Below are 56,245 nucleotides of genomic sequence, written 5' to 3'. Positions count from 1 at the left end.
TTCACGCTACCTTATCTTTAAAAGCGATGGGAATTACTATCTTTTAGATAGGAAACCTGTCAATTTTTTGTGTTACTTTTTCTTTCCTCTTAGTTGGTTGTTTAAGCAAAAGTTATATATAATCACAGAGGGTGATTTTCAGCATATTTTGTTCAAAAATCAGCAGGCAAGTAACTTTGTTGTTCCCTTTTCTCTAATAGGTGGCTTGGGCTTTCTCTTAACAACAGTCATTAGAAGAAGTGGTCTTTTAACTCGTTTGGAAACTGACTTATCTATTCAAACAAATTTGCTCTTCTTTGCTTTAGTCTTTTTACTATCTCTGGTTTTTGTACAAACAGTTTACTACGTAAGCAAGAAACGTTTATTTTCAAAACTTGCTTTAACAGAAATAACAGAGTATAAGAAAATCGTTCCTAAGACGATTAAAAATACTATAGCCAAACGGATTTTTGCAGTTATAATGCTGTGGCTTCTCACGATTTTATGTGCCTTTACTTATATATATAGCGGGAATTGGTTCTTTTTATGGTCTGTATTTTTTATGTTGTGCTTTATGTTTATGCTTGGTAACGCGTCTTATACTATAGATGTCATTTATAAAATGAGTGATAATTAGTTGTGCCAAGTATTTAATTTATCCAGTCTAATCTCTAAAGTTATATTTCTAAGTCTTGTGTCGGTCGCTGTCTCTCTGGAGCCGTTTCAGGATTTATGAATGGCTTAGGAACAGCGTTTAAATGGTGATGATTATTGAATTATCATATCTTTTAATCTAAGTTTTGAATTAAAGTCAAGGAGAAAACATGTACGATTATAAAAAGATAATTCCTTTTGGCTATTATAAGAAAAGACCGATTTATTATAGTGTAGACGAAGAGAGGTTAAAGGAGTCCAGTGCTGAAGAAATTCCCAGAAATCTCAATAGTTGGGTTGTTGGAGCAACCTTGTTAGCTCTTCCCGTTATAAGAATGAGCCAGCATTTTATGATTTTGCAAAATATCTATTTTCGACTCTTTCTGTTTATTTTAATGACCCTTGGAGTGCTTGTAACTACAAAAATATTCAATCGTAATCAGTATCAACAATTAGCATTAAGTGATTTTTATATCTCTAACATGGAGTATCGAGAGTTTTTAAATCAACAAATTAAAAATAATAGGCTCTTATTCTACTTCCGTATAGGAACTAATATTTTTCTATTTGTCTCCATACTTTTATGTATTTTTCAAGCAAGTGTACTCGGCTTTTTCTTGTATGGTCTGTCACTTTTTATAGTATATTTATTAAAATCCAATCAGATTAAACATCGAAAAAAGATTGTTACTAAACTATTAAAGGAGTTAGAAAATGACTAAATACTTACCAATTGGGAGTGTCGTCCAGCTGCATAAGGGGAGCACTAAAGTGATGATTATCAATCGTTTCCCGCTTTATAATAATCAAGGAACAATCGGTTATTTTGATTATTCAGCCTGCCTTTATCCTGCTGGCAATACGGATAATCAGGTCTACTTTTTCAATCATGAAAATATTGATAAGGTCTGGTTTGAAGGCTATATAGATGAGCAGGAGGAGGCTATGCAGGAACGGTTTGAAAAATCGCAGGACAAGATTCCTTATCCACGTTTGAGTTTAGAAGGGTAAGATAGAAGCCTAACTTCGGTTCATCTTACTATAAATGCAAGCTGAAGCGACTAGTAAAATCTCCCAGAGGACATTAACAGGCCTTGCGGGGGTGGGACTAAGAACTATTTCTTTTTAGCAATAGCTTCTGTCCCACTCCTTTTTTCCTGCTTGTAGTCGGGTTTGCTCTAGTCTTTGGTAGTCGGGTTGATTTTCAAGAAAGATTAGAAGTTTGGGCTTGGTTGAAATTTATGGTATAATGATAGACATGGTACAGGCAATTTTTTCTCTTAGTAGTCATTTTATATTTGCTTTTGTTAGCTTCCAACTGCTCTATAAGGTAGTGGACTGGGGGCGTTTTTTTAAGGTTAGAGCAGATAATGAAAGGGCTATTCGCCTGCTAATTATTTTTCTTAGTTTAGCGCTAGGATATTTGGTAAGTCTCTTTTTTATAAGTATTTTTGAGGTTAGTCGGTCTCTTTTTCGGGGGCAATTTTAATCTCTCTTACTTGGTCAATAGAAGGTCCCCCTGTTGTTTGGGGATAGATAGCACTAATTTGTGAGAATAGATGGAGTAAATATGGACAAAATTATTATCCAAGGTGGCGACAATCGTTTGGTAGGCTCGGTTAAAATTGAAGGGGCAAAGAATGCTGTCTTGCCACTATTAGCAGCAACTGTTTTGGCTAGTAAGGGCAAGACTGTCCTCAATAATGTCCCAGTTCTATCAGATGTCTTTACCATGAATAATGTGGTTAGGGGACTCAATACAAAGGTCGAATTTGATCAAGAGACAAATACGGTGGTGGTGGACGCTAGTCAGCCCATCTCAGAAGAGGCTCCCTATAAGTATGTGAGTAAGATGCGGGCTTCCATTGTTGTTTTAGGACCGATTTTGGCCCGCAATGGACATGCCAAGGTTTCTATGCCTGGAGGTTGTACGATTGGTAGTCGGCCGATTGATCTTCATCTCAAGGGTTTGGAAGCTATGGGAGCGGATATTCGTCAGACTGCGGGTTATATCGAGGCCAAGGCCGAGCGTCTGCATGGGGCCCATATCTATATGGATTTTCCTAGTGTCGGGGCGACCCAAAATATCATGATGGCAGCGACCCTGGCTCAGGGAACAACGGTCATTGAAAACGCTGCTAGGGAGCCTGAAATCGTTGACTTGGCCATGCTGCTCAATAAGATGGGAGCCAAGGTCCGGGGAGCTGGGACTGAAACCTTGACTATTCATGGTGTGGATGAATTGCAGGGAGTGAGTCATAATGTTGTCCAGGACCGGATTGAGGCAGGTACCTTCATGGTGGCGGCAGCCATGACTGGTGGTGATGTTCTCGTCCAGGACGCTATCTGGGAGCACAATCGTCCCCTATTAGCTAAATTGCAGGAAATGGGAGTTGAGGTGACCGAGGAAGATGAGGGGATTCGGATTCGCTCGGACTTGAGCCGGCTCAAGGCTGTTTCGGTCAAGACCCTGCCCCACCCTGGTTTTCCAACGGATATGCAGGCCCAGTTTACAGCCCTGATGATTGTAGCTCGGGGTGAGTCTACGATGATTGAAACGGTCTTTGAAAATCGTTTCCAACATTTGGAAGAAATGCGGCGGATGGGCCTGCAGTCTGAAATTATGCGGGATACAGCTAGAATTGTGGGTGGCCAACAGCTCCAAGGAGCAGAGGTCATGTCTACCGATTTGAGGGCTAGTGCGGCCCTGATTATGACAGGTCTGATTGCCAGCGGAGAAACCAAGGTTGGTAAGCTGACCCATCTAGACCGAGGCTACTATCGTTTCCATGAAAAATTGGCCAGCCTTGGTGCGAAGATTAGAAGGGTAAAGGAAGAGGACGATGAATAGGGGCTGGAAATATGTCGGTAAGCAAGTAGGAATTGTGGCCTTGGTCCTCTTTCTGGGGCTGCTAGCCCTGGCTCTGGGCCTAGTCATTGGCTATGGTACAGTGGGAGGCAATGAAAATCCTTGGTCAATCCTCTCGCCAGATACCTGGCAACGCCTTTTGGCTAAATTTACAGGTAGCTAGGCTACTCATTTACTAGCTTAGTCACAATGAAGTTCTAGAACCCAGAAGCTGGTTTACAAGCCTGTCTGGGTCTTTCTCGTTTTGCAGGAGGTAGCCATGGCAAAGAAAAAAAGAAGGGAAAAACAGATACAGAGCCTAGCAGGGCTAATCATTGCGGTCTGTTTAACCCTAGCTGGATATTATTTTTCCAATCAGCAAGCAAGCAAACCTGACTCAGCTCAATCCTCTCAGTCGGCTAAGCAGGGTCAGAGGTCCCAGGAGGGGGATCGGCCTAGCCAAGCCGAGGCTGAGGCTCTTCTAAGTGAGAGTGTGCGCCAACAATTGGGAGTGGAGCTAGAGTGGAATGGGGCTGGTGCCTTTATCCTCAATCATAATCGGACAGACCTCAATGCCCAGGTGGCTTCAAGTCCCTATGCCCACAATGAAAGCAAGTCAGTGGCTGGTCAAACCCTACCTACTGTGGCTAATGCTCTACTAGCCAAATCAACCCGCCAGTATAAAAAGCGGGAGGAGACGGGCAATAGCTCAACTAGCTGGACACCTGCTGGTTGGCACCAAGTAAAAAATCTCAAGGGAGAATATAGCCATGCAGTGGATCGGGGCCACCTGTTAGCTTATTCCTTGGTTGGGGGCCTCAAGGGTTTTGATGCTTCGACCAGTAATCCCGCCAATATCGCTGTGCAGACAGCCTGGGCTAATCAAGCCAACCGCAAGGACTCGACTGGACAGAACTACTATGAAAGTCAGGTCCGCAGGGCTTTGGACCAAAAAAAGCGGGTCCGTTATCGGGTCCGCCTCATCTATGAGCGACCTAGTGATTTGGTTCCTGTGGGTAGTCAGCTAGAGGCCAAGTCCAGTGACGGTAGCCTGGAGTTCAATGTCTTTATTCCCAATCTGCAAAAGGGCTTGGTTTTAGACTATGAGACGGGCCAGGTCCGGCAAAAATAAGAGGAAAGTGGCTTGTCAAAAGTTGGAAAATTTGCTAGAATGGGTATAATTGAATAGTTGTCCGCAAGACTAGTAAGCTAGGGGAAATCTAACAGGGAGAGAAGTCGTGACTGAGAGCTTCTTAGACTAAAGCTAGCTGAATTCACTTGCTAGAGGACAAAAAAATTAAGGTCTGGCTTGCCAGATAAAAACGGATGGTACCGCGTGTCAACGCTCCGCTTGTGGGTGTTGATAGGCGGTTTTTTTATGGAGGAAAAATGTCTAGTATTGAAGAAAAATTGGCTCAACTGAGTCAAGCAACCTTGGATAGCCTCAAGGCTATTAGTGAGAATAAGCAAGAGGACTTGCAGGACTTGCAGGAGCTCCGTGTATCGGTCCTGGGTAAGAAAGGTTCTCTGACCGAAATTTTAAAGGGCATGAAGGATGTTTCAGCTGAGATGCGTCCGATTATTGGTAAGCACGTCAATGAGGCCAGGGATGTCTTGACCAAGGCCTTTGAGGAAACAGCCCAATTCTTGGAGGAAAAAAGGGTGGAGGCCCAGCTAGCCAAGGAAAGCCTAGATGTAACCCTGCCGGGTCGTAAGCTAGCTCGGGGGAGCCGGCATATTCTCAGCCAGACTAGCCAAGAGATTGAAGATATGTTTATCGGTATGGGCTATCAGGTGGTAGACGGTTTTGAGGTGGAATCAGACTTCTATAACTTTGAGCGGATGAATCTGCCCAAGGATCACCCAGCGCGTGATATGCAGGATACCTTTTATATCACAGAAGAAATCCTGATGCGGACCCATACCAGTCCTGTTCAAGCTAGGGCTATGGATGCCCATGATTTTTCTAAGGGGCCTTTGAAGATGATTTCTCCGGGCCGGGTCTTCCGTCGGGATACCGATGATGCGACCCACTCCCACCAATTCCACCAGATTGAAGGTCTGGTTGTCGGTAGCGACATTTCCATGGCTGATTTGACAGGAACTCTTGAGCTGGTCATTAAAAAAATGTTTGGAGAAGAGCGCAGCATTCGTTTGCGTCCTAGCTATTTCCCCTTTACCGAGCCTTCGGTTGAGGTCGATGTTTCCTGCTTTAAGTGCGGGGGCCAAGGCTGTAATGTCTGCAAGCAGACAGGCTGGATTGAGATTTTGGGGGCAGGAATGGTCCACCCCCATGTCCTTGAGATGAGTGGAATTGATAGTCAGAAGTATTCAGGCTTTGCCTTTGGACTTGGTCAGGAGCGGATTGCCATGCTTCGTTATGGAATCAATGATATTCGTGGTTTCTACCAAGGGGACCTTCGTTTCTCAGAGCAGTTCAAATAGAGGATTTGTCACATGTTAGTTAGAGTCAAAGAAGATCAAGCAGCCCTTTTACGCCAGCTAGAGGTCACTACCTATGAGGAGACCTTTGGCCCTTATATCAAGAAGGCAGATATGGAGCATTACTTTGCCCATGAATTGTCCCTTGAAAAGATTGAGCAGGACCTAAAAGACCCCCAATCGGAGACCTATTTTGTCATGAAAGACCAAGAAATAGCTGGTTTTCTCAAGTTTAACTGGGGGGCAGCTCAAACCGAGCCAGTGGACTTGGAGCGACCCTTTGAGGTCCACCGAATCTATGTTTTAGAAAAGTACCATGGTCTGGGTCTAGGCAAGGAGATGTTTGAATTTGCTCTTGAACAGGCTCAAAAGCGGGGCTTTGTCTGGACTTGGCTCGGTGTCTGGGAGAAGAATTTCAAGGCTCAAAATTTCTACTTTAAGTATGGTTTTGAGCGCTTTTCCGAGCATGAATATGTGACAGGTGACACAGTTGATATTGATTGGCTTTTGGCTAAAAAACTATAAAAAAAGCTGGATAAAAAGGAAAAAAGATGTTAGTAAGTTATAAATGGTTAAAAGAACTAGTTGATGTGGATGTGGCAAGCAGCGACTTGGCTGAAAAGATGTCCACGACAGGTATTGAGGTAGAGGGCGTAAGCTCACCAGCAGCAGGTCTGTCCAAGATTGTTGTGGGCGAGGTGCTTACTTGTGAGGATATTCCTGAAACCCACCTCCATCTCTGCCAGGTAGATACGGGAGCTGAGGGAGTGCGGCAAATTGTCTGCGGAGCTCCTAATGTTAAAGCGGGCATCAAGGTTATCGTGGCCCTGCCAGGTGCCCGAATTGCAGATAATTATAAGATTAAAAAGGGCAAGATTCGGGGCTACGAGTCTTTGGGGATGATTTGCTCCCTGGCTGAGCTGGGTATTTCTGATTCGGTCATTCCCAAGGAATTTGCGGACGGGATTCAAATCCTGCCAGAGGAAGCTGTTAATGGCCAGGAAGTCTTTTCTTACCTAGACCTGGATGATGAGGTTATCGAACTATCCATCACCCCTAACCGAGCAGATGCCCTTTCTATGCTGGGTGTGGCCCATGAGGTGGCTGCTATCTACGACAAGGCTGTTCAGTTTAAGGAATTTCCGCTGATTGAAGGAGCAAAATCAGCCCAGGAAGAGTTGGCAGTCAAGATTGAGACTAGTAAGTCTCCTTACTATGCTGCCAGAATCTTGGAGGATGTGACAATTGCTCCTAGTCCCCAGTGGCTCCAAAATCTGCTCATGAATGAAGGGATTCGCCCTATCAATAATGTGGTTGATGTGACCAACTACATTCTCCTTTACTTTGGTCAGCCCATGCATGCCTTTGACTTAGATAGCTTTGAGGCTAGAGAAATCCTAGTGAGGGAGGCAAGAGCAGGGGAGAAGCTAGTGACCTTGGACGGTGAGGATAGAGAGCTTGAAGAGACAGACTTGGTTATCACTGTCGCAGATAAGCCAGTCGCCCTGGCCGGAGTCATGGGTGGTCAGGCCACAGAAATTTCAAACAAGAGCCAGCGTATCGTCCTTGAAGCAGCAGTCTTTGAGGGTAAGTCTATCCGCAAGACCAGCAGCCGCTTGGGCCTGCGTTCGGAATCCTCTTCCCGCTTTGAAAAGGGCATCAATCTGGCAACTGTCAATGCCGCTCTGGATGCGGCGGCTAGCATGATTGTAGAGCTTGCAGGGGCCAGCCTCTATCAAGGTCGAATCGCAGCTGGCCAGCTAGACACTAGCGATAGAGAGGTTTCAACTAGCCTGGTTGATGTCAATCGGGTCCTAGGTACCGACTTGGACTACAGTGATATTGAGGATATTTTCCGCCGTTTGGGCTTTGGCCTAGCGGGAAGTGCAGCAGAGTTTACAGTTAGCGTTCCCCGTCGTCGTTGGGATATTACCATTCCAGCAGACCTCTATGAGGAAATCGCCCGTATTTATGGTTATGACCGCCTCCCTGTCACTCTACCAAGAGACGGTGGAACAGCAGGTGAATTGACTCCAACCCAAAAATTAAGACGGCAGGTGAGAGATGTGGCCGAAGGTTTGGGACTGACCGAGGTCATCTCCTATGCCCTGACTACACCAGAAAAGGCAGTCGAATTTAGCCTAGCACCGTCCAAGCTGACCGAGCTGATGTGGCCTATGAGTGTTGAGCGTAGCGTCCTGAGGCAGAATATGCTGGCTGGAATGTTGGATATTGTCAGCTACAATGTTGCTCGAAAAAATAAGGATTTGGCCCTCTATGAAATCGGGAAAATCTTTGAACAAAAGGGCGATCCTAAAAAAGACCTCCCTCATGAAATCAATAGCTTTGCCTTTGCCTTGACTGGCCTAGTCAGCCAAAAGGACTTCCAAACGCCAGCAGTGCCTGTTGATTTCTTCTATGCCAAGGGAATTGTAGAGGCGATTTTTGAGGACCTCCACTTAGAAGTGACCTATGAGGCTGACTCAAGCTTAGCCAGTCTTCATCCAGGTCGAACCGCTTTGATTCGCCTAGGAGAGCAGGTTCTGGGCTATGTCGGCCAGATTCATCCTAAAACAGCTAAAGATTATGATATTCCAGAAACCTATGTAGCAGAGCTCAACCTCTCTGCTATCGAGGCAGCCCTGACTCCTAAGCCAGCCTTCAAGGAAATCAGCAAGTTCCCAGCAGTAACCAGAGATATGGCCCTCTTGCTAGAGGCCAAGGTCAGCCACAAGGAAGTGGTGGAGGCAATCCACGCTGCGGGTGTCAAGCGACTAACAGACATCAAGCTCTTTGATATTTTCTCAGGTGAAAAATTGGGAGTTGGCCTCAAGTCTATGGCTTATAGCCTAACCTTCCAAAACCCAGCAGATACCCTGTCTGACGAGGAAGTCGCTAAATATATGGATAAAATCCAAAAATCTCTGGCCGAGAAATTAGGCGCAGAGGTTAGATAAGATACAAAGGGCGTTAAGAAAACGAGAGAAAAATAGGCGGCCGAACAGGAGTTGTTAGCAACTCCGTTGTGAGACCCCCGCAAGGCTGACTAGCTAGGTGACAAGTCACTGGTGACGATGGCAACTAGCAGACAGCTACTGCGTCTGGATATCACCTCTATTCATTTGCGTATATTTCTTCGCTGAAGCCCGTGTTCAGTTAGGTAAGATATAAAGGGCGTAGGCAGCGCCATCGTATGGGGAGGGCAACCTCCTCGTTGCTAATTCTTCTTAGTTTTTCTAGACTTGCTTTCCAATTTGGAAAGGATTTGACATGAAGTTAACTATTTATTTTGAAGATGCCTTTTGGTATGGCTTGGTTGAATACACTGATAGTCATGAGCATTACCGAGTTATTAAATATACATTCGGTAGCGAACCAAAAGATTTTGAGGTTCTTAAATTTATTCATCAGAGATTGCCAGCTCTCATTTCAAAAAATGATAGGGTAGCGGTAGATAGACTGCAAGAGGAGACTCCGCCTAGCGATAGGAAGATGAATCCTAAAAGAATGCAAAGAGCAATCAATAAGCAAAAAAAGAAGCCTGCGGTATCTACAAAAGCTCAAATGGAGTTGACCAAGGTTCATGAACTAATGAAAAAAGAGAAGAAGAGAAGTAGGAGAGAGAAAAAACAAGAACAAAAGGATATTCAATATCAGCTACGAAGAAAGAAGCGATTTTATGTTTAATGTTAGAGGGATTATTCAATCATGTACAATTGCCCTCTATCATCCCTCTAATGTTTTTGGAAATATCAATAAGGGTCTGTTGAATTACAATAAGTTGCAGGAATGGATTATAGAAGTTGATGAAGACTGTAAAAAATGTCCATATGTACTTATTTGTAAATCAGGCTATTGCCCATTAGCTAAGAAAGGAGAGAAAGGAACAAAGCCTCTTCTTTGTAAGAGCATTGAAAAAATGATAAGAAAAAATCTAGCACTCTTTGCTCTCTCTGAATCCTATATTGATATTTTAGATGTGGGCTAGGAAGGAGAATCACAGATATGAAAGTAAAACAAAATAAAAACCATAAAAATTCACATAGAACTAGTCAGCCAAGAAATCACCATTGTCCATCCTAATGGCGATTATGTGAACAGAGAGTGCTAGCTCTGTTCATTTTTTCTAAGGAGAAAGTTTATGTTCAAATACTATAAGTATTTAGGTAAAAAGACAAAATGGTTGGTAGGTATAGGAAATGTAATAAATGGAGGGGTTGTTTTGGCCCAACCATTAATTCTAGAAAAAGCATTGCAACTTGATAAGGGAGAGTTGAATCTAGATAAAATTGTTTCATTTATCCTATATGGCTTTCTCATCTATCTGTCATTCTACTCCTTTATGCTTTTTGCTAATTATTCTGTAAATATATTTAGGAAAGAAATTCAAATTAACATTCGAAGGGCTTTGTATAAGAAATTGATTAGAAATACTAATTATTCCATTGATAAAAAAATTAGTATTTTGACTCAGGATATGGAATTTGTCGGAAATAATTATATTGATTTAACACAACATATCATAGCTTGGAGCGTGGTTGCTATTGTAACTGAGATATATATTATTAGTCAGAATCTTTTATTAGGCTCTATCTTTGTTTTTTTCACACTTTTACGTCCCCTACCTCAGTTCATTTTAAGTCAGAGGCTTAATAAACAGGGCAGTGACTTGTCGGATAAGAGGACTCGTGTATATGCACAAATTTCAGATAGTATACGGGGAAGTGATGTTTTAGCTTTTAATCAAGCTTTAAAAACCAATGAAAAGCGTGTACATAATAAAGTGACTTCATATCAGGCCTCTATCCAGAAATTTGAATTTTTAAGTAATCTCATCTTCTTTTTTAATGGTTTTATGGTTTTCTTAAGTCAAGTTGTCCCACTTGCTCTAGGATTTTATCTGATTTTAAATGGTCAAGGGCTTGGCTTATCCAGCTTGGTGGCTATGTATATAGCGTCTGGGCAATTAGTTAGCCCAATTCAGACGATTATGTATGATGTGGTTGAAATTCAAGGAGCAAAGCCAACTATGGATAAGATTTATCACATTTTAGAATTTGATAAAGATTTTTCAGAAGAAAAACAAGAGAGTCAAGGGGGTGGAACTTTACATATAGACCGAGCTAGCAAGTCTTATAGTAATAAAAGATTATTCCAAGACTTGTCCATAGCTATCCCTTTTGGATCAAAAGTATTGATTAAAGGACCATCTGGTTCGGGAAAAACAACCTTGCTAAGGTGTATTCTAGGAGAGGAGCTTCTAGATAAAGGTAGTATTTATCTGGAAGATGAATTAAAAAAATACAAATTATCTTATGAAGATGTTGGGATAATTAGCCAAAATCCGTTTTTATTTAATGAGACAATTCGCTATAATTTGAGTCTAGAGCAAGAATTTGATGATTTAGAACTGCTTTCTGTCTTGGATACAGTTGGTTTAAAAGAAGAGTTTTCGGATATATTAAATGTTCGGGTTGAAAATAATGGCAGTAATATTTCGGGTGGGCAACGCATTAGATTAGAGGTTGCTAGATTCTTATTGCGGAAAAAGACAATTTTATTGGTTGACGAAGTAACTGCTTCTCTGGATACAATCAATGCCAAAAAAATAAGAGCTTTACTGTTAGCCCTACCTATTACAATAATTGAAGTGGCTCACCATACATTCAATGAAGATGATTATAATTTGCATATCAATTTAAAGGCAAGTATATGAAAAAAGAGGTTATAACCTCTTTTTTTATTCTTAATTTGTTCCCATACCGATTGTTTCAGGGAGGGTACTTCCTCCATCGATAACGATTTGGGTGCCGGTTAGATAGCTAGACTCATCACTTCCTAGAAAGGCGAAGAGTTCGCCGACTTCCTTGGGGTCAGCCAGTCTTTTCATTGGAACAGACTGGGCAATACCTGTAATAACAGACTCTGGGTCTTCTGGATTGGACTCTTGGGCCATCTTTTCAACCATGGGGGTGCGGGCATAACCTAATTGTGTACAGTTGACTCGGATATTGCGGTCGGCATATTCTACTGCTAAGGCCTTGGTCAAGCCGACCATGGCTGCTTTGGTCATGGCGTAGGCCGCTTCACCGGCATCGGCGACCAAATCTCCAGTAACGGAGGAAGCGATAACGATTGTTCCGCCACCTTGTTCTAAGAATTGTTTAATACCGGCCTGGCAGGTATTCCAAACGCCCTTGATGTTAACATCAATATGGAAGTCTCGCATGGCGGCATCGAAATTTTCAAAGGGGGCCAGGCGGCAGACGCCGGCATTGGAACAGACAATGTTTAGTTGGCCAAATTGGGCGACTGTTTTTGCGACAGCTTCTTCCATCATGGAAGCATCTGCTACATCAGCTGTGACTGTGATGACCTCGACCCCAAACTCCTGCCGCAATTCTTGGGCGGTTGTTTCTAGTTGGGGAGCTAAATCGACAAGGCAGAGTTTGGCTCCATATTTGGCATAGACTTGGGCAATACCCCTGCCTAATCCCAACGCTGCTCCGGTGATGAGTGCAACCTTACCTTCTAACTTTGTCATAGCAAAATCCTTTCTAATTTGGAAAACGTTTTCTAGATTTATTGTAGCATCTTTTAAGGATGAAAACAATGAAAATTCTGAAAATCTTAGCAAAGAATCTAAGTGGCGAGTTAAGGGAGCATTGAATCAGGCTAGCTTCTCCCTATTTCCTTTCTTTTTCAAAGGGCAGAAAGGGAGGAGAGCGACTAAAAATGGTATAATGGTAGTATATTTAACGAAAAAAGGGCTAGCTATGAAATTACTTTATCCAGATATTTGTCATTCTCTAATCAAGATTTTGGTCAGCGGGGCCAGAGGCTTGGTGGCGGCGGGCCCGCGGGTGTGTGATATTGGCCCCAAGTCACTCTCTTTTGAAAAGGAGCCAGGTCTATGTTTTTAGCAGTCAAGGAAATTTTATATAATAAGGGGCGCTATCGCTTGGTGGTGGCTGTGGTCTTTCTGATTAGCTACATGATTTTTTTCCTGTCTAGTTTATCGGTCGGCTTGGCCAGGCTCAATCGTCTGGCTATTGATAATTGGCAGGCTTCGTCGGTCGTTTTGTCTGAATATGCGAATAAGAATCTAGTGGCTTCTAGTCTGACTGAAAAGGACTATCAGGCTTATCTGGGGCAAGAAAATATAGCAGAACTGGGGCAAATGGCAGTGGTTGCTAATCAAGAGAGCAAGGAGAAAAAGGTCAATGCCCAGGTCTTTGGTCTTTCCTGGGAGAGTTTTATAGCTCCTAAAATTTCATCGGGCAGAAGGGCCGAGAGGCCAGGAGAGCTAGTGGTTGATAAGAGCATTGAGCAAAAGGGCTTGAAGTTGGGGAATCAAATCCAGCTCAATGGGAGCAAGAAAAGTTATCAGATAGTGGGTTTTACGGAGAATAATAGCTTTTTTACCCAGCCGGTCCTCTTTATGAGCCTGGATGATTTTCGGGATTTGAAATACGGTTCGGCCCAGGTGAAAAATACTAGTTTTCTAGTGGTCAAGGATCAGCAGAAGCTAAAAGGAGCGGGACTAGAGCAGGTGTCGATAGAGACCTTGATTCAAAATATTCCTGGTTATCAGGCCCAGGTTTTGACCTTTAGCTTTATGATTGGGGCCATGGTCTTGATTACCTTTCTGGTCCTGGGGATTTTCATGTATATTATCACGATTCAGAAAATCCAGCTCTATGGGATTATGCGGGCTCAGGGCTTGGCCAGTCGGACGATTATTGCTTCGATTTTTTGGCAGATTTTCCTGTTGACAGGCCTGGGCTTGATTTTAGCGGTAGGGCTCCTGCTTTTGACTCAGCAGTTTCTGCCAGCTAGCATGCCTTTTTATAGTGATTGGCAGGCCTATGCGGGTCTTATCTGCTTGATTTTGCTTATGTCGTTAGCAGGTGGTTTCTTGTCGATTCATAAGGTTATTAAGATTGATCCCCTTAGGGCGATTGGAGGAGAGTAGGATGGCAATTTTAGAATTAAGGGCTGTTAGTAAGTCCTATGGTCAGGGTCATACCCTAGTGGAGGCCCTAAAACCGACGGACTTTCGTCTGGAAAAGGGGAAATTTGTAGCGATTATCGGACCGTCTGGCTCGGGTAAGACGACCTTTTTGACCCTCTTGGGCCACTTGCAGAGTCCTAGCTCTGGCCAGCTTTTCTTGCGGGATGTGGACACTGCCCACTTGTCGGAAAAGGAGCGGACGGACTTACGTTTCAATGATTTTGGCTTTATCTTGCAGGCTTCTAACCTGATTCCTTTTTTGAAGATTAAGGACCAGTTCAAACTGATTGACCGCTATTCCAAGAAGGAAACCATGGAGCTTGCTGAACTCTTAGAGCTCTTGGATTTGACCCAGGTGCTGGACCAGTATCCCAAGGAATTATCGGGCGGGGAGCGCCAGCGGGTGGCTATTGCTAGAGCCCTCTACAATCGGCCGGAGCTTGTCCTGGCTGATGAGCCGACTGCTAGTCTGGATACCGAAAGGGCCAAACGGGTGGTCCACTTGCTCAAGCAGGTGACTCGGAAGTACCAGACCAGTGTGGTCATGATTACCCATGATACCAGGCTTTTGGATGAGGTGGACCAGGTTTATCAGATGCAGGACGGTAGCTTAAAGCCCCTTGAGTAGGAATGAAAAAATGATTTTTGTATTTTTGATGAGAAAAAGCACTTCTAAGAATGAAGTGCTTTTTTACTTGAGGGACTTGATGTTCATGTCTGAGTTAAGCGACTAAAAATGATATAATGGTAGTATATTTTTACAGGAAAAAGGGGCGCTGATGAAATTACTTTATACGGATATTCGCAATCCACTGACAAAAATCTTAAGTCAAGAGGCCAGTCGGCTAGCTGATGCCGGCAAGCGGGTTTTCTACATTGCTCCCAACTCACTCTCCTTTGAAAAGGAGCGTTCGGTGCTGGAGGAGTTGAAAGAGCGGGCCTCTTTTGCCATTACGGTCACTCGTTTTAGTCAAATGGCCCGTTACTTTGTCCTCAAGGAGAGGCCTAAGGGCCAGGTCTTAGACGATATTGGTCTGGGCATGCTCTTTTATAAGGCGACTTCTAAGTTGGGCCTAGAGGACCTGCGGGCCTATGGGCGAATCAAGAAGGACCCGGCCTTTATCCAGCAGTTGATGGATCTCTATCATGAATTGCAGGAGGCCAATATGAGCCTAGAGGATTTGGCCTATCTAGATGATCCAGACAAGCGGGGGGATCTTCTAAGGATTTTTGAGCAGGTGGAAGAGGCCTTGGGAGAGCAGGACTTTGACTCTAGCTCAAAATTGGGTCTATTTATGGAGCAAATCACTGCTGGTCATCTCCAGGAGCAGTTGGCCAGGACAGCCGTGGTTGTCGATGGCTTCACCCGTTTTTCAGCCGAGGAGGAGGCCTTGATTGGGCTCTTGCACGAGGCGGGTGTGGAGATAGTTATTGGCGTTTATGCTAGTCAAAAGGCCTATCAGTCTTCTTTTCGCTTGGGCAATCTCTACCAGGCCAGCCTGGATTTTTTGGACAAGCTAGCCCAGAAATTTGAAGTCCAGCCCCTTTATCTGGCAGGTCCAGCCCAGCTGGATAGTTTTGCTAGGATTTCTAAATTGTTAGAAAGTCGTTATGACTTTAGTCAGACCGATTTAGAGCTTGAGCCTACCGACCGAGACCGGCTAGCAATCTGGAGCTGTCAGAGCCAGCAGGAGGAGCTAAACTTTGTAGCCAAGGCTATTCGTCAGCAGGTCCATGATGGCTATCGTTACAAGGATATTCGCCTCCTGCTAGGAGATGTAGAGGCCTATCGTTTACAGCTAGCAACCATTTTTGACCAGTATCAAATTCCCTACTATTTGGGGCGTGCTGAGTCCATGGCCAGCCATCCCTTGGTTCATTTTGTGGAGTCCTTGATGCGGCTCAAGCGTTATCGTTTTCGGCGGGAGGACCTGCTCAATCTCCTAAAGACAGGCCTCTATGGTCGCTTGGACCAGGATGATTTGGACTTATTTGAGCAGTATTGTAACTATGCAGATATAGAGGGAGCTAGCAAGTTTTCCCAGCCCTTCCTGCATAATCATGGCGATAAGTTTGACCTTGAGTATTTGAATCAATTACGAGAAGCTATTATGGGGCCCTTGGAAACCCTTTTTAAGGCGCGGGCCCAGTCGGGGCAGAGTCTCCTGCTTAAGTTCAGTCAATTTTTGTCAGAGGTTGAATTGAGCCAGAATTTAGAAGGGCTCATAGAAGGCTTGACTGCCTCAGAGGGAGAGCGGCAGGCAGAGGTTTGGAAGGCTTTTAGCCATGTGCTAGAGCAGTTCCAGCTGGTCTTTGCCAAGGAAAAATTGAATCTTGAAGACTTCTTACAGATGTTGGAATCGGGCATGCTCTTGTCCAATTATCGGACGGTCCCTGCTAATTTGGATGTGGTTTTGGTGCAATCCTATGATTTGGTAGAGCCTATGGTCAGCCCCTTGGTCTATGCTGTGGGTCTGACCCAGGACTACCTGCCCAAGCTAGCTCAAAATAAGAGCCTATTGACAGACGAGGAGCGTGACCAGCTCAATCAAGCCAGTCCAGAGCAAGCCCAGCTAATTATCGCCAGCCAGGAAAATCTCAAGAAAAACCATTTTGCAGCCTTATCCTTGCTTAATTCAGCCAGCAAGGCCCTGGTCTTATCCTATCCTCAATTAGTCCAGGAAAGTGAGAGTCAAGCCTCCTCTTATCTGCTCGACTTGGAGCAGTTAGGGCTTGCTATTGAGACCAAGAAGTCGGAGGATTTCTGGGCCACTAGTGATGATATTGGGACTTATCGGGCCCTTTTATCCAGGGTGATTGAAATCAATCAGGCCAGTATCAATCGGGAATGGACCAGCAAGGAGGCCTCCTTCTGGTCGGTGGTGGTACGGGTCTTGCGCAAGAAGCTAGAGACCCAAGGGATTGAAATTCCTCATATTAGTAAGGAAATCGGCAGCCAGCCCTTATCTCAGGAAACCCTGCAGTTTCTTTATCCGCCAGGCCAGCCTCTGACCCTTTCGGTCTCTGCCCTGAGCGAATTTTATGCCCATCAGTATTCCTACTTTTTAAAGTATATCTTGGGTCTAAAGGAGGAAATCTCCATTCGCCCAGATGCTAGGAGTCATGGGAACTTCCTGCACCGAATTTTTGAGCGCCTGATGAAAAAGTCAGCTAGTCAGCTGTCCTTTGATCAGCGCTTGGAGGAGGCTATTGCTGAAACCAGTCAAGAAAAGGTCTTCCAGCTGATTTATGGTGAAAAGAGTGAGAGTCAGTTTGCGCGTGAGCTCTTGCTAGACAAGGCCCAGGCCCTGGGCCAGGTCCTAGAGAATCAGTCAGCCATTGAAGTCTTGGCTGAGGAGTTGAGCTTTGGTCAGGATCAGACCTTCTTTGAGTTGGCAGACCAGCGCCCAGTTAGTCTCCGAGGCAAGATTGACCGAATTGACCGCCTCAAGGCTGACAATAGTCTGGGTGTTGTGGACTACAAGTCGGGGGAGCTTGATTTTGATTTTAAGAAATTTTATAATGGCCTTAATTCCCAACTGCCGACCTACATCCAGGCCCTCCAGGACCCCAAGCTCAATCCGACCGGTGCTCCTATTTTTGGCGCTATGTATCTGAAGATGCAGGACCCGGTGGTGGCCTTGAAGGACACCCAGCAGGCAGAGGATATTTTAGGAAAGGCCATGGAGGAGATGACCTACAAGGGGCTCTTTGCTAGTGAGCAGAGTCCCCACCTATCCAGACTGTATGCTAAAAGTCGCGCCAAGCAGGTCGATGCGGCTGAGCTGGAACTTTTGCTGACCTATAATCAAGCCCTTTACCGTCGGGCCAGCCAGCAGATTTTAGCCGGTCATTTTCTAATCAATCCCTATACGGAAAATGGACGTTCTATCGCTCCTTATGTGGACCAGCACAAGGCTATTACGGGCTTTGAGGCCAATCTTCACCTGGGGCAGGCTCGCCACTTGCTAGGCTTGGATTTGACAAGATTTGACAAACGTCCCGTAGGGGAAAAATTAAAGGAGGCCTGGTTGGATAAGATGAGGGAGGATTTGGGACAATGAAGAAAAAAGCATTTTTAAGTCCAGCAGAGCTCAAGGGCCTGCAAGAAGCAGAAGCGGCCTCTTCAAAAGAGCAAAAGCGGACTACCGAGCAGCTGGAGGCCATCTATGCCTGGGGGCAAAATATCCTGGTTTCAGCCTCAGCCGGGTCTGGGAAGACCTTTGTCATGGTCCAGCGTATTATCGATAAAATTCTTAGAGGGGTGAGTATTGGAGAGCTATTTATCTCCACCTTTACGGTCAAGGCGGCTGGGGAGCTTAAGGAGCGGCTAGAAAAGGAATTGACCAAGCTCCTCAAGGAAAGCAGGGAACATGACCTGCGCCAGCACCTGTCCCAGCAGTTAGCCGAGCTAGCCAATGCCGATATTGGGACCATGGACTCCTTTACCCAAAAATTAGTCCAAAAGTATGGCTATCTCTTGGGCATTGCCCCTAATTTTCGGATTTTACAGGCCTCAAGTGAGGAGACCCTGCTTAAAAACGAGGTCTTTTCCCAGCTTTTTGACCGCTATTATCAGGGGCCAGAAGCCCCGCTCTTTAAGAAACTGGTCTATAATTTTACGGCCAAGGGCAGGGATGTGACGGGCTTTCGAGATCAGGTCTATCGGATTTATGGTTTTTTACAGTCAACCAGTGATCCCAAGGCTTGGTTAGAGGGGACCTTTTTGCTGGGCAATCAAGAGCTAGACTTTGACCAGTTTGACCAGGACTTATTGGCCAAAAGCCAGCAGGCTCTCTTTGATTTAGAAAACTTTATTAAGCAGCATTTGGACAATGATGGCCCCCTCTTTGGTAAGGCCAAATATTTGGATAATTTAGCCGACCTACTCGAGGACTTACAGGGCTTGGAGCTAGGGGCATCTAAGGCAGAGACCCTAAGGGTCTTGGACCTTGTTCTTGCCAAGTCCAAGGGGGTAGCCTTGAGCAATCTGAGCCGCAAGGCTGACTTGTCAGAAATCAAGGAGGCCTATAATGAGACCCGCAAGGAGTTAATAGAGGAGATTAGGGCCAGCAAGGCTGGTCTCTACCGACTGGCCTATCAGACCCGCTACCATGAGGAGGCCCAGCCTATATTGGAGCTCTTGCAGACCTTTATGGCTGATTTTGCCCAGGCCTATCTGGAGCGGAAGAAAGAAGAAGGGGCCTTTGAATTTTCAGATATTAGCCATTTTGCTATTGAACTTTTGGAAAATTATCCCGAGGTCAGGAGCTTTTATCAGGACAAGTATCATGAGGTTATGGTGGATGAGTACCAGGATACCAACCATACCCAGGAACGGATGTTGGAGCTCTTATCTCGAGCCAATAACCGCTTTATGGTGGGAGATATCAAGCAGTCTATCTATCGTTTCCGTCAGGCAGATCCCCAGATTTTTAATGATAAGTTCAAGCTCTATCAGGCCAATCCCCAAGCGGGCAGGCTGATTTTACTCAAGGAAAATTTCCGGAGTCACCAGGCGGTGCTAGATGTGACCAATGCTATTTTTAAGCGTCTGATGGATGAATCCCTGGGCGAGATTGACTATAATGAAAGCCACTATCTTCTAGCTGGTAGTCAAGGCCAAAGGATCAGCTGCCCGCAAAATCAGGCAGAGTTCCTCATCTATGATGACTCGCAAAGAGGAGAAGAAGCTGAGGAACAGGCGGCCCTTTCTTCTGGCCAGATAGCTATGGTAATCAAGGAAATCATTCGGCTCCACCAGGAGGAGCAGGTTCCATTTAAGGACATCACCCTACTTGCTGCCTCGCGCACGCGAAACGATGTCATCTTGCAGGAATTTGCCAAGCACGGGATTCCTTTGGTCACCGATGGGGGTGAGGACAACTACCTCCAAGCGGTCGAAGTCATGGTGATGCTTGATACCCTTAGGACTATCAATAATCCGCTCAATGACTATGCCTTGGTTGCCCTATTGAAATCAGCCATGTTTGACTTCAAGGAGGACGATCTGGCCAGGCTAGCCCTTCAAGGAGCTGGAGACCAGCAGAACTTTTACCAGAAAATTCAGCTAGCTATCAAGGGGCAGGGGGCAGCTCCCCAGTTGCTTACTTCTGATTTGCTGGCCAAGGTCCAGCGGTTTGAGGAGCATTTGCAGACCTGGCGGACCTATGCCAAGACCCACTCGCTCTATGACCTTATCTGGAAGATTTATAATGACCGTTTCTACTATGACTATGTGGGAGCCCTGCCTAATGGGGCCAATCGTCAGGCCAATCTCTATGCCCTGGCCCTGAGGGCCAATGATTTTGAAAAGGCTAGCTTTAAGGGTTTGGCCCGCTTTATCAACATGATTGATAAGATTTTGCAGGCCGAGTATGACCTAGCCAGTGTGCATCTGGCCCCACCCAAGGATGCTGTCCAGCTGATGACGGTCCATAAGAGTAAGGGGCTGGAGTTCAAGTATGTCTTTTTACTCAATCTTGATAAGACTTTCAATAAGCAAGATAGTAGTTCCCCCTTGATTTTAAGTCGTAAAATGGGGATTGGGATTAAATATCTAGCCCAGGTCCAGACGGACCAGCCTGAGCCAGGCCAGCTCAAAAAGGTCCAGCTATCTATCGACAGTTTGCCCTATCAAAGGAATCAAGAAGAGCTCCAAAGGGCCCACCTTTCAGAGCAGATGCGCCTCCTCTATGTGGCCATGACCCGAGCTGAGAAAAAGCTTTATCTAATCGGTAAGGGCCAAGAGGAAAAGTTGACCGACAAATATAGTCAAAAGAGCCAGAAGGGCCGGCTAACCTTGGCCGAGCGCCAGCACTTAAATAGTTTTCAGGACTGGATTTTGGCTATTGAGGCTGCCTTTTCTGAGGAAAATCTAGCCTTTACTATCTGCTATCAGACTGATCAGGATCTAACTCCTGAAAAAATCGGCCAGCTCCAAGAGCCCCTTCCAGCCTTAGGAGAAAGCCTCAAGGACAATCGCCAAAGTCAGGATATAGCGAGGGCCCTGGATATTTTAGAGAGTGTTGACCGGATTAACCAGACCTACCAGGCTGCCATCAATCTTCCTACTGTCCGCACCCCTAGTCAGCTCAAGGAGCTCTATGAGCCCTTGATGGAAACCCAGGGCGTGGATGTGATGTTAAGACCAAGGCCCGGTCAGCTGGACTTTAGTCTACCTGATTTTTCCAAAAAGAAGCAGGCAAGCCCCGCCCAGATCGGTAGTGCCCTTCACGAGCTGATGCAGCGCCTGCCCTTGCTCTCGCCTATGACCCTAGAGCAGATAGAGGAAAGTTTGGACAAGGTGGGAGCAGAGCCCGCCGTCAAACAGGCCTTAAATCTAGATAAGGTCTTGGCCTTCTTTGAGACTGATTTGGGACGTCTGATTTTAGAAAAGCGGGACTGTCTTAGTCGAGAAGCTCCCTTTGCCATGCTCAAAGAGGACTCTGAAAGCGGCCAGGAATTTGTGATTCGGGGGATTATTGACGGTTACATCAAATTAGAGGACCGCCTCGTTCTGTTTGATTATAAAACGGATAAATATAAGGACCCCGGCCAGATGAGAGACCGTTACCGCCAGCAGATGGACCTTTATGCGGAAGCCTTGCGGCGTTCTTATGGCCTAGATAGGGTTGATAAATACTTGATTTTACTAGGAGGCAGTCAGGTCCAGGTCCTCCGCCTGGATGATTAGGGAAATGCTGGAGACTGATAAAAAGTAAAGGAACTACCCAGTCTTGACCTTCTATTTCCCTGCCTAGTAAGGCTTGAAGATTTTCGATTTTGCTAACTGAGCCAGGATTTAGCCTTGATTTTCCAAGGTTAAGCCTGGCTTATTTTTTTCTTTTTCTAAGAAGAAAGAGGCTTCTGTCGGCCTAAAAGGAGGTCCAAGGGATAGGGAGGAAAACAAATAAAAATAAGGTTTTTAGAATAAAAATGTAAAAATTTCACTTTTGCTCTTGCTTTTTATACAGAAATTGTGTAAAATATTCAACAATAAAAAAGAAAGCGATGAGAGAAAAAGTCTAAGACCCCATAACAGAGAGTGCCCTAGGCTGAGAAGGCATAGTATTCTTAGACACCACATTCTTGAGTGCGAATGCAAAATCTGAATGAAAGTAGTGTTCGACGGTTAATCCCGTTATCGATTGGAAGTCCTGAACTTCCTGAGGGCCCCCAGGCGACTGCGGGCTGAATTAAGGTGGAACCACGTGTCAAGCGTCCTTGCAAGTTTTTTGCGAGGGCCTTTTTTCTTGATTAGAAAGGAAGAGAAGATGGTCCAAATCAAAGGTTTACGAAATCTAAGTCCCTATGTGGCTGGCCAGCAACCAGCAGAAAAAAACATCATTAAGCTCAATACCAATGAAAATGCCTATGGGCCTAGTCCCAAGTTGGATCAGGTCTTAAAGGACTATGACATAGGGCAGTTGCGGCGCTATTCTAGCTTAGAACATCCAGAGCTTAGTCAGGCCTTGGCTGAACATTTGGGGGTTCAAAAGGAGCAGCTCATCCTGGGAAATGGGAGTGATGACATCCTGTCCATGGCCTTTCTGGCCTTCTTTAACAATAAGGAGCCCCTGCTCTTTCCTGACTTGACCTATGGTTTCTATAAGGTCTGGGCCCAGCTCTACCAGATTCCCTACCAGGAAATCAGCTTGACGGCAGATTTTGACATAGAGCTAGCCGACTATCAGCAGCCAAATGGGGGCCTGGTTTTGGCCAATCCTAATGCTCCTACTGGTCTTTATCGCTCGCTGGCTGATATTGAAAGTTTGCTGGTTGCCAATCCCGAGGTGGTCCTGGTTCTGGATGAGGCCTATATCAATTTCGGGGGAGAGACAGCCATTCCCCTGCTGGATAAGTACCCCAACCTCTTTATCTGTCGGACTTTTTCTAAGGATGCGGCCCTGGCTGGCCTGCGCTTGGGCTATGGAGTGGCTAGTCCAGACTTGATTGGCGTCATCAAGGCAGTCAAAAATTCAATCAATCCCTACTCGGTGGATAGCCTGGCAGACAGTTTAGGTCTGGCTGCCATTAGAGACTGGGCCTACTATGAGGACATCAACCAAAGGATTGCAAGGACAAGGGACGATTTTACAGCTGGTCTGAGGGCCTTGGACTTTGAGGTGCTGCCTAGTCTGACCAACTTTCTTTTGGTCAAGCCTAAGGGCATTTCTGCGGCGGCCCTCTACCAGTATCTGGAGGAGAAAAAGATTTATGTCCGCTATTTTCCTAAGCTTGAGCGGCTCAAGGACTATCTGAGAATTTCCATCGGTCGTCCAGAGGAAATGCAGCAGGTCCTAGCAAGGATAAAGGAGGCCCTTAAATGAGAAAAAGAACCCTGCCTAGCGGCATGCACGATAAATTATTTAAAAGGGCCCGGGTCACCTATGATATCGAAAGAAAGATTAGTGACCTCTTGATGGCCAAGGGTTTTAACCGCATTGATACTCCTACTTTGGAGCATGCGGAGGTCTTTAGTGATCAGATTGAGCCCAACCACTATCATCTCTTTGATAAGCAAGGGGACCTACTGGCCTTGAGACCCGATGTGACCAGTCAGATTGGTCGGGTGATTGCCTCGACCCAGGTCCATCTGCCGACCAAGTTTTCCTACTCGGGCAAGGTCTTTGTCTACAATGAAGAATTGCGAGGTTTGGCCAATGAAACCAGCCAGGCTGGGATTGAGATTATCGGTTATCCAGCCAAAAGTGCTGTTTTAGAGGCTATTATCTCGGCCAAGGAAGCCCTGGATATTGCCCAGGTCAAGAACTACCAATTTGAATTTTCCCATGCAGGCATTTTTAGGAGGATTTGTCATCAGCTAGAACTAAATCGAGAAGAGCGGGCCCGCCTCTTGGACTTGGTTCGCAATAAAAATATCACCGGCCTCTATGAGTTTACCCGTCTTCGGCCCAGCAAGTTTGATGATTTTTTGGAAAATCTTCCCAGTCTCTTTGGTCCCTACCAGGAGGTCTTAAGGGCGGCCAGGTCTTGTCTAGAGGATTCAGAGCTGGAAGCGGCCTTGGATGAATTGGAGCAGCTCTTACGGAGCTTAGAGGACAAGCTTCCGAGAATTAGTCTAGATTTGGGCCAACTGTCGCAGATGCCCTACTATACCGGCCTGACCTTTAAGGTCTTTGGCGACAAGGTACCGGATGCCTTCCTCTCAGGGGGCCGCTATGATCGTCTCTTTGAACGCTTTGGCCTCAAGGCCCTGACAGCGGTCGGTTGGAGCCTGGATATTGATAGTGTCTATCTGGCTATCCACGATGATTTAGCAGACTAAAGAAAGGATGTGATTAAATGAATCCCTTAACCATTGCCCTGACCAAGGGCCGAATTGAGCGAGATACGGTCAAGCTCCTAAGCAGGGCTGGCTTTGATATGGCCTTTATGGCAGACAAGGGCCGGAGCTTGATTTTTGAGAGTCCCGATAAGGCCTTTCGCTTCCTTCTAGTCAAGGCTCCTGATGTGACTACCTATGTCCGGCATGGAGTCGCTGATTTGGGGATTGTCGGTAAGGACATCCTCTATGAGCACCCGCGGGGCTATCTAGAAATGCTGGATTTGAACTTTGGCCTCTGTAAGTTTGCTCTGGCTTCTGTTGCCAGCTACGACCCTAAGGACCACAAGCGCAAGCGTATCGCGACCAAGTACCCTAGAGTGGCTACGGATTATTTTCACCAAAAAGGGGAAGATGTGGAGATTATCTCCATTCAGGGTAGTGTGGAAATCTCGCCCATTCTTGGTCTAGCGGATGCTATTGTGGATATTGTTGAAACGGGCAATACCCTCAAGGCTAATGGTCTGATTGTCTTTGAGGATATTTGCCGGATTTCAGCCCAGTTGATTGCCAATAAGGCGTCTTTGAAAAACAAGCCTGAATTATTGGCCTTTGTAAAGAAAATCGAATCCCTTGTCGGAAGAAAAGAGGTGGCTTTTGATGAAAAGATTAGTCGGAACAAATAAGGAAATTTCCCGTATTTTATATGAGGAGCAGCTGGCCCTCAGCCAGCAACAGACAGATGTGGATGACCTGGTGAGAGAGATTTTAAGTCAGGTCAAGATCCGGGGTGATGAGGCCTTGAGGGCCTACTCCCAAGAGTTCGATCAGCTCGCTATTCAAGACTTGGAAGTGGGGGACTCCTTGATTGAGGCAGCCTTTGCAGAGCTAGATACAAGGGTTCTGGCAGCCCTTGAGCGGGCGCAGAAAAATATTGAGTCCTATCATCGCCAGCAACTAGAACAAGGCTTTGAGGACCAGCCCAGCCCAGGAGTTATCAGGGGCCAGCTTATTCGCCCTATCGAGCGTGTAGGGGTCTATGTGCCCGGTGGGACAGCCGCCTATCCCTCCTCAGTTCTCATGAATGTCATTCCAGCCAAGATTGCAGGTGTCAAGGAAATTATCATGATTACTCCACCCCAGGAGCATTTTAACCCAGCTATCTTGGTAGCGGCCAAACTAGCCGGGGTAAACAAGATTTATCAGGTCGGTGGGGCTCAAGGGATTGCTGCCTTGGCCTATGGGACAGAGACCATTCCCAAGGTTGATAAAATCACGGGACCGGGAAATATCTTTGTGGCAAGGGCCAAGAAGCTAGTCTATGGCCTAGTTGGTATTGACATGATTGCTGGTCCGTCAGAGATTGGGATTTTAGCCGATGAAACAGCCAATCCAGCCTATCTAGCAGCTGATTTGCTGTCCCAGGCTGAGCACGACCAGCTGGCACGGGCCATTCTTGTGACCAATTCAGACCAGCTGGCTAATCAGGTCCAAGAGCAGCTTGAAATCCAGCTCAAGACCCTCCCTAGAGAAGCCATTGCCAGACGATCGATTGAGGATAATGGCCGGATAATCATCACTGACTCTCTTGCTAGCATGTTTGAGCTGATGAATCAGATAGCTCCTGAACATTTGGAAATTGCCATGGATCAGGCCTATAGCTATCTGGACTTGGTTGAAAATGCAGGCTCGGTCTTTCTAGGCCACTATACCAGTGAGCCCATCGGAGACTACTATGCCGGGACCAATCATGTCCTACCAACTACCAGCACCAGCCGCTTTTCTTCGGCCTTGGGGGTCTATGACTTTATCAAGCGAATCCAGTACACCCAGTACAGCCAAGAAGCCCTGGCTGTTGTTGCCGATGATATTCGTTGTCTGGCCTATGCAGAGGGTCTAGCAGGCCACGCCAGAGCCATTGAGGCTAGAAGCCAGAAGTAGAAGAAAGGAGCCAATATGCGCCAAGCTAGCATGAAACGCCAAACCAAGGAGACCCAGATTGAGTTAAAGGTCCATTTGGACCAGCAAGAGCCGGTAAAGATTGATACCGGGGTCGGCTTTTTGGACCACATGTTGACCCTCTTTGCCAGACATAGTCGTATTTCCCTAGAGGTCAAGGCTACGGGGGACCTTTGGGTCGATAGTCACCATACCGTTGAGGATGTAGGAATCGTGCTCGGTCAGGCCCTGCGTCAGGCCTTGGGAGACAAGGTGGGTATCAATCGTTACGGGACGAGCTTTGTTCCCATGGATGAGACCTTGGGGCTAGCCAGTCTGGACCTATCGGGCCGGGCCTACCTAGTCTTTGAGGCCGACTTTGCCAATCCCAAGCTGGGCCAATTTGATACCGAGTTGGTGGAAGAATTCTTTCAAGCCCTGGCCTTTAATCTAGGCATGAACCTGCACTTGAAAATCCTCCATGGGAAAAACAGTCACCACAAGGCAGAGAGTCTTTTCAAGGCTAGCGGTCGGGCCTTGCGGGAGGCCATTACCATCAATCCCCAAATCCAGGGGGTTAATTCGACCAAGGGGAGTTTGTAAGATGATTATTGTGATTGACTATGATGCAGGCAACACAGCCAATGTTCTGCGGGCTTTAAACAAGATTGGAGTAGAGGCCAAGCTGTCCGACCAGGCCCAGGATATTTTGGCGGCCGATGGCTTGATTTTACCAGGAGTTGGAGCCTACCGGTCGGCCATGGCCCAACTAGAGCAGAGGAGCTTACTTGCCCCCCTTAAAGAGGCTGTTCAAGCAGGCAAACCCTTACTGGGTATCTGCCTAGGCATGCAGCTCTTAACTGACTTCGGCCTGGAGAATGGTGAGACTCAAGGGCTGGGCTTGATTCCCGGTGTCTGTCGCAAAATTCCCGACCAAGAGGGGCTCCCTGTTCCCCACATGGGCTGGAACAATCTGACAGTCCGAAAATCCTCAGCCTTGACGGAAGATTTGGCGGGGGAAACGGTCTATTTCGTCCACAGCTATTTTACAGATGTTGATTCCAAATATATCGATGTAACAGCTGACTATGGCCTGGACCTTCCTGCCATGATTCATAAGGACCATGTCTTTGGCTGTCAGTTTCACCCCGAAAAGTCAGGCCAGGTTGGCCTGGGCATTCTGGAAAAATTTAAGGAGTATGTCTATGAAAATTCTACCCGCCATTGATATTCGAGCAGGCCAGGCGGTCCGCCTCTTTCAGGGCGACTTTGCCCAGAGTCAGGTAGTCCACCCTCAGGTAGTTGAGCAGGCCAAAACCTTTAAGGAGGCCGGGATAGGGATGATTCATGTGGTTGATTTGGACGGGGCCCTAGAGGGCCAAGCCATCAATCGGGACCTGATTGCCCAGATAAAGAGCGAAACCCAGCTAGCCATCCAGCTAGGAGGGGGGATTCGTCAGCTCCAGCAGATTGAGGATTATCTGGCTGCTGGGATTGACCGAGTCATTATCGGCTCTATGGCTGTCAAGGATCCAACCTTTGTCAGCCAAGCCATTGAGCGCTTTGGAGCAGATAAGATTGTGGTCGGTATTGATGCCAAGGAAGGACAGGTCGCAACCGAGGGTTGGATTAAGACCAATTCTGTAAACTTTCTTGATTTGGCCTTGGACATGGAAAGGAGGGGCGTCGGTCTCTTTGTCTACACCGATGTTGGTCGTGACGGGACACTTACAGGCCCTAATCTAGACCACTATAAGCTCTTGCTATCTGCCTTGAGCAAGGCTCAGCTAATCGCTTCCGGTGGGATTAGCTCCCTAGAAGATTTGAAGGAGCTCAAGGAAGCTGGTCTAGCTGGAGCCATTGTCGGCCAGGCCTATTACTCTGGCAAAATCAGCCTAGAGCAAATGAAAGAAATTGAGGACTAGCTATGTTAAAAAAGAGAATCATTCCTTGCCTGGATGTCAAGGACGGCCGGGTGGTCAAGGGAGTTAATTTTGTCAATCTAAGCGATGTGGGGGATCCCGTTCAGGCCGCCAAGGCCTACTATGAGGCTGGTTGTGATGAGCTAGTCTTTCTAGATATTACAGCCACCCATGAGGGCCGCCAAACGACATTGGAAATGGTCCGCCAGGTGGCAGAACAGGTCTTTATTCCCTTTACTGTCGGCGGAGGCATCAGCTCGGTTGATCAGATGAATCAGATGCTCAAGGCCGGGGCAGATAAGGTGGCCATCAACTCGGCTGCCCTCTTAGATCCCAGTCTCATCTCTGCCTGTGCTGAAAAATTTGGTAGCCAGTGTGTGGTCCTTGCTGTTGATGCCAAAAAAGAGGCTGACCATTCTTGGCATGTTTATCTGGCTGGAGGCCGCAAGGATACAGGACGAGACCTCTTAGACTGGGTCCAGGAGGCGGTCCAGCTAGGGGCTGGGGAGATTTTACTAACCAGCATGGATAAGGACGGGACTAAGAGCGGTTTTGATTTGGCCATGTTGCAGGAGGTGGCCCAGCTAGTCTCTGTCCCCTTGATTGCCTCGGGTGGAGCGGGTAGTAGCCAGGATGTGGTAGAAGTCTTTGAACAAACACCTGCAACAGGAGCCCTGGCCGCTTCCATTTTCCACTATGGCCAAGTATCTATTGCCGAGACCAAGGAGGCCATGAAAAAGGCGGGATTGGAGGTGCGAATCAATGGAGACACTTAAACTAGATTTTGCTAAGGGAGGCGGGCTCTTGCCAGCCATTATCTTAGATTATCAAACCAAGAAGGTCCTGATGTTTGCCTACCTCAATCAAGAGTCCTATCGTTTGACCTTAGAGACGAGGGAAATGTGGTATTGGAGTCGGACCCGCCAAGCCCTTTGGCACAAGGGAGCAGAAAGCGGTCACCTTCAAAAAGTCAAAAAGATAAGAACCGACTGCGATTGCGATACCCTCTTAATCGAAGTAGAGCAATTAGGAGTAGCCTGCCATACTGGAGCCAAATCCTGCTTTTTTAGACAGATTTGGTCTGCCGATTCAGATGATGACAAGGAGGAGACATGTTAGAAAGCCTATATCAAGAAGCCCTAAAGCGTAAGTTGGATCCTAAGGTAGGCTCTTATACCAACTATCTCTATGACAAGGGCCTGGATAAGATTTTGAAAAAAGTTGGCGAAGAATCAAGCGAGGTCCTGCTTGCTGCTAAGAATGCTGATAAGGAAGAAATTGCACAGGAGACAGCTGACCTACTCTACCACCTAGCAGTAGCCTTAGTAGAAACCGGGGTCACACCAGCAGATGTAGAAGTTGTGCTTGAGGCCCGCCGAGGCAAGCAGAGTCGCTTGCAGGAACGGCCAGAGATTGAAAATTACTAGAGGGGAGAAGCATGCGCGATAACCATTTACACAGTTATTTTTCTTATGATTCTGATGGTCAAATCACCGACTATCTAGACCACTATGATGGCCAGATTATCACCACAGAGCATTTTGACTTATCCAATCCCTATGGTGGCGAGCTAAGAGATGAAGTGCCAGACTATCAGGCCTATTCCTTAGAAATCGAGCGTCTCAAGCAAGTCTATGGTAACCGCCTCAAAAGAGGGATTGAAATCGGCTACTACGCTCCCAGAGAGGCTGATATATTAGCCTACCTAGCAGATAAGGACTATGACTTAAAGCTCCTATCGGTCCACCATAATGGCCAATTTGACTATCTAGAAGATGCCGTTTTAGACCTGGATAAGGACCAGCTCATTCCCCAGTATTTGGCCGACTTAGAAAAAGCCATCGAGCGGGTACCAGCCCATGTTTTGGCGCATTTTGATTATGCCTTTCGTAGGCTCGACTTGACTCCTGCTGATTTGGCTAAATTTAGGCCCCAGTTGGTGGAGCTGTTCCAAAAGATGATTGACTATGGCCTAGCCTTTGAGTTAAATTGTAAGTCCATCTACCTCTATCAAAATGAAGCCCTCTACCGCTATGCCCTCCAGCTGGTTTGTGATTTGGGTTGCCAGAAATTCTCTGTTGGCTCAGACGGACATAAACTAGAGCATTTTCGCCTGAATTTTGATAAAATAGAGGAACTACTGGCGGAGTTTGGGATTGACCAATCCCTCTTGATTTAGTTTTAGATGCGGAGGAGTAAATGATTAGACCCTTAAAAAGTTCAGAAATCCCCCTATTGGCTGAGTTTCTCTATCAGGCAATCTTTTTGCCCCCAGGAGTTCCAGCCCCAGATAGGGCAATAATTGATTTGCCTGAATTACAGCTCTATATTGAGGATTTTGGGCAAAAGGAGGGAGACTTGGCCCTGGTTGTCGAGCAAGCTGGACAAGTGGTCGGTTCAGTCTGGGTGCGCTTGATGAAAGATTACGGCTACCTAGATGACCAGACCCCCTCCTTATCCATTTCACTTTTGCCGGCCTATCGGGGCCAGGGACTGGGAAGCCAGCTGATGAGAGCTATGTTTGAAGAGTTAAAAGCGCGTGCCTATAAACAGCTCTCCCTATCGGTATCCAAGGATAATCCAGCTGCGGCTTGGTACCGCTGGCTAGGCTTCCAACTTGTAGAGGAAAGGGAGACCGACTATCTCATGGTCTATCATTTAGAAGATAAGTAAGATGAAGTTAGAAAGAATGATTTACATTTTATTGGCCCTACTAGCCAAGAGGCAAATCAAGGCCAAGGACCTGGCTGAAACCTTTCAGGTCAGCACCCGAACCATCTACCGAGATTTAGATAGCCTCAGCCTAGCTGGAGTTCCCATCTATTCTGAACGTGGAGATAAGGGGGGCTTTTATATCCCAGACGACTATAAGTTGGACAAGACTTTTTTCACCCAGGAAGAGAAGGATTTGGTCTTAAATATCAGTCGCACCATCAGCCAAATCCTGGGTCACAAGCAGGCTGCTCCCTTGGAGCATAAGCTAGCTAGCCTCCATCTGGGGGCCAGTCAAAGCCCCTATTATTTCGACTTTGATTCCTGGGAAATTGATCGGACCTACCTGCAACAGTTGGATCAGGCCTTGGAGGAAAAGCGTCTCCTGTACTTTCGCTACCTTTCCAAAAAGCAGGAGACCAGCCAAAGGAGCCTGGTGCCCTACCATCTAGTCTTCAAGCTGAATGCCTGGTATATTTTTGGTTACTGTCTGACTAGAAAAGACTTTCGCTTTTTCAAACTTAGTCGAATGAGAGAGCTGAGACTGAGTGAGACAAGCTTTGACCCAGCAGCCTATCCCAGTCTAGACTTAGCTGACTTGGAAGCAAAACTCAATCCCGATCTCAGCTCCTTCAAGCCGTTCAAGGAAGAGGTGGAATTAGAATTTTCTAAAGGGGCCCTGCCTAGACTCTACGATTATTTTAAACAGGAAGAAATTGATGAGCAAGAGCAGATAATTCTGGTTAAGTGCCAACGAGCCCTAGATAGAACTTTCCTGCAAACCCTGCTCTCTTTTGGTCAGACCCTCAAGGTCAGGAAGCCAGCAAAACTCCGCCAGCAAATTCTTGAAGATTTACAAAAAAATTTGGAGCAATATGACAGCCTTTAGTCATATTGCTTTTTGTATAATAAAAAAGTCAGCAAAAGCTGGCCAGTAAGAAGTAGGATTAGTCTTGCTTTTTAAAACTAGGCTAGTCAAACTAGCACTTTACTTTATCTAGGAGGACCTATGGATACCAAACAAATCACAGAAAACTATTTTGCAGCTGTCAATCAAGGTGGCTGGGAAGACTATATCGCAGAAGACTTTACTTACGGTATGTGCGACAGCCAAAAGGTCAGGAAAGGCAAGGAAGCCTACCTCAAGGGAGCAGGCCAGTTCTATGCCCTTAGTCAAAAATTAGAGGTCAAGAGCCTGCTTGTTGAAGGCTTAAAGGCCGCAGCCATCAACCGTTACTATCTCACTTCACCTGTTGGCCAAACCTTGGAGCTAGAAGTGGCTGAATTTCTAGTCTTTAACCCAGAAGGAAAAATGATTGCCTCAACCATCTACTTCGATATCCAAGCTTTCCAAAAATTCATGCAGGCCCAGTAAGAATAAACAAGCAGAGTCTAGCCCAGCTAGGCTCTTTTAATCTGCCTAATCTTATCAAACCAAGAAGTTAAAAAAACAAAGAGATTTGGCCAAAAATAGATTAGAACATTTTGGAACATAAGATAAGCTAAAAAAGTGGTCTAATAGGCTTAGAAAATCTCTGAACAAGGAGAAAGTATGAAAAAAATAATTATCGGTATTCTTAGTTTTATTGTCCTTGCAGGCATTGTTATTATCGGAGGGAGTATGTACATGAGTCATCAACGTAAAGAACAGCTATATAAACATGGTTTTCAGCTTTATGAAGAACAAATCGCGACTTACATTAAGGAAAATTATACTGGAGTTAGTAAAATAGAGTTTTCTCCAATTTTTACAGAGGGAGACAATAAATATACGATAGCTACTGCTAATGTTGTTCCAGTTATTTACGATAATCATGGAAATAAGGCTAAATTAGGTGGAAAGATAGGGGAACGTGTTTATGCCAGATATGGTTTGTTACATGGCATATCGGATCTCGATTTTGATGGTGCAGATGAAGAAGTCATTTATTTATCAGATTCTGCCTCAGGTCAAGAAATTGAAGTATCCAAAGACAAACATTTACCTAAAAAAGCTAAAGTACAGTATGATACGGATATTGATGAAAATATTGATTTATTTGTAAAAAATAAAATATTGAAAGATGTGATAAAAAGCGAACAAGGTAGCCCTGAAATTAAAATAGTTTACAATACAGAAATCAAGGAAGGAGATTATAGTCAATGGCAACCTTAATCTCTTTTCTAGTTGACTTGATTTTCTAACAATTTAGAACATGAAGTCAGCTAAAAATGGTATAATAGAGTTGAGAATTTTCTACCGAAAGGAGAAAAGATGAAGAAAATACTGATTGCTATTATTAGTTTTATTGTCCTTGCAGGCATTGTTATTATCGGAGGAAGTATGTATATGAGTCATCAACGTAAAGAACAGCTATATAAACACGGTTTTCAGCTATTAGAAGAACAAATCGCAACTTACATAAAAGAAAATTATTCAGGTGTCAGTAAAATAGAATTTTCTCCGATTTTTGTGGGGGGAGATAATAAATATACGATAGCTACTGCAGATGTAGTAGCTGCAATATATGATAATCATGGAAATAAAGCCAAACTAGGAGGACAAATAGGAAATACAATGTACGCTTCTTATGGCTTTGGAGGGGATATTGATTTACATTTGGGTAGTTATGGAGAAGAAATCATTGACCTTCAGGTGGGAGAAACCAAAGAAATAGATGTATCTAAATATCAGCATCTACCGGAGAAAGCTAAATTGCCTTATAGCTTTAAGATTGACGAGAATATAGAAGCTTTGGTTGCAGACGGGCAATTAAAAGATGTCAAAAAGGATGAGGCAGGAAGTTCTAAAGCTAAGGTTGTCTATAATACAGAAATTAAGGAAGGAGATTATACTAACTGGCAACCCTAATCTCTTTTCTAGTTGACTTGATTTTCTAACATTTTAGAACATGAGGCCAGCTAAAAATGATATAATAGAGATAAGGTTTCTTGTGAAAGGAGAAAAGATGAAGAAAAAAGTTTCAATCATTGTTCTCATTGTACTAGTTATTGCAGGAGGTATCGGTTTTATGGTCTATCAATCTCAAGGCGTGGGTACAATTTTGGACGCCAAAGGCGTCAAGCTCTATCAACACGGCTTCCAACTCTATGAGGAACAAATCGCAACTTACATAAAAGAAAATTATTCTGGCGTTAGTAAGATAGAATTTTCACCGATTTTTGTCAGAGGGGACGGTAGATACACCATGCACACAGCCAATATCGTGCCAGTCCTTTATGATAATAATGGCAATAAAGCTATTCTAGGTGGAACTATAGGTAATCGTATTTATGCTAGATATGGTTTGTTACACGGAATATCTGCCTTAGACTTTGACGGTGCCGATGAGGAAGTGATTTATTTGTCTGATTCTGCCACAGACCAAGAAATTGATGTGTCGAAATCTAAAAACTTACCTAAAGAAGCAAAAATTACCTATGACCCTGAAATGGACGATAATATAGAAGCCTTAGTAAAAGACGGTCAATTAAAAGATGTTAAAAAGAATAAAGCCGGTAGTCCCCAAGTTAAAGTTAGCTATAATATAGAAATTAGGGAAGGAGATTATACCAAATGGCGACCCTAATCTCTTTTCTAGTTGACTTGATTTTCTAACAATTTAGAACATGAAGTCAGCTAAAAATGGTATAATAAAGATAAGGTTTCTTGTGAAAGGAGAGCAGATGAAGAAAAAACTTTCCCTCATTTTGCTTCTTGTAGCTATTCTAGGAGGTATCGGTTTTATGGTCTATCAATCTCAAGGCGTGGGCACAATCTTGGACGCCAAAGGTGTCAAGCTCTATCAGCACGGCTTCCAACTCTATGAGGAGCAAATCGCAACTTACATAAAAGAAAATTATTCTGGGGTCAGTAAAATAGAATTTTCCCCGATTTTTATTAGCGGGGGCGATGGTCACACTATGTTTACAGCTAAAGTAGTACCAGTCCTTTATGATAATTATGGCGATAAGGCTTATTTGGGGAGAAGTATTGGGGAGAATGATTATGGAGGTTATGGTCTTTTAGGAGGACTAACAGTAGACTTTGACGGTGCAGATGAAGAAGTTATTGAGCTCACAGATTTGGAAAGTGGTAGGACAATAGATGTATCAAAAGAAAAACATCTGCCAAAGGAGGCGCGACTTACTTATAGCTCAAAAATAGATGAAAATATAGAAGCTTTGGTTGCAGATAGGCAATTAAAGGATATTAAAAAAGACCAAGCCGGTAGTCCCCAAGCGAAAGTTAGCTATAATACAGAAATCAAGAAAGGAGAGCATTGGAAATGGCATTAAATGATCAAGAGGTTCAAGAAATTCAATTAGAATTTTTAGAAAACATAAAGCAAAACAAACCCTCTCTCACTACTGAAACAGGCAAAAAGTATAAAGTTATAAATTCTGTCAACAAAGTCACCCAAGCCATTGCGGTTGCTCCTTTAAATGCCGAGGGCCAGCCCGACTATTCCCAGACGACCATTGTTGTGGCCGGCACTCAACCAGTTAGTGATTTTAGTGGTAACTATGCCAATCATCTTGTCTCTACAGCTAATGCCCTAGGAGCACGAAATGGCATGTCTGCCCAATATAAGGATATCAGGCAGTTCTATGATGATACCGAAAAGAAAATTCAGCCCCACCAAGGCCAAATTTCCAATATGTCTGGCTTTAGTCAGTCGGCTCCTCCGGTAGCTAAGATTGCGGCTGAGGAAGGGGTTCCCAAGGTCACTAATTTTATGGACTGGGGCGGGGTCGCGGCCACTGATTTATTTGATAGTCCCCTTGGTCAAGTCCTGACCAAGGCAGGAGCACCAGTATGGGGCTCTACCGGAGCAGGAGAAACAGAGATTACTAAAAAAGATAGGGCCTATCTAAAGAAACATTCTACTAGTTACAGTGACTCAGAGAATAATACGACCATTATCGACGGTTTTGCAGGGATTATCCCCTATGGACAAGTTCGTGAGGTAGAAGGTTCGGGTCACAAAGCGTCTTTTGTCCATCTTAAAGGCAATGGACTTGATATTGACCACTATGTCAAAAATAACCAATTCTGCTCGGGTATGACCGAAGAGCAAGTGCGCAAGATTGCTAAGTATAAGGCTGAAAAGGCCAAGGAAACAGTCTGGAATAAGCCCGATACCTGGTTTGATAGTACCGACCCCCAGACCTATATTGATGAGTATAAGAAAACCTATGGGGCTTTTGCCAGTGTTAAAGACCAACTAGGTACTAAACTTGCCAATAGCCAGGTCAACATTACTAACTTGCAGACCAGATTAGGCTATACTAACGACTCAAAAACCCGCATCTTCCTAAGAAAGGAGCTGGTGCAAGAGGTGGCAAATACGGCCAGCCTCCAAGGGCAGATTTATGATTTGGCCCTGCAAAAAGAATTTTCCGATGCCTATATCCAGATGACCGCCCTGATTAGTCAACTGCGGACAGAGGCCTTTGGTCTGGCTAACTTTTTATCGGTGGCCGAGGTGGAAGAACTGCTAGCCCCGCTTAGCATTGACAAGGTCTGGTCGACAGGCAATGAGGCTACTAGTCTTGCGGCCATGGCTACAACTAAAAGTCAGTTGGAAACTTTTTCGACCAATATCAATCAGGCCGCCAATCGCTTGGAAGAAGTGGATAAAGCAAATGCTCTAATATTTGAATAAGTAAAGGAGAGAAGCTGTGCAAATTATTAACGATCCGGATTTAAGTAAAGATGAAATGTATGAGCTTCATCGCCAGCTGATGAAAAATCAAGAAAGAATTGCCATTCAGGCTTTGGTAGCTGCTAAGAAATCTCTTTTTCTAGCTGAAAAAAATAAGCTAGATAGTCGTTTAGAGGGTCTGGCCAATGAGCTTCAAAGCTTTACAGCAACTAGCCTACCAGCTAGTTTGGAAGCAGGTTTTGAAGGTCAAGCAGCCCAAGCAGCCAAGTCCTATCTCGGCGGACTGGCCCGCCCTAGCTTTAGCAATCCCATCCAGGAGGTTTAATCATGAAAAACTTAGCCGACCTTGACTGGGACTATCGTCAGAAAGCCCGAAAATTAGATGATTATGAATTGGAATTAGAGTCTAGTCGTTGGCAGGTCAAGAGGCAGACCGATGACCTTATAGAACAAGTCCGCTACCTCTGCCAAGAACTCCCTAAGGAGGATATGGCCTACTATCAAGGCCAGTTAGAGAGCAATCTGCAGGCCTATGAGGACTTTATCAAGCAAGAAGAAAGTCGCTTAGTTGAGACCCGCGACCATTATGCTAGGGAGCATCGCCAGGCAGTGGAGCGCTTAGAAAAAGAGCAAGATAGTCGATAAGGAGCAAGTCCAAATCAAGCATGAAAAAGAAAAAACTAGGAGTGACCTAGTTTTTGTTTGTCTTTATTTAGGCCGGACGCTTAGTGTGATACACGACGGCGAGCAGCTTTTTTACGATTTTCTTCGATAAAAGCAGCTTTTTTTTCTTCTGGTTCGATGACTTTTTTCTTGAAAGCATAGACAGCACCAGCCACAGCAGCGACTGTACCAGCTACACCGGTCAAGACACCCTTACCAAATCCTTTAGCCATGTCAATTCTCCTTTTCTGAACTTGATTTTTTTATGTTATAATATATAGTAACGAAAAAACAGAATTTTTTCAAGGAAAAAGATGAAAACTAAGATAATCGTAATCGTTGGCCCGACGGCCGTAGGGAAAACAGCCCTTAGTCTGGATTTGGCCCAATTATTTGAGGCTGAAATCATCAGCGGGGATAGTCAGCAGGTCTATCGAGGTCTGGATATTGGGACAGCCAAGGTCAGCCCTGAGGAGCAGGCCCTCATTCCCCACCATCTAATCGATGTGCGAGAGATTAGCGAGAGCTATTCGGCCCATGATTTTGTGACAGAGGCTAGGCGAGCTATTGAGACTATCAGCCAAAGAGGCAAGTTAGTCATCATTGCCGGAGGAACGGGGCTCTATCTCCAAAGTCTCTTGGAGGGCTACCATTTAGGGGGCCAGGCTCCTCACCAGGAAGTCCTGGCTTATCGAAAAGACTTGGAAAAGTTGAGCGACCAGCTTTTATTTGAAATGGTGGAGGAGGCGAGGATAGAGATTAAGCAAATCAACCGCCGCAGGGCTATTCGTGCTCTGGAGCTAGCCCGCTTTGGCCAAGATTTAAGCAATCAAAAACCGGCCTATGAGGCTTTGGTTATTGGCCTGAATGATGAACGGTCCCAGCTCTACGAGCGCATCAATCAAAGGGTGGATCAGATGGTAGAGGCTGGTCTTGTGGCTGAAGCCAAGTGGCTCTATGAAAGGGCGCCTAAGGCCCAGGCGACCAGGGGCATTGGCTATAAGGAGCTCTTTCCCTACTTTGAGGGGGAGGTGACTTTGGAGCAAGCAATCGAGCAGATTAAGCAAAATACCCGCCGCTTTGCCAAACGCCAGCTTACCTGGTTTAAAAACCGCATGCAGGTTGACTTCTACCAACTATCAGACCCTACTTATAGGGAGAAAATTATTCAAGAAGTCAAAGGATTTTTACATGATTGAAACAAAGAAACAGCAAGAACGTGTCCTTTTGGTTGGTGTAGAACTGGCCCACCAGCCCCATTTTGCCTCCTCCATGGAAGAGTTGGCTAGTCTGGCTCAAACGGCTGGGGCCCAGGTGGTTGACAGCTACCAGCAAAAGCGAGAAAGCTATGATAGTCGTACCTTTGTCGGATCTGGGAAATTGCTGGAGCTCAAGGAGCGAATTGAGGCCGATGAGATTTCCAGTCTGATTGTCAACAACCGCCTGACTCCTAGGCAAAACCTCAATTTAGAAAGGGAACTAGGCATCAAGGTCTTAGACCGTATGCAGCTCATTTTAGACATTTTTGCCCTCAGGGCTCGTAGTCATGAGGGCAAGTTACAAGTTCATCTAGCCCAGCTCAAATACATGCTGCCCCGCCTGGTCGGCCAGGGAATCATGCTGAGTCGTCAAGCAGGAGGCATCGGTTCAAGAGGTCCTGGGGAAAGTCAGTTAGAGCTTAACCGGCGCAGTATCCGTCATCAGATTTCGGATATTGAAAGACAGCTCAAGGAGGTTGCCAAAAATCGGGCCCGAATCAGGGAGAAAAGACTGGCTTCGACTACCTTTAAGATTGGTCTAATCGGCTATACCAATGCAGGGAAATCGACCATTATGAATGTCCTGACCCAAAAGGAGCAGTATGAGGCAGACCAGCTCTTTGCCACCTTGGACGCGACCACCAAACAGTTTAATCTAGACGGGCATTTTCAGGCGACCATTACCGATACGGTTGGCTTTATCCAGGACCTGCCGACCGAGTTGGTTTCGAGTTTCAAGTCAACCCTGGAGGAGAGCAAGGAAGTTGATTTGTTGATTCATGTGATTGATGCCAGCAGTCCCTACCATGAGGAGCACGAGGAGACGGTTTTAAGTTTGATGCAGGATTTGGGAATGGTGGATATTCCCTGCCTGACCCTTTATAATAAGGCTGATTTGGTCCAAAATTTCACCCCGACCCAGACCCCTTATCTACTCTTGTCGGCCAAGGCAGACCAGGCCAAGGAAAGGCTCCAGGAGGCCTTGCTTGAGAAAATAAAGGAGTTTTTCCTTCCCTTTAAATTGAGCGTAAGACCAGACCAGGCCTATCTCTTGCATGACCTAGAAAGGCTAGCCTTGATTGAAAAGCGCAATTATGAGGAGGATAGGGAAGTGATTTGGGGCTACCTGGCTGAAGCCAATAAATGGAGGTTGGAAAAATTTTATGATTGATTATTTGGAATTAGCCCTCAAATACGGCGGTTTTACCAGTCTCGATAAGGTCTATCTTACTGGGGTCTTGGAGGGCTTGACCGAGGAGCAAAAGCTGGCCTTTATCACGCCGCCACCTAGTGTCATCAATGCCTATTTTGCCGAACTCTACCAAAAACAGGGCCCTCAAGCAGCGACCGACTATTTTTTTGAGTTGACTTGTAAGCTGGACCTCTTTGAGCCCGAGCCAGACTTTAGCGAGCCCAAGCCCTTTGTAAGGCTCAATTTATCGGGCAAGTCCTTTGGTTACTCCTATCTCGACCAGCAAGAGTTGGCCTGCGTATTTTCCGAAAAACAAGAAGAGTTTGGACCCCGCCTCTTCTTTGAACTTGCCCAAATCTTCCCCCACTACTGGGTCTATGAGGAGCAGGGAAAAATCTATATGCAGCCGCTAAAACAGGAGTCGGTCTTAGAGAGTCGGTCCTTGACCGACCTGACCAGCTTAGAGGTCTTGGCTAATGGCCAGCAAAAAATCTCAGGTTATAACCAAGAAGAAGTGCTAGAAGTCGCCCAAACCCGCCTCCTTGAGCTGGAATCTAGCCAGCTGGCCTATGGCTACCAGGAGCGCAAAGCTATTATTTATATCAGATAGAAAGAAAGATATGCAACTACAATTTTTAGGAACCAGTGCCGGCCAACCCTCTAAGACCCGCAATGTATCCAGTCTAGTCCTCAAACTCTTAGATGAAATCAATGAAGTCTGGATGTTTGACTGTGGAGAAGGGACCCAGCACCGCATTTTAGAGACCAATATTAAGCCCCGTAAGATTAGTAAGATTTTCATTACCCACCTCCATGGAGACCATATTTTAGGCCTACCCGGCTTTCTGGCCAGCCGGTCTTTTCAAGCCAGTGAGGAGCAGACAGATCTTGAAATCTATGGCCCCCAAGGCATCAAGAAATTTGTTCAGACCAGCCTTAAGGTTTCAGGCTCGCGCCTGCCCTACCGGCTGATTTTCCATGAATTTGATGCCAATAGTCTGGGTCAGATTTTAGAGACTGACCATTTCACCGTCCATGCGGAAGCTCTGGACCATACCATCTTTTGTGTCGGCTACCGCATTCGCCAAAAGGATTTGGAAGGGAGCTTAGAAGCAGATAAGCTAAGAGCAGCCGGTGTCCCCTTTGGTCCCCTTTTTGGCCAAATCAAAAAAGGCCAGGATGTGGTCCTAGACAATGGTCAAAAAATCATTGCGGCAGACTATATCCAGCCCCCGCGCCCTGGTAAGGTCATTACCATTTTAGGAGATACCAGAAAGACCAATGCTAGTGTTCGTTTGGCTGTGGCCGCAGATGTCCTGGTCCACGAGTCGACCTACGCTAGAGGAGACGAGAGAATCGCTGGCAAGCATGGACATTCAACCAATATGCAGGCAGCCCAAGTAGCCAAGGAAGCCGGAGCCAAGCGACTTTTGCTCAACCACATCAGTGCCCGTTTTTTAGCCAAGGACATCAGCCAGATGCGCAAGGATGCAGCAAGTATTTTTGATCAGGTTCACCTAGTCAAGGATTTGGAAGAAGTAGAAATATGAGAACCATTCTAATCACAGGAGCCAGTGGTGGTCTGGCTCAAGAACTAGTCAAGTTCTTGCCAGAAGACCGCCTGATTTTAGTTGGCCGTAGCAAGGCTAGACTAGAGAAGCTTTATGGGAGCTTAGCCAACTGCCATTTATTTGAGCTGGACCTCCAAGAGGACCAGGCCTTGGAAGCATTCAGCCAAGAGATTTATGAACAGTATGGCCCGCTTGATATTTTGATTAACAATGCCGGCTATGGTCTCTTTGAGGATTTTGACAAGTTATCGGCTAGCCAGATGCGCCAGATGTTCAATGTCAATACCTTTGCCCTGATAACCTTGTCGCGCCTGTTTGGCCAGCAGATGAAGGAGGTTAGACGCGGTCAGATTGTTAATATTGTCAGTATGGCCGGCTTGATTGCCAGCGCCAAATCAAGTCTTTACTCGGCCACTAAGTTTGCGGCCATCGGCTTTTCCAATGCCCTGCGCTTGGAGCTAGCCCCCTACCAGGTCCAGGTTTTGACTGTTAATCCTGGCCCGATTAGAACCAACTTTTTCGACCAGGCTGATCCAGCAGGGACCTATATCAAGGCGGTCGAACGCTATATCCTAGAAGCCCCTCTAGTGGCAAAAAAAATCGTCAAGGCCTTGGGCAGTAAGAAAAGAGAGCTTAATCTGCCTCTTCTTCTTCACTTAGCCCATAAGCTTTATACTCTCTTTCCTAAAACAGCCGATTATCTGGCTGGGAAACTTTTTAATTATAAGTGAGGATAAGTGATGGATTTACAGGAATATAAAAAATATATACAAGAACCTTGGGGACAACTCTACTATGAGATTGTCTTTCAACAACTTATCAACCTTGAGAATCAGAAAATTTTGGATTTTGGTTCGGGCTTTGGCATAGTCAGCAACTTCCTGGCCCAGAAAAATCAAGTTTTAGCTGTCGAGCCCAATCAGCAGTTGATAAATGAGCGCAAAGACACCTATGATTATGAGCAAGTCTGTGGCAGTATAGAAGTGCTGGACCAGCTGCCTGACGCTTCCTTTGATATCATTATTTGCCATAATGTCTTGGAGTATGTTGAGGATCCTGCTAGCTATTTAAAGGAGTTTGCTCGTTTGCTAAAAGTAGGTGGGAAAGTCTCGCTCATCAAGCACAATCAAGTCGGGCGGATTATGCAGGCTGTGGTCTTTGAAAATAATATTAAAAAGGCCAGAGCCTTAGAGGCTGGTCAAGCCTATCAAACCCATAGTATGGGAGAGGCCCATTTGTATAAGCTTGAAGATGTCACCCAGGACTTACCCTTGGAAATTCAAGACTATCAAGGGATTCGAGTTTTCTACGGCCTCCAGATAAATGAATTTAAGACTGTACCTGACTGGCATGAAAACTTATTGGGCATGGAGTTAGCTGTCTATGACCAATCCCCTTACCGGGATATCGCAGCCTTCCAACATCTATGGCTTAGAAAAATTTAGTCATTAAAAAACTAGACCCCAACTCCATCTCTTTTAAGTAAGATGGAAGTAGGGTCTAGTTTTCTTTTATTTTACTTAAGCCTTCAAGCTTTCTTTTTCCAGTCTTTCCAGATGGTCCACATTGTTCCATTCCAGGAGCTTGAAGTTTTCAAAGTCCTCGGTTTCTAAAATGGTTACAGAAGAGTTTTTCAGCCCTCCACCTTGGCGGAGTAAGGCATAATCATAGCCCAAGAGCGAGCGGAGAGAAGCGGTCAGATTGGCGCCATGCCCCACAAAAAGTAGATTTTGGTAGTCCTTGCCCTTTTGCGACTTGATAAAGTCGATGGTCCGCTTGGTCATGTGATAGACTGACTCTGCCCCAAAGATAGAGTTGTTAAACTTGGCTAGATTGTGGCGAAAGGCCTCCATTTGATTGGGATAGATGGCGGCAATAGTAGCGATTTTCTGCCCCTCTAGGCTCCCTAGCTGCCATTCTCTCAGTTCTTCATGGGTTTCTACATTTTGAGGAAAGTCATTGTCCTGGCTGAGGATTTCAGCAGTTCTCACAGCCCGCTCTAAATCGCTAGAGAAAATCTTATCAAACTTGATTTGGGCCATGTGCTTGCCCAAAAGATGAAGCTCCTCAATAGCTGTTTCAAGCAGGGGGGAATCGCCGCCAGCTCCCTGAAAGCGTCCTTCCTCATTCCATTGCGTACGCCCATGACGGACAAAGTAAAGTTTCATGTAAGTGTTTAACCTCTTTCTTGTTTTCTTTTTCTTAATCTTTCTTTTCTAGTCGGCTAGAATATCGGCAAAGCTAGCCTCAACAAAGTCGGCCAGGTCTCTAGGATTGATAGCAATGCTACGTCCCAACTCACCAGCTGAAACAATGATTTTTTCCTCTGTTAGGGCCGTCTGCTCGATAAAAATCGGAAAGGCATGTTTTTGCCGAATACCGACGGGATTATTGGCCCCATGGACGTAGCCTGTCGTTTTTTCAAGTTCCTTTTGGGGAATCATGGCTACTTTTTTATTAGCAGAAGCCTTGGCCAATTTTTTCTCGGACAAGTGTTGATCCAAAGGGATAATCCCAATCAAGGGACCTGTCTTATCACCCTTGAGGGCCAGGGTCTTATAAATTTTACTGCCAGCAAATTCAGATGAAGCACCTGCCTTGAGGGCCTCTATAATTAGACCCTCATGTTCAATCTTGGCCTTTGTTAAAATCTGCTCAACCAAGGTCTTTTTTATTTTTGTTTTTTTAGCCATTATTTATACTTCTCTTCCAGTCCACTCATCCAGTAGCCCAGCCAAATCCCTAGGCCCAGAGCCAGGACAGAAATAGCCAGACTTCCTAAAGAAATGCCTGCATAGGAGATGCTTTCTGGATTGTTGGAATTAGGGATTAGAATTAGGAGGGTGCTGGATAGGACCAGGCCGATAATAAAATGATAGATACGAGAGTGGTAGTTTTTTAGAGCGTAGTCCATCAGCTTAGAAAAGGCAATCAGGGCTAAGGCTCCGCCCAAGGCGATGGGGAAAAAGGTCCCCAGCAAATCCAGCGATTTAAAGCCAACCAGCATGGGAGAGTAGAGCCCCAAAATTAAGAGGAGATTGGAGGGACTCAGCCCCGGAATCAGAACTCCTAGGGCAATCAAGGCCCCGGCCAAAATAAAGGTCCAGAAGTTGGCCGGCAGGGTTCCGACTAGACTATTTAGGAAATAGAGTAGAAGGCCAGATAGCAAAAAGGTTGTGACCAGAATAAACCAGTCCAGCCCGTCTCTGGCACTTTTTTTCTTGGCATCGCTCCATAAGCTAGGTAGGGTTCCCAGGATTGCTCCAGCAAAGCCCCAAAGGACCGGTACCTTGTAGTGGTCCAGGAGGTACTCAACTGGTAGGGAGAAGAGGGCGATTCCTAGCACCATACCCAGTCCGACCGGTAAAAAGTAGAGTAGGTTTTCCTTGAAATCCTTGTGGATGTGGGCGAGAAACTTGATTAGTCGTTCATAAATGCCTAAAATAGCGGCCAGCACACCACCAGAAATCCCCGGTAGAATAAACCCCAAAGCAATAATAATTCCTTTTAGAATTCTTGTGAACCAAGAAAGCATGTCATCTCCTTTTAGTAGGTTTAAATTTTATTTTTAAAGAGTAAAATCTCAAATAAATCCTAGCATAACTTACATTATATCACATTGCCAGAGCGAAAAGTAGTAGTTAAGTTCAAAAAATTAGGACTCAAGAAGAAAGAAAAAGAAGTCAGGACTAGCTAGTTGGCAGGTCTTGTCCCCTCTAGAAGTAGCTGATCTAAAATCTCTAGCAATAAAAATAGAAACTAGCCTAAAGCCTAGCTTCTATTGAGTCTTTTTATCGTTTTTGCTTTCTTCTTGGCCGAAAAGTTTGGCAAAGGTTTCTGAGCGATCCTTAAGAGGTGATAGTTGGTTTAAGTCAACAATATGGGGAAAGCCAGAAATGGAGCCCTGGGAAGTATATTGGTGCAGGTCATAGTTGATGTCTGTCTGGGGGGCAGCATTATAGTAGCCATTATCGCTACCATAGGTGGGAATCCAAATAGCAGAAAACTTTTCAGTAGAGATACTATGTTCTTCCATGAAATAAGTCCCGATATAAAGCCCGATTTTTTTAGCCCCTAGAGATTCTAACTTGGCTCGAAAGGCCTCTACCCCAGCATTCATATCGGGCATGGTCTTTTCTTCGACATCTAGCCAGTAGTAGGTGGGGTTGTATTTTGAGGCAGCCTTGTAGAAACTTTCAGCTTCCTTTTCCATTTCCTTGATATTAGCCGCTGCTACATAAGCATAGACTGCCACGGGGACATTACGCTTTTGAAACTCCTGGATGTGGGTCTTGTAAGACTTGTCCAGTCCGTTGGCATAGGTCGCAGTGTTTTCCTTCTTGGTATACGAGCCGCTCTGAATTCGGATAATGGCTCCAGAAATGTTTTGTGATAGTTGGTCGTAGTTAATCTCACTTGGTAGTTGCCAACCAGACAGATCGATAATGGGTTTGGTCAAATCTGCTGGATTGGTCTCAGGTGAGCTTGAAGGTAGGGTCTCTACCTCAGTCCTTTTTTCTTGCTGCCTTACTTTAGGAATGAATTGCCGACTAATCAAGAGACTGGAGATAAAGCCGACAAAGAAAATAAGGACAACAAGTGGTTTTAGCCTTTTTCTCATACTGTTCCTATTTTAACTTAAAAAAGGGGAAAAAGCAAAAATAATAGATTTATTTTAACGCAAATGTATGATTGTCACAATTCTGAAATATAGCATCAGACAGGCAAAGAAGGCGGTTTCTAAAATGGGGGTCCTCAGAAAAGCTTGCTAAAATTCCCTGCCAAAGGTGGGAGAAAGTGGCCTGCTAGCCCAGGTAGGACTTTTTTTTCACTGGGAAAAATGATATAATAAGTCTGAATTTTGAGAATTTTGGTGAAGTATGAAAATTGATAAACGACACCTATTAAATTACTCCATCTTGATTCCCTATTTGATTTTATCTGTTCTGGGTCTGATTGTGGTCTATTCGACAACCAGTGCGACCTTAGTCCAGATAGGGGCCAGCTCTTTTGGTTCGGTCCTCAATCAGGGGATTTTCTGGTTGATTAGTTTAATAGCCATTAGCTTTATTTATAAGATTAAATTAAACTTTCTAAAGAAGCGGCAGTTCATTTTCTTTGTGATTGCAATTGAAGTGGTTTTGCTGCTTTTATCTCGCTTTGTCGGAGCCAGGGTCAATGGAGCCCATGGTTGGCTACGTCTAGGGCCCATTAGTATCCAGCCGGCCGAGTATTTAAAGATTATCCTAGTCTGGTTTTTGGCCTATACTTTTTCCCGGCGCCAAGAGGAGATAGAGGTTTATGACTACCAGTCCCTAACCAAAAATCAACTGATTCCTAGAGCTCTTAATGACTGGCGCTGGATTAGCTTGATTTTAATCGGCCTAGTTGCTATTTTGCCCGATTTGGGAAATGCGACCATCTTGATTTTGACCGCCCTGATAATGGTTTCTGTCAGCGGCATTGCTTATCGCTGGTTTTCAACCATTCTGATGACCATTGTTGCCTTTGCTTCAGTTATTTTAGGGAGTATCTGGGTTATGGGAGTCGATCGGGTAGCCAAGATTCCAGTCTTTGGTTATGTGGCCAAGCGCTTCAGTGCCTTCTTCAATCCCTTTGAAGACCTGTCTGGGGCAGGTCACCAGTTGGCCAATTCCTACTATGCCATGAGTAATGGTGGCTGGTTTGGTCTGGGGCTAGGAAACTCCATTGAAAAAAGAGGCTATCTACCAGAAGCCCAAACCGACTTTGTATTTTCCATTGTGATTGAGGAGTTTGGTTTTGTAGGGGCTAGCTTGATATTGGCCCTGCTCTTCTTTTTGATTCTAAGGATTATCCTGGTTGGTATTCGGGCCAAGAATCCCTTTAATTCGATGATGGCTCTGGGTGTTGGTGGAATGATGCTGATGCAGACCTTCATCAATATCGGAGGTATTTCAGGTCTCATCCCCTCAACGGGAGTCACCTTCCCTTTTCTCTCGCAAGGGGGAAACAGTCTCCTGGTTCTCTCGGTAGCCATCGCCTTTGTGCTAAATATTGATGCCAATGAAAAGCGCGATAGTCTCTATCGGGAATTAGAAGACACTTATCATGGCTAGACCTAAAAGGGACTAGCTCGTGCAGATGATTGAAAGGTATAAACATGTCACTTAATAAATTAGAAAGTCACAACAATAAAGAAGTTATCCGCGAAGAAGTTACGATTTTGACCGATTTGCTGGCCGATGTGACCCGCAATATCCTGAGCCAAGAAACATTTGAAAAGATTTTCACCATGAAGGATTTGGCTATCCGTTCAGACTATCAAGGCTTGAAGGAAATTGTCCAAGATCTAACAACTGATGAGATGGTCTATATCTCCCGCTATTTCTCCATCTTGCCTCTGCTGATCAATATTTCAGAAGACGTGGACTTGGCCTATGAAATTAACCGTCAAAATAATATCGACCAAGATTATTTAGGCAAGCTATCGACCACTATTGATTTGATGTCAACGAGAGAAGATGCGGCAGAAATTTTAGAGCACCTTAATATTGTTCCGGTCTTGACTGCCCATCCGACCCAGGTCCAGCGTAAGACCATGCTAGACTTGACCAATCATATTCATAACCTCTTGCGGCAACATCGTGATGTCAAGTCTGGTCTTGTCAACAAGGAGAAGTGGTATAAGAACCTGCGTCGCTATATCGAAATCATGATGCAAACCGATATGATTCGGGAAAAGAAACTCAAGGTAACCAATGAAATTACCAATGTAATGGAGTATTACAATAGTTCCTTCCTCCAGGCCATTACCAACCTGGTTCTTGAATACAAGGACTTGGCTGCCGCCAAGGGAATTGAGCTGGAAAATCCCAAGCCGATTACCATGGGCATGTGGATTGGGGGAGACCGAGACGGTAATCCTTTTGTAACAGCAGAAACCCTTAGACTTTCAGCCATGGTGCAAAGTGAGGTTATCCTCAACCACTATATTGATAAGATTTCAGTGCTCTATCGGACCTTTTCACTCTCGACCAATATGTCTGAGGTCAGCCCAGCAGTAGCTGAAATGGCTGCTCGTTCGGACGACACCTCTGTTTATCGGGAAAACGAGCCCTATCGCCGGGCCTTCCACTATATCCAGTCTAGGCTGATTCAGACCCTGATTTATCTCAAGGGGGGCAATTTCTCAGCGACTGGTCACAAGAGCAATTTGCTGGAAACAGCTCTGGAGCAAAATACCAGTCTCAAGCTTAACAGCAATGATAAGGAGATTATTCCTAACTACCTCCAAGGTCGCCTGCAAGATGCCCTGGCTGATTTTAAAAAGGAAAGGGTGCCTTCTTACAAGACCGCCCAAGATTTCAAGGAGGACCTGCTCCTAATCAGGGAATCCCTGCTAGAAAACAATGGCGAGGCCTTGATTACGGGAGACTTGACCGAGCTGATTCAGGCAGTTGACATCTTTGGCTTCTTCTTGGCTAGCATTGATATGCGGCAAGACTCTAGTGTCCATGAAGCCTGTGTGGCAGAGCTTCTAGCAGCAGCCAATATCGTTGAAGATTATAGTAGCCTGTCCGAAGAGGACAAGTGCCAGGTCTTGCTGACCCAGCTTTTGGAGGATCCCCGTATCCTTTCGGCCACCCATACCAAGAAGTCAGAGCTCCTGGAGAAGGAGTTGGCCATCTTTGAAACAGCGCGTGAGCTTAAGGATGTCCTGGGTGAAGAGGTGATTAAGCAAAACATCATCTCCCATTCAACCAGCGTATCCGACCTCTTGGAGTTAGCAATTATGCTAAAAGAAGTCGGCCTGATTGATGAAGAGCAAGCCCGAGTACAGATTGTCCCTCTCTTTGAAACCATTGAAGACTTGGATAATTCTTGTGATACCATGAAGAAGTACCTGTCTCTGCCGATTGCTCAAAAATGGATTGCCTCTAAAAATAACTACCAGGAAATTATGCTGGGTTATTCTGACAGCAATAAGGACGGTGGTTACCTCTCTTCTTGCTGGACCCTCTATAAGGCCCAACAGCAGCTAACTGCCATTGGCGATGAGTTCGGAGTGAAAATCACCTTCTTCCATGGTCGTGGGGGAACAGTTGGTCGCGGTGGGGGACCAACCTATGAAGCCATTACTTCCCAACCCCTACGCAGTATCAATGACCGTATCCGCTTGACCGAGCAAGGAGAGGTGATTGGTAATAAATATGGGAATAAGGATGCCGCTTACTACAATCTAGAAATGTTGGTTTCGGCCTCTATCAACCGGATGGTTACCCGCAAGAAAAGTGATACTCATACTTCTAACAAGTATGAGCAGATTATGGACCAGGTAGTGGGACGGAGCTATCAAATCTATCGGGATTTGGTCTTTGGCAATGAACGTTTTTATGACTATTTCTTTGAGTCTAGCCCGATTAAGGCCATTTCCAGCTTTAATATCGGATCTAGACCAGCCGCCCGCAAAACCATTACCGAAATCGGTGGTCTAAGAGCTATTCCTTGGGTCTTTTCATGGTCCCAAAGTCGGGTCATGTTCCCAGGTTGGTACGGGGTTGGATCTAGCTTTAAGGAGTATATCGACCAGGATCCAGAAAATAATCTGGCCTTCCTCCATAAGATGTATAAGCAGTGGCCTTTCTTTAAGTCCCTCTTATCCAATGTCGATATGGTTCTATCCAAGTCTAATATGAACATCGCCTTTGAATATGCCCAGCTCTGTGAGGACAAGGAAGTTCAAGATATTTTCCACATTATCCTAGATGAATGGCAATTAACCAAGGACGTTATCCTAGCTATTGAAGGTTATGATGACCTCTTGGAAGAAAACCACTATCTCAAGGATAGTCTGGATTACCGCATGCCTTACTTCAATGTGCTCAACTACATTCAGCTGGAGCTCATCAAACGTCAACGTCGCGGAGAGCTTTCAGCCGACCAAGAAAGACTGATTCATATCACCATTAACGGAATTGCTACCGGACTTCGCAATTCGGGATAAGATACAAAGGGCGTATAAAAAGCGACTAGAATTTTAGGGAAATTGACGAAGGTTCTTCAGAACCTAGGAAATTTCATCTAAATTCCGAGCTTTTAGCCCGTGTTCAATTTGTAAGATACTAAGCCCGTTAAGAAAACGAGAGAAAAATAGGAATTGTGGTGCTGGAGCCTTAAGCTCCTAGGAGCAATTATCTTTTTTCCGACGTTTTTAGGGCGTGTTCAATTATAAGATACCAAGCCCGTTGACAGACTGCTTCATCGCTATTGCGAAACGCAATGCTCTGAAACGAAAGCCACTAACGTGCCCTTTCTACAGTCTGCACTAATTTTTCAAGCAAAAAATATCGTTTTGCTTGAAAAATGTCGAAAAACAAGAGCACTGCGCGAGAGTTCCTCTCGCCAGCATCCATATCCCTAAGCGAGTGAAACTCGCAAGGGCTACGGAAAAAAATAGGCGGTCGAACTTGCTAGCTTTTGAGTCTGTCGGCTAGCCTTCAAACAGTCCACTGGACTGTTTGAAACCCCCGCAAGGACAACTAGCTTGGAGGTGAGCGTTAGCGCCACCTACAAGCAGATGTCTACTGCGTCTAGGTTTGTTACTAGCCCCTTCGTAGACTGCTTCCTATCTAGCCCCATAGATGCTGTCAGAAATGCAAGTCACGAGCCCACTTGCTAGAAACTACACTACTGTTATAGGCCAAAAAATAAAAAAGTCGGATTTTTCCGATTTTTTTCTATATCCTGTAACCAAATTGGCCCCTGATTCGTTTTACTAGTGAAGAGAGGAGATGGTCTTATTAAATTAGATGATTATGAAAAAGCATTGCTGGGCTTTGCGCGTGAGATTGTTTCCTATCTTCAGCGCTCGGGTGCTTCAAAGGCAGAGGCAGAAGATGTCGTTCAAGATGTTTTTGTAAAAATGCTAGAAGCTGATTTAATTATTCCAGCTCAAAAGATGCGAGCTTGGATGTATCGGGTTTCTATCCGTCGCTATATTGACTGCTACCGACGGCAAAAGCGTTATATGGAAATTTTACAGAAGGAATTTTTTATAAATAATCAAGTCAATCCTTTTGAGAATGAGGACTATGATTTCCTGGCAGAAGAAGTGGCGAAATTACCAGAGGCGGAGGCAGCCTTGATTGACTTATATTATTTTCAAAATTTCACCATCAAAGAAATTGCTCAAATCATGTCTTACTCTGTCAGCAAAGTCAAAATTCAGCTCATGCGCAGTCGCAAAAAACTGCGCCGCAATTTGGAAGAAAAGGGGTATCATAATGGAAACATTTGAACTTGCAGCCAAGAAAAGTAAAAAAAGAAATATTAAACGCATTATCGCCTGGTCCTTTGGGGTGGTTGTGCTTAGTTTGGGGCTATTATTGGGGCTTCATATACTGTTAGGGAGAATGCAGACTAACCAATTTTTTAGAGCAAGGTCTTTCTATGAAAGTACATCAGCCATAGCCTATCCTAATATTGAGCTTGCTGAACAGCGGACAACTGCCACTGGCTCCTATACTAGTATCCTCAAGCTTGATCGGATAAAGGACCTAGATGGAGTCAAGATCCCTTATGAATCACAGATAGTTTATTTGAACCCTCAATATTTTTCTGGCGATCTGAATTCGGATAGTCTATTAAGCTTTAGTGAAAATGAGGCTAAAAAAGGAATCGTATATACACGAGAAAAGCTACTTAAATCGCCTGTATTTTTTAATCTTCGTGTCCGCTATGGAAAAGAAGAAACCCAGACTAGCCCCAGCAAGGAATTGCCACTGGTTAAGGAAATGCCAGGCCAGCTAGTGGAGTTAGCATTGACCTTTGATAGGCCTTATTCCTATGAGGAGTTACAAAAAATCTTGCCTCAAAATCTTAAGAAGAATTGGTATTGGCTAGGGACTTATTCAGATTATGATAGTTCTAAGATGTCAGTGGACCAGCTTTATGGCCTGTATTTGGACGAAAAAAACCCTGCTCAATCCTTTGGGCATTTCAAAAATAATCTCCAAAAAATTCAGGATTCAAAATACGGTGAGTTCGGACTCAGAGTAGGTGATGAAGAGCGTTACCAGACTTCAAAAGAATTGGCAGATATTGAAAAAAAGCAGCCTAGCCTGGAAAAAGCTAAGTTCTCTGGTGTTATTCTGACTGGAAAGGCGGAAAACTTCGCCCAGCTGGAAAATAAAGACTGGATTTTTGCCTCTAGTATCGGAGCTTCGACCTTAAATCAACCCTACTATCAGTTAGAAAAAGAATAATCTGAAAAAAAGTGTGTAAAGACTTGCATTTTTGCGGGAATTTGATAAAATAGTAAGGAAAGTTAGACTGTATTGCCTACTGTCTGCTTATAAAATATATTTTATTGGAGGCTTTTACTCAAATGGCAAAAGAAAAATACGATCGTAGTAAACCGCACGTTAACATTGGTACTATTGGACACGTTGACCACGGTAAAACTACCTTGACTGCAGCAATCACAACTGTACTTGCACGTCGTCTTCCAAGTTCAGTTAACCAACCAAAAGATTACGCTTCTATCGATGCTGCTCCAGAAGAACGCGAACGCGGAATCACCATCAACACTGCGCACGTTGAGTACGAAACTGAAAAACGTCACTACGCTCACATCGACGCTCCAGGACACGCGGACTACGTTAAAAACATGATCACTGGTGCCGCTCAAATGGACGGTGCGATCCTTGTAGTTGCTTCAACTGACGGACCAATGCCACAAACTCGTGAGCACATCCTTCTTTCACGCCAAGTTGGTGTTAAGCACTTGATCGTCTTCATGAACAAGGTTGACTTGGTTGATGACGAAGAATTGCTTGAATTGGTTGAAATGGAAATCCGTGACCTTCTTAGCGAATACGACTTCCCAGGTGACGATCTTCCAGTTATCCAAGGTTCAGCTCTTAAAGCTCTTGAAGGTGACACAGCTCACGAAGACATCATCATGGAATTGATGAACACTGTTGATGAGTACATTCCAGAACCAGAACGTGACACTGACAAGCCACTCCTTCTTCCAGTCGAGGACGTATTCTCAATCACTGGACGTGGTACTGTTGCTTCAGGACGTATCGACCGTGGTATCGTTAAAGTTAACGACGAAATCGAAATCGTTGGTATCAAGGAAGAAATCCAAAAAGCTGTTGTTACTGGTGTTGAAATGTTCCGTAAGCAATTGGACGAAGGTCTTGCTGGAGATAACGTAGGTGTGCTTCTTCGTGGTATCCAACGTGACGAAATCGAACGTGGACAAGTTATTGCTAAGCCAGGTTCAATCAACCCACACACTAAATTTAAAGGTGAAGTCTACATCCTTACTAAAGAAGAAGGTGGACGTCACACTCCATTCTTCAACAACTACCGTCCACAGTTCTACTTCCGTACAACTGACGTAACAGGATCTATCGAACTTCCTGCAGGTACTGAAATGGTTATGCCTGGTGATAACGTGACAATCGACGTTGAGTTGATTCACCCAATCGCCGTAGAACAAGGTACTACATTCTCTATCCGTGAGGGTGGACGTACTGTTGGTTCAGGTATGGTTACAGAAATCGAAGCTTAATTCAATTAAGTTCCAAAACAAACAATTATAGTCAGACAACGAGAAAATCCTGCTTGCAGGATTTTCTTTTTTTACGAATTGATGACGAGCCTTTATTTATCAAGGAATTTATGATAAAATAGAAGGCGTAAATAAAAATAGAAGAGGTATGTGAAATGTCACGTAAACCATTTATCGCCGGAAACTGGAAAATGAACAAAAACCCTCAAGAAGCAAAAGCTTTTGTTGAGGCAGTAGCAAGCAAATTGCCATCTTCAGAATTAGTAGAAGCGGGTATTGCAGCACCGGCCTTGGATTTAGCTGTCGTTGTAGAAGCAGCCAAGGGGTCTAACTTGAAAGTTGCTGCTCAAAACTGTTACTTTGAGGACGCTGGAGCCTTTACTGGTGAAAATTCACCTAAGGTATTAGCTGAAATGGGTCTTCCTTATGTAGTCATCGGTCACTCTGAACGTCGCGACTACTTCCATGAAACAGATGAGGATATCAATAAGAAAGCACACGCTATCTTCCGCAACGGTCTAACTCCAATCATCTGTTGTGGTGAGTCTCTTGAAACCTACGAAGCTGGTAAAGCGGTAGAGTTTGTAGGAGCTCAAGTATCTGCAGCTCTTAAAGACTTGTCAGCTGAGCAAGTAGCATCCCTTGTTATCGCTTATGAGCCAATCTGGGCTATCGGTACTGGTAAGTCAGCTTCTGAAGATGATGCTCAAAAGATGTGTAAGGCTGTTCGTGATGTTGTGGCAGCTGACTTTGGTCAAGAAGTTGCTGACAAGGTTCGTGTTCAGTATGGTGGTTCTGTTAAGCCCGAAAATGTAGCAGCCTACATGGCTTGTCCAGATGTTGATGGTGCCTTGGTTGGTGGTGCTTCACTTGAAGCAGAGAGCTTCCTGGCCCTGCTTGACTTTGTAAAATAAAGGAATAAAAATAGCTTGTTGCTGCAAGGTGGCAAGCTTTTCAAATTAAAGGGGAGAATGGATAAAATAATGAGGAAAAAAGATTTAATTTATTTAGCTAGTACAGCAGTTCTCTTGGCTGCCAGTTCCCAGCAGGTTTTCGCTGAGGACTTAGCACCGCAGGCTGTTCTTAGCCAAACAAGTGAGTCTAAGGGAGAAGGTCTAGAAGTTCCTTCAGAAAACCTTACAACCAGTCAGGAACAGGCAAGTAGTCAAACAGCCAGTCTGACTCCGGATTTGACTAAGCCCGCAACTGAATCAGCTAAGTCAGCTGAGGCAATTCAAGAAGAGAAGAAGGAAGAGACAGCAGCAAGTTCTTCTTTAGAAGAGACAGATAAGGCTGAGGAAAAGAAAGAAGAAGAAGACCCTGCTAAGGCTGAGTCCAGCCAAGAAGAGACTAGCCCTAAGCAGGAAGAAGCGGACAAGGCCCAAGGCCAGACTCGCTTTTTTAACAGTCAAGCTTCTAGCACAGCGCCCAAGCATGTAGAGCCCAAAGGTAGCTTTGTTGATGTAAGTAGCCACAATGGTGAAATCAGTGTGGATGATTATCGTCAACTGGTCAATAAGGGGATTACAGGTGTCGTGGTCAAGCTGACAGAAGGGACCAGCTACAAAAATCCTTATGCTCAAAATCAGATTAGAAATGCTCAAGCAGCTGGTTTGCAGGTCTCTGCCTACGCCTTTTCTCACTATACATCAGCAGAGACAGCTCGGGCTGAGGCTAACTACTTTGCCCAACATGCCAAGAGCTTAAATCTTCCGATGACGACCTTGATGGTCAATGATATGGAAGACCCTAAGATGCAGACCAACATCAATCCTAATACACAGATTTGGGCGGCTGAGATGAAACGACTAGGTTTCTCAAATTTGATGTACTATACCAGTGCTAGCTGGATTGATAACAACAACCTGCGGAACAAGGGGCCAGTCCAGACTGCCAAGTTTGGCCTTCAAAATTTCTGGGTGGCCCAATACCCGTCAAGAAATCTCAATCAGCAATCAGCAACTGCTTTGAACTACAACAATGGCGCAGGTGCTTGGCAGTTTACATCCCAGGCCCAGCTCCTAGCAGGCAAACATGTCTTTGACCAGAGTCTAGACTATACCGGTCGCTTTACCAAACACACGCTTCGAGGAAAAGTTTCAATTGAAAATAATAATAGTCTAGCAGGGACTTTTGATGTTGTTGTTTCAGATGTGGCAGCACCTTTTGGGGTAAGAGAAGTGATGATCCCTACTTGGTCAGAAGTTAATGGCCAAGATGATTTGGTTTGGCATAAAGCGGTAAAACAAGCGAATGGAACCTACCGTCTAACAGTCAAGGCGAGCGAGCATAAGAATTCAACTGGAACTTACCACATACATGTGTACTATACTCAAAATAATGGTAAAACGGTAGGAGTAGCTAGAACTAAGGCGCAGGTAGAGATTGGAAAAGTTACCCCTATTTCTGGAAAAGTCAGCATTCAAAATAATGATACTTATGCGGGCAGTTTTGATGTAGTAGTCAGTGATGCTTATAGTCCTAAGGGGATTAAGGAAGTCTTAGTTCCTGTTTGGTCTAGTGAGAATGGTCAAGATGACCTAGTTTGGC

General features: G+C 45.0%; 57 protein-coding genes (2 of these 57 only partly in view). 51 read left to right on the top strand and 6 right to left on the bottom strand.

Features of this window, described 5'->3' with window-relative positions; translation table 11 throughout:
* The 13 genes from C4K46_RS01440 to C4K46_RS01380 form a co-directional block, all read left to right on the top strand.
* Positions 1 to 616: the 3' portion of a DUF443 family protein gene (locus C4K46_RS01440; protein WP_245335114.1), read on the top strand. 23 nt of this gene lie to the left of the window's left edge; the window shows 616 of its 639 coding nt (coding positions 24-639); its start codon lies beyond the left edge, outside the window; its stop codon occupies positions 614 to 616.
* 187 nt (positions 617 to 803) lie between these two features.
* Positions 804 to 1,355, top strand: a complete 552-nt coding sequence (locus C4K46_RS01435; RefSeq protein ID WP_209626627.1) for a hypothetical protein — start codon at positions 804 to 806, stop codon at positions 1,353 to 1,355.
* Positions 1,348 to 1,644 carry a DUF4176 domain-containing protein gene (locus tag C4K46_RS01430; protein WP_209626625.1) on the top strand — a complete coding sequence of 99 codons (297 nt, stop codon included), beginning with the start codon at positions 1,348 to 1,350 and terminating at the stop codon, positions 1,642 to 1,644. The genes C4K46_RS01435 and C4K46_RS01430 overlap by 8 nt, the downstream gene beginning before the upstream one ends.
* Positions 1,645 to 1,882: 238 nt before the next feature.
* Positions 1,883 to 2,122, top strand: coding sequence for a DUF1146 family protein (locus C4K46_RS01425; RefSeq protein WP_420853770.1), 240 nt, complete (start codon positions 1,883 to 1,885; stop codon positions 2,120 to 2,122).
* An 81-nt stretch (positions 2,123 to 2,203) separates the two neighbouring features.
* A complete protein-coding gene (gene murA, locus C4K46_RS01420; protein ID WP_209626623.1) occupies positions 2,204 to 3,484 on the top strand; it encodes a UDP-N-acetylglucosamine 1-carboxyvinyltransferase in 1,281 nt (426 codons plus the stop codon).
* The gene (locus C4K46_RS01415) at positions 3,477 to 3,665 is read left to right on the top strand and encodes a DNA-directed RNA polymerase subunit beta (protein ID WP_209626621.1); all 189 of its coding nucleotides are present in this window, start codon (positions 3,477 to 3,479) and stop codon (positions 3,663 to 3,665) included. The genes murA and C4K46_RS01415 overlap by 8 nt, the downstream gene beginning before the upstream one ends.
* Before the next feature lie 96 nt (positions 3,666 to 3,761).
* Positions 3,762 to 4,613, top strand: a complete 852-nt coding sequence (locus C4K46_RS01410; protein WP_209626619.1) for a DNA/RNA non-specific endonuclease — start codon at positions 3,762 to 3,764, stop codon at positions 4,611 to 4,613.
* Between the two features lie 257 nt (positions 4,614 to 4,870).
* Positions 4,871 to 5,926, top strand: a complete 1,056-nt coding sequence (gene pheS / locus C4K46_RS01405) for a phenylalanine--tRNA ligase subunit alpha (RefSeq protein WP_209626617.1) — start codon at positions 4,871 to 4,873, stop codon at positions 5,924 to 5,926.
* Between the two features lie 12 nt (positions 5,927 to 5,938).
* Entirely contained in the window at positions 5,939 to 6,448 is a 510-nt protein-coding gene (locus C4K46_RS01400) for a GNAT family N-acetyltransferase (RefSeq protein WP_209626615.1), read from the top strand.
* A gap of 26 nt (positions 6,449 to 6,474) precedes the next feature.
* Positions 6,475 to 8,880, top strand: a complete 2,406-nt coding sequence (gene pheT / locus C4K46_RS01395; RefSeq protein ID WP_209626613.1) for a phenylalanine--tRNA ligase subunit beta — start codon at positions 6,475 to 6,477, stop codon at positions 8,878 to 8,880.
* 313 nt (positions 8,881 to 9,193) lie between these two features.
* A complete protein-coding gene (locus tag C4K46_RS01390; RefSeq protein WP_209626611.1) occupies positions 9,194 to 9,610 on the top strand; it encodes a YjdF family protein in 417 nt (138 codons plus the stop codon).
* The gene (locus C4K46_RS01385) at positions 9,603 to 9,911 is read left to right on the top strand and encodes an SPASM domain-containing protein (RefSeq protein ID WP_209626610.1); all 309 of its coding nucleotides are present in this window, start codon (positions 9,603 to 9,605) and stop codon (positions 9,909 to 9,911) included. Before C4K46_RS01390 ends, C4K46_RS01385 begins: the two co-directional genes overlap by 8 nt.
* A 153-nt stretch (positions 9,912 to 10,064) precedes the next feature.
* A complete protein-coding gene (locus C4K46_RS01380) occupies positions 10,065 to 11,639 on the top strand; it encodes an ATP-binding cassette domain-containing protein (RefSeq protein ID WP_209626608.1) in 1,575 nt (524 codons plus the stop codon).
* 30 nt (positions 11,640 to 11,669) lie between these two features.
* Here the strand turns inward: C4K46_RS01380 and ucpA are convergent, their stop codons facing one another.
* On the bottom strand, positions 11,670 to 12,467 hold the full coding sequence (gene ucpA, locus C4K46_RS01375; RefSeq protein ID WP_209626605.1) for an SDR family oxidoreductase UcpA: 798 nt from the start codon (positions 12,465 to 12,467) through the stop codon (positions 11,670 to 11,672).
* Between the two features lie 369 nt (positions 12,468 to 12,836).
* Here ucpA and C4K46_RS01370 point away from each other — a divergent pair, with 369 nt between their 5' ends.
* From C4K46_RS01370 to C4K46_RS01250, 25 genes are all read left to right on the top strand, one after another.
* A complete protein-coding gene (locus C4K46_RS01370) occupies positions 12,837 to 13,898 on the top strand; it encodes an ABC transporter permease (RefSeq protein WP_209626603.1) in 1,062 nt (353 codons plus the stop codon).
* A gap of 1 nt (position 13,899) precedes the next feature.
* Positions 13,900 to 14,565, top strand: coding sequence for an ABC transporter ATP-binding protein (locus C4K46_RS01365; protein WP_209626601.1), 666 nt, complete (start codon positions 13,900 to 13,902; stop codon positions 14,563 to 14,565).
* Positions 14,566 to 14,716: 151 nt separating this feature from the next.
* Positions 14,717 to 18,001, top strand: a complete 3,285-nt coding sequence (gene rexB / locus C4K46_RS01360; protein WP_209626599.1) for an ATP-dependent nuclease subunit B — start codon at positions 14,717 to 14,719, stop codon at positions 17,999 to 18,001.
* The gene (addA, locus tag C4K46_RS01355) at positions 17,998 to 21,633 is read left to right on the top strand and encodes a helicase-exonuclease AddAB subunit AddA (RefSeq protein WP_209626597.1); all 3,636 of its coding nucleotides are present in this window, start codon (positions 17,998 to 18,000) and stop codon (positions 21,631 to 21,633) included. The genes rexB and addA overlap by 4 nt, the downstream gene beginning before the upstream one ends.
* Before the next feature lie 580 nt (positions 21,634 to 22,213).
* Positions 22,214 to 23,269, top strand: coding sequence for a histidinol-phosphate transaminase (gene hisC, locus C4K46_RS01350; RefSeq protein ID WP_209626594.1), 1,056 nt, complete (start codon positions 22,214 to 22,216; stop codon positions 23,267 to 23,269).
* A complete protein-coding gene (locus C4K46_RS01345) occupies positions 23,266 to 24,228 on the top strand; it encodes an ATP phosphoribosyltransferase regulatory subunit (protein WP_209626592.1) in 963 nt (320 codons plus the stop codon). The genes hisC and C4K46_RS01345 overlap by 4 nt, the downstream gene beginning before the upstream one ends.
* A gap of 17 nt (positions 24,229 to 24,245) precedes the next feature.
* Positions 24,246 to 24,911 (top strand): ATP phosphoribosyltransferase, encoded by a 666-nt coding sequence (gene hisG / locus C4K46_RS01340; protein ID WP_209626590.1) that lies wholly within the window; start codon positions 24,246 to 24,248, stop codon positions 24,909 to 24,911.
* Positions 24,886 to 26,166, top strand: coding sequence for a histidinol dehydrogenase (hisD, locus tag C4K46_RS01335; RefSeq protein ID WP_209627109.1), 1,281 nt, complete (start codon positions 24,886 to 24,888; stop codon positions 26,164 to 26,166). Before hisG ends, hisD begins: the two co-directional genes overlap by 26 nt.
* A gap of 15 nt (positions 26,167 to 26,181) precedes the next feature.
* On the top strand, positions 26,182 to 26,766 hold the full coding sequence (gene hisB, locus C4K46_RS01330; protein ID WP_209626588.1) for an imidazoleglycerol-phosphate dehydratase HisB: 585 nt from the start codon (positions 26,182 to 26,184) through the stop codon (positions 26,764 to 26,766).
* Between the two features lies 1 nt (position 26,767).
* Positions 26,768 to 27,391 (top strand): imidazole glycerol phosphate synthase subunit HisH, encoded by a 624-nt coding sequence (gene hisH / locus C4K46_RS01325; protein ID WP_209626586.1) that lies wholly within the window; start codon positions 26,768 to 26,770, stop codon positions 27,389 to 27,391.
* The gene (gene hisA / locus C4K46_RS01320) at positions 27,369 to 28,088 is read left to right on the top strand and encodes a 1-(5-phosphoribosyl)-5-[(5-phosphoribosylamino)methylideneamino]imidazole-4-carboxamide isomerase (RefSeq protein ID WP_209626584.1); all 720 of its coding nucleotides are present in this window, start codon (positions 27,369 to 27,371) and stop codon (positions 28,086 to 28,088) included. The genes hisH and hisA overlap by 23 nt, the downstream gene beginning before the upstream one ends.
* A 2-nt stretch (positions 28,089 to 28,090) precedes the next feature.
* Entirely contained in the window at positions 28,091 to 28,861 is a 771-nt protein-coding gene (gene hisF, locus C4K46_RS01315; protein ID WP_209626582.1) for an imidazole glycerol phosphate synthase subunit HisF, read from the top strand.
* A complete protein-coding gene (hisI, locus tag C4K46_RS01310) occupies positions 28,848 to 29,204 on the top strand; it encodes a phosphoribosyl-AMP cyclohydrolase (RefSeq protein WP_209626580.1) in 357 nt (118 codons plus the stop codon). Before hisF ends, hisI begins: the two co-directional genes overlap by 14 nt.
* Positions 29,198 to 29,512 (top strand): phosphoribosyl-ATP diphosphatase, encoded by a 315-nt coding sequence (hisE, locus tag C4K46_RS01305; protein ID WP_209626578.1) that lies wholly within the window; start codon positions 29,198 to 29,200, stop codon positions 29,510 to 29,512. Before hisI ends, hisE begins: the two co-directional genes overlap by 7 nt.
* 11 nt (positions 29,513 to 29,523) lie before the next feature.
* Positions 29,524 to 30,264, top strand: coding sequence for a PHP domain-containing protein (locus C4K46_RS01300; protein WP_209626576.1), 741 nt, complete (start codon positions 29,524 to 29,526; stop codon positions 30,262 to 30,264).
* Between the two features lie 20 nt (positions 30,265 to 30,284).
* Positions 30,285 to 30,758 carry a GNAT family N-acetyltransferase gene (locus C4K46_RS01295; protein WP_209626574.1) on the top strand — a complete coding sequence of 158 codons (474 nt, stop codon included), beginning with the start codon at positions 30,285 to 30,287 and terminating at the stop codon, positions 30,756 to 30,758.
* Between the two features lies 1 nt (position 30,759).
* Positions 30,760 to 31,686: a helix-turn-helix transcriptional regulator gene (locus C4K46_RS01290; RefSeq protein WP_209626572.1), complete on the top strand. Its 927-nt coding sequence runs from the start codon at positions 30,760 to 30,762 to the stop codon at positions 31,684 to 31,686.
* A 120-nt stretch (positions 31,687 to 31,806) separates the two neighbouring features.
* A complete protein-coding gene (locus C4K46_RS01285; RefSeq protein ID WP_209626570.1) occupies positions 31,807 to 32,172 on the top strand; it encodes a nuclear transport factor 2 family protein in 366 nt (121 codons plus the stop codon).
* 177 nt (positions 32,173 to 32,349) lie between these two features.
* A complete protein-coding gene (locus C4K46_RS01280; RefSeq protein ID WP_209626569.1) occupies positions 32,350 to 32,952 on the top strand; it encodes a hypothetical protein in 603 nt (200 codons plus the stop codon).
* A 99-nt stretch (positions 32,953 to 33,051) separates the two neighbouring features.
* Positions 33,052 to 33,648 carry a hypothetical protein gene (locus C4K46_RS01275; RefSeq protein WP_209626567.1) on the top strand — a complete coding sequence of 199 codons (597 nt, stop codon included), beginning with the start codon at positions 33,052 to 33,054 and terminating at the stop codon, positions 33,646 to 33,648.
* A 97-nt stretch (positions 33,649 to 33,745) separates the two neighbouring features.
* Positions 33,746 to 34,366 (top strand): hypothetical protein, encoded by a 621-nt coding sequence (locus C4K46_RS01270; protein WP_209626565.1) that lies wholly within the window; start codon positions 33,746 to 33,748, stop codon positions 34,364 to 34,366.
* A gap of 97 nt (positions 34,367 to 34,463) precedes the next feature.
* Complete coding sequence (locus tag C4K46_RS01265; protein WP_209627107.1) at positions 34,464 to 35,075, top strand: hypothetical protein; 612 nt, start codon at positions 34,464 to 34,466, stop codon at positions 35,073 to 35,075.
* Positions 35,066 to 36,445 (top strand): hypothetical protein, encoded by a 1,380-nt coding sequence (locus C4K46_RS01260; RefSeq protein WP_209626563.1) that lies wholly within the window; start codon positions 35,066 to 35,068, stop codon positions 36,443 to 36,445. The genes C4K46_RS01265 and C4K46_RS01260 overlap by 10 nt, the downstream gene beginning before the upstream one ends.
* 16 nt (positions 36,446 to 36,461) lie before the next feature.
* Entirely contained in the window at positions 36,462 to 36,770 is a 309-nt protein-coding gene (locus C4K46_RS01255) for a hypothetical protein (protein WP_209626561.1), read from the top strand.
* A 2-nt stretch (positions 36,771 to 36,772) separates the two neighbouring features.
* Positions 36,773 to 37,090 carry a hypothetical protein gene (locus C4K46_RS01250; protein WP_209626558.1) on the top strand — a complete coding sequence of 106 codons (318 nt, stop codon included), beginning with the start codon at positions 36,773 to 36,775 and terminating at the stop codon, positions 37,088 to 37,090.
* Between the two features lie 80 nt (positions 37,091 to 37,170).
* Here C4K46_RS01250 and C4K46_RS01245 read toward each other — a convergent pair whose 3' ends face one another.
* Positions 37,171 to 37,341, bottom strand: coding sequence for a DUF3042 family protein (locus C4K46_RS01245; protein WP_209626556.1), 171 nt, complete (start codon positions 37,339 to 37,341; stop codon positions 37,171 to 37,173).
* Positions 37,342 to 37,422: 81 nt separating this feature from the next.
* Between C4K46_RS01245 and miaA the strand changes: the two genes are divergently transcribed.
* The 6 genes from miaA to C4K46_RS01215 are packed head-to-tail and all read left to right on the top strand — an operon-like array spanning position 37,423 to position 42,575.
* Positions 37,423 to 38,307, top strand: coding sequence for a tRNA (adenosine(37)-N6)-dimethylallyltransferase MiaA (gene miaA / locus C4K46_RS01240; protein WP_209626554.1), 885 nt, complete (start codon positions 37,423 to 37,425; stop codon positions 38,305 to 38,307).
* Positions 38,300 to 39,538 carry a GTPase HflX gene (hflX, locus tag C4K46_RS01235; RefSeq protein ID WP_209626552.1) on the top strand — a complete coding sequence of 413 codons (1,239 nt, stop codon included), beginning with the start codon at positions 38,300 to 38,302 and terminating at the stop codon, positions 39,536 to 39,538. Before miaA ends, hflX begins: the two co-directional genes overlap by 8 nt.
* Entirely contained in the window at positions 39,531 to 40,169 is a 639-nt protein-coding gene (locus C4K46_RS01230) for a cystathionine beta-lyase (protein ID WP_209626550.1), read from the top strand. Before hflX ends, C4K46_RS01230 begins: the two co-directional genes overlap by 8 nt.
* Before the next feature lie 10 nt (positions 40,170 to 40,179).
* On the top strand, positions 40,180 to 41,109 hold the full coding sequence (rnz, locus tag C4K46_RS01225) for a ribonuclease Z (protein WP_209626549.1): 930 nt from the start codon (positions 40,180 to 40,182) through the stop codon (positions 41,107 to 41,109).
* A complete protein-coding gene (locus C4K46_RS01220; RefSeq protein ID WP_209626547.1) occupies positions 41,106 to 41,861 on the top strand; it encodes an SDR family NAD(P)-dependent oxidoreductase in 756 nt (251 codons plus the stop codon). Before rnz ends, C4K46_RS01220 begins: the two co-directional genes overlap by 4 nt.
* Before the next feature lie 9 nt (positions 41,862 to 41,870).
* Positions 41,871 to 42,575 carry a class I SAM-dependent methyltransferase gene (locus C4K46_RS01215; protein ID WP_209626545.1) on the top strand — a complete coding sequence of 235 codons (705 nt, stop codon included), beginning with the start codon at positions 41,871 to 41,873 and terminating at the stop codon, positions 42,573 to 42,575.
* Positions 42,576 to 42,650: 75 nt separating this feature from the next.
* Here the strand turns inward: C4K46_RS01215 and C4K46_RS01210 are convergent, their stop codons facing one another.
* The 4 genes from C4K46_RS01210 to C4K46_RS01195 form a co-directional block, all read right to left on the bottom strand.
* Positions 42,651 to 43,298 (bottom strand): histidine phosphatase family protein, encoded by a 648-nt coding sequence (locus C4K46_RS01210; RefSeq protein WP_209626543.1) that lies wholly within the window; start codon positions 43,296 to 43,298, stop codon positions 42,651 to 42,653.
* Between the two features lie 48 nt (positions 43,299 to 43,346).
* Positions 43,347 to 43,823, bottom strand: coding sequence for an aminoacyl-tRNA deacylase (locus C4K46_RS01205; RefSeq protein ID WP_209626542.1), 477 nt, complete (start codon positions 43,821 to 43,823; stop codon positions 43,347 to 43,349).
* Positions 43,823 to 44,665 (bottom strand): DUF368 domain-containing protein, encoded by an 843-nt coding sequence (locus tag C4K46_RS01200; protein ID WP_209626540.1) that lies wholly within the window; start codon positions 44,663 to 44,665, stop codon positions 43,823 to 43,825. The genes C4K46_RS01205 and C4K46_RS01200 overlap by 1 nt, the downstream gene beginning before the upstream one ends.
* 243 nt (positions 44,666 to 44,908) lie before the next feature.
* Entirely contained in the window at positions 44,909 to 45,751 is an 843-nt protein-coding gene (locus C4K46_RS01195; protein ID WP_209626538.1) for a glycoside hydrolase family 25 protein, read from the bottom strand.
* Positions 45,752 to 46,010: 259 nt separating this feature from the next.
* Here C4K46_RS01195 and ftsW point away from each other — a divergent pair, with 259 nt between their 5' ends.
* From ftsW to C4K46_RS01160, 7 genes are all read left to right on the top strand, one after another.
* A complete protein-coding gene (gene ftsW, locus C4K46_RS01190; RefSeq protein ID WP_209626537.1) occupies positions 46,011 to 47,228 on the top strand; it encodes a cell division peptidoglycan polymerase FtsW in 1,218 nt (405 codons plus the stop codon).
* Positions 47,229 to 47,272: 44 nt separating this feature from the next.
* Positions 47,273 to 50,116: a phosphoenolpyruvate carboxylase gene (gene ppc, locus C4K46_RS01185; RefSeq protein WP_209626535.1), complete on the top strand. Its 2,844-nt coding sequence runs from the start codon at positions 47,273 to 47,275 to the stop codon at positions 50,114 to 50,116.
* Between the two features lie 822 nt (positions 50,117 to 50,938).
* Entirely contained in the window at positions 50,939 to 51,409 is a 471-nt protein-coding gene (locus tag C4K46_RS01180) for an RNA polymerase sigma factor (protein ID WP_209627106.1), read from the top strand.
* On the top strand, positions 51,396 to 52,376 hold the full coding sequence (locus tag C4K46_RS01175; RefSeq protein ID WP_209626533.1) for an anti sigma factor C-terminal domain-containing protein: 981 nt from the start codon (positions 51,396 to 51,398) through the stop codon (positions 52,374 to 52,376). Before C4K46_RS01180 ends, C4K46_RS01175 begins: the two co-directional genes overlap by 14 nt.
* A gap of 122 nt (positions 52,377 to 52,498) precedes the next feature.
* Complete coding sequence (tuf, locus tag C4K46_RS01170; protein ID WP_209626531.1) at positions 52,499 to 53,695, top strand: elongation factor Tu; 1,197 nt, start codon at positions 52,499 to 52,501, stop codon at positions 53,693 to 53,695.
* Positions 53,696 to 53,850: 155 nt separating this feature from the next.
* Positions 53,851 to 54,609: a triose-phosphate isomerase gene (gene tpiA, locus C4K46_RS01165; protein WP_209626530.1), complete on the top strand. Its 759-nt coding sequence runs from the start codon at positions 53,851 to 53,853 to the stop codon at positions 54,607 to 54,609.
* Positions 54,610 to 54,678: 69 nt separating this feature from the next.
* Positions 54,679 to 56,245, top strand: the 5' portion of a protein-coding gene (locus C4K46_RS01160) for a GBS Bsp-like repeat-containing protein (RefSeq protein WP_209626528.1). 1,355 nt of this gene lie beyond the right edge of the window; the window shows 1,567 of its 2,922 coding nt (coding positions 1-1,567); its start codon is at positions 54,679 to 54,681; the stop codon falls past the right edge of the window.

It is taken from the genome of Streptococcus oricebi (assembly GCF_017883985.1).
In the GTDB taxonomy this organism is placed as follows: Bacteria; Bacillota; Bacilli; order Lactobacillales; family Streptococcaceae; genus Streptococcus; species Streptococcus oricebi.
Note: the sequence above shows the minus strand (reverse complement) of the source record. Positions and strands in the feature narration are given on the sequence as shown.

What these genes read in the sequence shown, in the direction of transcription:
- hisE (WP_209626578.1), top strand. Translation starts at nt 29,198, where the DNA reads ATGTTAGAAAGCCTATATCAAGAAGCCCTAAAGCGTAAGTTGGATCCT.
- hisD (WP_209627109.1), top strand. Translation starts at nt 24,886, where the DNA reads ATGAAAAGATTAGTCGGAACAAATAAGGAAATTTCCCGTATTTTATAT.
- murA (WP_209626623.1), top strand. Translation starts at nt 2,204, where the DNA reads ATGGACAAAATTATTATCCAAGGTGGCGACAATCGTTTGGTAGGCTCG.
- miaA (WP_209626554.1), top strand. Translation starts at nt 37,423, where the DNA reads ATGAAAACTAAGATAATCGTAATCGTTGGCCCGACGGCCGTAGGGAAA.
- hisI (WP_209626580.1), top strand. Translation starts at nt 28,848, where the DNA reads ATGGAGACACTTAAACTAGATTTTGCTAAGGGAGGCGGGCTCTTGCCA.
- C4K46_RS01245 (WP_209626556.1), bottom strand. Translation starts at nt 37,341, where the DNA reads ATGGCTAAAGGATTTGGTAAGGGTGTCTTGACCGGTGTAGCTGGTACA.
- hisF (WP_209626582.1), top strand. Translation starts at nt 28,091, where the DNA reads ATGTTAAAAAAGAGAATCATTCCTTGCCTGGATGTCAAGGACGGCCGG.
- C4K46_RS01425 (WP_420853770.1), top strand. Translation starts at nt 1,883, where the DNA reads ATGATAGACATGGTACAGGCAATTTTTTCTCTTAGTAGTCATTTTATA.
- C4K46_RS01260 (WP_209626563.1), top strand. Translation starts at nt 35,066, where the DNA reads ATGGCATTAAATGATCAAGAGGTTCAAGAAATTCAATTAGAATTTTTA.
- C4K46_RS01370 (WP_209626603.1), top strand. Translation starts at nt 12,837, where the DNA reads ATGTTTTTAGCAGTCAAGGAAATTTTATATAATAAGGGGCGCTATCGC.
- C4K46_RS01365 (WP_209626601.1), top strand. Translation starts at nt 13,900, where the DNA reads ATGGCAATTTTAGAATTAAGGGCTGTTAGTAAGTCCTATGGTCAGGGT.
- C4K46_RS01435 (WP_209626627.1), top strand. Translation starts at nt 804, where the DNA reads ATGTACGATTATAAAAAGATAATTCCTTTTGGCTATTATAAGAAAAGA.
- hisB (WP_209626588.1), top strand. Translation starts at nt 26,182, where the DNA reads ATGCGCCAAGCTAGCATGAAACGCCAAACCAAGGAGACCCAGATTGAG.
- C4K46_RS01295 (WP_209626574.1), top strand. Translation starts at nt 30,285, where the DNA reads ATGATTAGACCCTTAAAAAGTTCAGAAATCCCCCTATTGGCTGAGTTT.
- pheS (WP_209626617.1), top strand. Translation starts at nt 4,871, where the DNA reads ATGTCTAGTATTGAAGAAAAATTGGCTCAACTGAGTCAAGCAACCTTG.
- C4K46_RS01200 (WP_209626540.1), bottom strand. Translation starts at nt 44,665, where the DNA reads ATGCTTTCTTGGTTCACAAGAATTCTAAAAGGAATTATTATTGCTTTG.
- hisH (WP_209626586.1), top strand. Translation starts at nt 26,768, where the DNA reads ATGATTATTGTGATTGACTATGATGCAGGCAACACAGCCAATGTTCTG.
- tpiA (WP_209626530.1), top strand. Translation starts at nt 53,851, where the DNA reads ATGTCACGTAAACCATTTATCGCCGGAAACTGGAAAATGAACAAAAAC.
- C4K46_RS01300 (WP_209626576.1), top strand. Translation starts at nt 29,524, where the DNA reads ATGCGCGATAACCATTTACACAGTTATTTTTCTTATGATTCTGATGGT.
- ftsW (WP_209626537.1), top strand. Translation starts at nt 46,011, where the DNA reads ATGAAAATTGATAAACGACACCTATTAAATTACTCCATCTTGATTCCC.
- C4K46_RS01430 (WP_209626625.1), top strand. Translation starts at nt 1,348, where the DNA reads ATGACTAAATACTTACCAATTGGGAGTGTCGTCCAGCTGCATAAGGGG.
- C4K46_RS01380 (WP_209626608.1), top strand. Translation starts at nt 10,065, where the DNA reads ATGTTCAAATACTATAAGTATTTAGGTAAAAAGACAAAATGGTTGGTA.
- rexB (WP_209626599.1), top strand. Translation starts at nt 14,717, where the DNA reads ATGAAATTACTTTATACGGATATTCGCAATCCACTGACAAAAATCTTA.
- addA (WP_209626597.1), top strand. Translation starts at nt 17,998, where the DNA reads ATGAAGAAAAAAGCATTTTTAAGTCCAGCAGAGCTCAAGGGCCTGCAA.
- hflX (WP_209626552.1), top strand. Translation starts at nt 38,300, where the DNA reads ATGATTGAAACAAAGAAACAGCAAGAACGTGTCCTTTTGGTTGGTGTA.
- C4K46_RS01270 (WP_209626565.1), top strand. Translation starts at nt 33,746, where the DNA reads ATGAAGAAAAAAGTTTCAATCATTGTTCTCATTGTACTAGTTATTGCA.
- C4K46_RS01210 (WP_209626543.1), bottom strand. Translation starts at nt 43,298, where the DNA reads ATGAAACTTTACTTTGTCCGTCATGGGCGTACGCAATGGAATGAGGAA.
- C4K46_RS01390 (WP_209626611.1), top strand. Translation starts at nt 9,194, where the DNA reads ATGAAGTTAACTATTTATTTTGAAGATGCCTTTTGGTATGGCTTGGTT.
- tuf (WP_209626531.1), top strand. Translation starts at nt 52,499, where the DNA reads ATGGCAAAAGAAAAATACGATCGTAGTAAACCGCACGTTAACATTGGT.
- C4K46_RS01290 (WP_209626572.1), top strand. Translation starts at nt 30,760, where the DNA reads ATGAAGTTAGAAAGAATGATTTACATTTTATTGGCCCTACTAGCCAAG.
- C4K46_RS01195 (WP_209626538.1), bottom strand. Translation starts at nt 45,751, where the DNA reads ATGAGAAAAAGGCTAAAACCACTTGTTGTCCTTATTTTCTTTGTCGGC.
- C4K46_RS01175 (WP_209626533.1), top strand. Translation starts at nt 51,396, where the DNA reads ATGGAAACATTTGAACTTGCAGCCAAGAAAAGTAAAAAAAGAAATATT.
- C4K46_RS01230 (WP_209626550.1), top strand. Translation starts at nt 39,531, where the DNA reads ATGATTGATTATTTGGAATTAGCCCTCAAATACGGCGGTTTTACCAGT.
- C4K46_RS01215 (WP_209626545.1), top strand. Translation starts at nt 41,871, where the DNA reads ATGGATTTACAGGAATATAAAAAATATATACAAGAACCTTGGGGACAA.
- C4K46_RS01275 (WP_209626567.1), top strand. Translation starts at nt 33,052, where the DNA reads ATGAAGAAAATACTGATTGCTATTATTAGTTTTATTGTCCTTGCAGGC.
- ucpA (WP_209626605.1), bottom strand. Translation starts at nt 12,467, where the DNA reads ATGACAAAGTTAGAAGGTAAGGTTGCACTCATCACCGGAGCAGCGTTG.
- ppc (WP_209626535.1), top strand. Translation starts at nt 47,273, where the DNA reads ATGTCACTTAATAAATTAGAAAGTCACAACAATAAAGAAGTTATCCGC.
- C4K46_RS01220 (WP_209626547.1), top strand. Translation starts at nt 41,106, where the DNA reads ATGAGAACCATTCTAATCACAGGAGCCAGTGGTGGTCTGGCTCAAGAA.
- C4K46_RS01205 (WP_209626542.1), bottom strand. Translation starts at nt 43,823, where the DNA reads ATGGCTAAAAAAACAAAAATAAAAAAGACCTTGGTTGAGCAGATTTTA.
- C4K46_RS01345 (WP_209626592.1), top strand. Translation starts at nt 23,266, where the DNA reads ATGAGAAAAAGAACCCTGCCTAGCGGCATGCACGATAAATTATTTAAA.
- C4K46_RS01280 (WP_209626569.1), top strand. Translation starts at nt 32,350, where the DNA reads ATGAAAAAAATAATTATCGGTATTCTTAGTTTTATTGTCCTTGCAGGC.
- C4K46_RS01385 (WP_209626610.1), top strand. Translation starts at nt 9,603, where the DNA reads ATGTTTAATGTTAGAGGGATTATTCAATCATGTACAATTGCCCTCTAT.
- hisA (WP_209626584.1), top strand. Translation starts at nt 27,369, where the DNA reads ATGAAAATTCTACCCGCCATTGATATTCGAGCAGGCCAGGCGGTCCGC.
- pheT (WP_209626613.1), top strand. Translation starts at nt 6,475, where the DNA reads ATGTTAGTAAGTTATAAATGGTTAAAAGAACTAGTTGATGTGGATGTG.
- hisG (WP_209626590.1), top strand. Translation starts at nt 24,246, where the DNA reads ATGAATCCCTTAACCATTGCCCTGACCAAGGGCCGAATTGAGCGAGAT.
- C4K46_RS01415 (WP_209626621.1), top strand. Translation starts at nt 3,477, where the DNA reads ATGAATAGGGGCTGGAAATATGTCGGTAAGCAAGTAGGAATTGTGGCC.
- C4K46_RS01400 (WP_209626615.1), top strand. Translation starts at nt 5,939, where the DNA reads ATGTTAGTTAGAGTCAAAGAAGATCAAGCAGCCCTTTTACGCCAGCTA.
- C4K46_RS01285 (WP_209626570.1), top strand. Translation starts at nt 31,807, where the DNA reads ATGGATACCAAACAAATCACAGAAAACTATTTTGCAGCTGTCAATCAA.
- rnz (WP_209626549.1), top strand. Translation starts at nt 40,180, where the DNA reads ATGCAACTACAATTTTTAGGAACCAGTGCCGGCCAACCCTCTAAGACC.
- C4K46_RS01250 (WP_209626558.1), top strand. Translation starts at nt 36,773, where the DNA reads ATGAAAAACTTAGCCGACCTTGACTGGGACTATCGTCAGAAAGCCCGA.
- C4K46_RS01410 (WP_209626619.1), top strand. Translation starts at nt 3,762, where the DNA reads ATGGCAAAGAAAAAAAGAAGGGAAAAACAGATACAGAGCCTAGCAGGG.
- C4K46_RS01265 (WP_209627107.1), top strand. Translation starts at nt 34,464, where the DNA reads ATGAAGAAAAAACTTTCCCTCATTTTGCTTCTTGTAGCTATTCTAGGA.
- hisC (WP_209626594.1), top strand. Translation starts at nt 22,214, where the DNA reads ATGGTCCAAATCAAAGGTTTACGAAATCTAAGTCCCTATGTGGCTGGC.